Source organism: Weizmannia acidilactici, assembly GCF_008974225.1.
GTDB lineage: Bacteria > Bacillota > Bacilli > Bacillales > Bacillaceae_C > Weizmannia > Weizmannia acidilactici.
Genome location: NZ_BKZR01000014.1, coordinates 1 through 55690, shown reverse-complemented (window position 1 = coordinate 55690; position 55690 = coordinate 1). Strand labels below are relative to the sequence as shown.

At 47.4% G+C, this 55690-nt stretch carries 71 protein-coding genes and 2 other annotated features (1 of these 73 cut by a window edge); of the genes, 3 read left to right on the top strand and 68 right to left on the bottom strand.

Going from position 1 to position 55690, the window contains the following annotated elements:
- On the bottom strand, positions 1–560 hold the 5' portion of the coding sequence (gene cysP / locus GBH70_RS07160; RefSeq protein ID WP_503827272.1) for a sulfate permease. Its footprint begins 526 nt before the window's first position; only the first 560 of its 1086 coding nucleotides appear in the window; its start codon is at positions 558–560; its stop codon lies beyond the left edge, outside the window.
- 283 nt (positions 561–843) lie between these two features.
- On the opposite strand from cysP, the gene GBH70_RS07155 reads away from it, so the two are divergent.
- Both GBH70_RS07155 and GBH70_RS07145 read left to right on the top strand, forming a co-directional pair.
- Positions 844–1077: a hypothetical protein gene (locus GBH70_RS07155; protein WP_151680400.1), complete on the top strand. Its 234-nt coding sequence runs from the start codon at positions 844–846 to the stop codon at positions 1075–1077.
- Positions 1078–1495: 418 nt separating this feature from the next.
- The gene (locus GBH70_RS07145) at positions 1496–2155 is read left to right on the top strand and encodes a type 1 glutamine amidotransferase domain-containing protein (protein ID WP_151680399.1); all 660 of its coding nucleotides are present in this window, start codon (positions 1496–1498) and stop codon (positions 2153–2155) included.
- Between the two features lie 36 nt (positions 2156–2191).
- Here GBH70_RS07145 and GBH70_RS07140 read toward each other — a convergent pair whose 3' ends face one another.
- From GBH70_RS07140 to GBH70_RS07110, 7 genes are all read right to left on the bottom strand, one after another.
- Positions 2192–2566: a hypothetical protein gene (locus GBH70_RS07140; protein ID WP_151680398.1), complete on the bottom strand. Its 375-nt coding sequence runs from the start codon at positions 2564–2566 to the stop codon at positions 2192–2194.
- A gap of 53 nt (positions 2567–2619) precedes the next feature.
- Positions 2620–3012: a 30S ribosomal protein S9 gene (gene rpsI / locus GBH70_RS07135; protein ID WP_151680397.1), complete on the bottom strand. Its 393-nt coding sequence runs from the start codon at positions 3010–3012 to the stop codon at positions 2620–2622.
- Between the two features lie 21 nt (positions 3013–3033).
- The gene (gene rplM / locus GBH70_RS07130; protein ID WP_151680396.1) at positions 3034–3471 is read right to left on the bottom strand and encodes a 50S ribosomal protein L13; all 438 of its coding nucleotides are present in this window, start codon (positions 3469–3471) and stop codon (positions 3034–3036) included.
- Positions 3472–3660: 189 nt separating this feature from the next.
- Entirely contained in the window at positions 3661–4410 is a 750-nt protein-coding gene (truA, locus tag GBH70_RS07125; protein WP_151680395.1) for a tRNA pseudouridine(38-40) synthase TruA, read from the bottom strand.
- Complete coding sequence (locus GBH70_RS07120) at positions 4407–5216, bottom strand: energy-coupling factor transporter transmembrane component T family protein (protein WP_151680394.1); 810 nt, start codon at positions 5214–5216, stop codon at positions 4407–4409. Before GBH70_RS07120 ends, truA begins: the two co-directional genes overlap by 4 nt.
- Positions 5216–6082, bottom strand: coding sequence for an energy-coupling factor ABC transporter ATP-binding protein (locus GBH70_RS07115; RefSeq protein ID WP_151680393.1), 867 nt, complete (start codon positions 6080–6082; stop codon positions 5216–5218). The genes GBH70_RS07120 and GBH70_RS07115 overlap by 1 nt, the downstream gene beginning before the upstream one ends.
- A complete protein-coding gene (locus GBH70_RS07110) occupies positions 6058–6906 on the bottom strand; it encodes an energy-coupling factor ABC transporter ATP-binding protein (protein WP_151680392.1) in 849 nt (282 codons plus the stop codon). Before GBH70_RS07110 ends, GBH70_RS07115 begins: the two co-directional genes overlap by 25 nt.
- A 232-nt stretch (positions 6907–7138) precedes the next feature.
- On the opposite strand from GBH70_RS07110, the gene GBH70_RS16695 reads away from it, so the two are divergent.
- Entirely contained in the window at positions 7139–7288 is a 150-nt protein-coding gene (locus GBH70_RS16695) for a hypothetical protein (protein WP_172967469.1), read from the top strand.
- Between the two features lie 32 nt (positions 7289–7320).
- Here the strand turns inward: GBH70_RS16695 and rplQ are convergent, their stop codons facing one another.
- From rplQ to GBH70_RS06810, 60 genes are all read right to left on the bottom strand, one after another.
- Positions 7321–7707, bottom strand: a complete 387-nt coding sequence (gene rplQ / locus GBH70_RS07105) for a 50S ribosomal protein L17 (RefSeq protein WP_151680391.1) — start codon at positions 7705–7707, stop codon at positions 7321–7323.
- Positions 7708–7757: 50 nt separating this feature from the next.
- Entirely contained in the window at positions 7758–8702 is a 945-nt protein-coding gene (locus tag GBH70_RS07100; RefSeq protein ID WP_151680390.1) for a DNA-directed RNA polymerase subunit alpha, read from the bottom strand.
- A 182-nt stretch (positions 8703–8884) separates the two neighbouring features.
- Positions 8885–9274, bottom strand: coding sequence for a 30S ribosomal protein S11 (gene rpsK, locus GBH70_RS07095; RefSeq protein WP_151680389.1), 390 nt, complete (start codon positions 9272–9274; stop codon positions 8885–8887).
- Between the two features lie 24 nt (positions 9275–9298).
- Complete coding sequence (gene rpsM, locus GBH70_RS07090) at positions 9299–9664, bottom strand: 30S ribosomal protein S13 (protein ID WP_151680388.1); 366 nt, start codon at positions 9662–9664, stop codon at positions 9299–9301.
- A 20-nt stretch (positions 9665–9684) separates the two neighbouring features.
- A complete protein-coding gene (rpmJ, locus tag GBH70_RS07085) occupies positions 9685–9798 on the bottom strand; it encodes a 50S ribosomal protein L36 (RefSeq protein WP_003156543.1) in 114 nt (37 codons plus the stop codon).
- A gap of 106 nt (positions 9799–9904) precedes the next feature.
- The gene (gene infA, locus GBH70_RS07080) at positions 9905–10123 is read right to left on the bottom strand and encodes a translation initiation factor IF-1 (RefSeq protein ID WP_013858101.1); all 219 of its coding nucleotides are present in this window, start codon (positions 10121–10123) and stop codon (positions 9905–9907) included.
- 613 nt (positions 10124–10736) lie between these two features.
- Positions 10737–11393 carry an adenylate kinase gene (locus GBH70_RS07075; protein WP_151680387.1) on the bottom strand — a complete coding sequence of 219 codons (657 nt, stop codon included), beginning with the start codon at positions 11391–11393 and terminating at the stop codon, positions 10737–10739.
- 62 nt (positions 11394–11455) lie between these two features.
- Positions 11456–12751, bottom strand: a complete 1296-nt coding sequence (secY, locus tag GBH70_RS07070; RefSeq protein ID WP_151680386.1) for a preprotein translocase subunit SecY — start codon at positions 12749–12751, stop codon at positions 11456–11458.
- Entirely contained in the window at positions 12751–13191 is a 441-nt protein-coding gene (gene rplO / locus GBH70_RS07065; protein WP_151680385.1) for a 50S ribosomal protein L15, read from the bottom strand. Before rplO ends, secY begins: the two co-directional genes overlap by 1 nt.
- Positions 13192–13223: 32 nt before the next feature.
- Positions 13224–13403: a 50S ribosomal protein L30 gene (rpmD, locus tag GBH70_RS07060; protein WP_151680384.1), complete on the bottom strand. Its 180-nt coding sequence runs from the start codon at positions 13401–13403 to the stop codon at positions 13224–13226.
- A 14-nt stretch (positions 13404–13417) separates the two neighbouring features.
- Entirely contained in the window at positions 13418–13918 is a 501-nt protein-coding gene (gene rpsE, locus GBH70_RS07055; RefSeq protein ID WP_151680383.1) for a 30S ribosomal protein S5, read from the bottom strand.
- A 23-nt stretch (positions 13919–13941) separates the two neighbouring features.
- On the bottom strand, positions 13942–14304 hold the full coding sequence (gene rplR, locus GBH70_RS07050) for a 50S ribosomal protein L18 (protein WP_151680382.1): 363 nt from the start codon (positions 14302–14304) through the stop codon (positions 13942–13944).
- A gap of 31 nt (positions 14305–14335) precedes the next feature.
- Positions 14336–14872, bottom strand: coding sequence for a 50S ribosomal protein L6 (gene rplF, locus GBH70_RS07045; protein ID WP_151680381.1), 537 nt, complete (start codon positions 14870–14872; stop codon positions 14336–14338).
- 29 nt (positions 14873–14901) lie between these two features.
- The gene (gene rpsH / locus GBH70_RS07040; RefSeq protein WP_151680380.1) at positions 14902–15300 is read right to left on the bottom strand and encodes a 30S ribosomal protein S8; all 399 of its coding nucleotides are present in this window, start codon (positions 15298–15300) and stop codon (positions 14902–14904) included.
- A gap of 29 nt (positions 15301–15329) precedes the next feature.
- The gene (locus GBH70_RS07035) at positions 15330–15515 is read right to left on the bottom strand and encodes a type Z 30S ribosomal protein S14 (protein ID WP_014096494.1); all 186 of its coding nucleotides are present in this window, start codon (positions 15513–15515) and stop codon (positions 15330–15332) included.
- 27 nt (positions 15516–15542) lie between these two features.
- Positions 15543–16082, bottom strand: a complete 540-nt coding sequence (gene rplE, locus GBH70_RS07030; RefSeq protein WP_151680379.1) for a 50S ribosomal protein L5 — start codon at positions 16080–16082, stop codon at positions 15543–15545.
- A 26-nt stretch (positions 16083–16108) separates the two neighbouring features.
- Positions 16109–16420: a 50S ribosomal protein L24 gene (gene rplX, locus GBH70_RS07025; protein ID WP_151680378.1), complete on the bottom strand. Its 312-nt coding sequence runs from the start codon at positions 16418–16420 to the stop codon at positions 16109–16111.
- A gap of 38 nt (positions 16421–16458) precedes the next feature.
- Positions 16459–16827: a 50S ribosomal protein L14 gene (rplN, locus tag GBH70_RS07020; RefSeq protein ID WP_013858089.1), complete on the bottom strand. Its 369-nt coding sequence runs from the start codon at positions 16825–16827 to the stop codon at positions 16459–16461.
- Positions 16828–16874: 47 nt separating this feature from the next.
- Positions 16875–17138 (bottom strand): 30S ribosomal protein S17, encoded by a 264-nt coding sequence (gene rpsQ / locus GBH70_RS07015; RefSeq protein WP_151680377.1) that lies wholly within the window; start codon positions 17136–17138, stop codon positions 16875–16877.
- Between the two features lie 20 nt (positions 17139–17158).
- Positions 17159–17362, bottom strand: a complete 204-nt coding sequence (gene rpmC, locus GBH70_RS07010; protein ID WP_151680376.1) for a 50S ribosomal protein L29 — start codon at positions 17360–17362, stop codon at positions 17159–17161.
- On the bottom strand, positions 17352–17786 hold the full coding sequence (rplP, locus tag GBH70_RS07005; protein ID WP_013858086.1) for a 50S ribosomal protein L16: 435 nt from the start codon (positions 17784–17786) through the stop codon (positions 17352–17354). Before rplP ends, rpmC begins: the two co-directional genes overlap by 11 nt.
- 2 nt (positions 17787–17788) lie before the next feature.
- Positions 17789–18445 carry a 30S ribosomal protein S3 gene (gene rpsC / locus GBH70_RS07000; RefSeq protein WP_151680375.1) on the bottom strand — a complete coding sequence of 219 codons (657 nt, stop codon included), beginning with the start codon at positions 18443–18445 and terminating at the stop codon, positions 17789–17791.
- Positions 18446–18448: 3 nt separating this feature from the next.
- Positions 18449–18790: a 50S ribosomal protein L22 gene (gene rplV / locus GBH70_RS06995; RefSeq protein WP_151680374.1), complete on the bottom strand. Its 342-nt coding sequence runs from the start codon at positions 18788–18790 to the stop codon at positions 18449–18451.
- Between the two features lie 18 nt (positions 18791–18808).
- Positions 18809–19087 carry a 30S ribosomal protein S19 gene (gene rpsS / locus GBH70_RS06990; protein WP_151680373.1) on the bottom strand — a complete coding sequence of 93 codons (279 nt, stop codon included), beginning with the start codon at positions 19085–19087 and terminating at the stop codon, positions 18809–18811.
- A 60-nt stretch (positions 19088–19147) separates the two neighbouring features.
- Positions 19148–19978, bottom strand: a complete 831-nt coding sequence (rplB, locus tag GBH70_RS06985; protein ID WP_151680372.1) for a 50S ribosomal protein L2 — start codon at positions 19976–19978, stop codon at positions 19148–19150.
- A gap of 34 nt (positions 19979–20012) precedes the next feature.
- Positions 20013–20297 (bottom strand): 50S ribosomal protein L23, encoded by a 285-nt coding sequence (rplW, locus tag GBH70_RS06980; protein ID WP_151680371.1) that lies wholly within the window; start codon positions 20295–20297, stop codon positions 20013–20015.
- On the bottom strand, positions 20297–20920 hold the full coding sequence (gene rplD, locus GBH70_RS06975; protein ID WP_151680370.1) for a 50S ribosomal protein L4: 624 nt from the start codon (positions 20918–20920) through the stop codon (positions 20297–20299). The genes rplW and rplD overlap by 1 nt, the downstream gene beginning before the upstream one ends.
- A 24-nt stretch (positions 20921–20944) precedes the next feature.
- Positions 20945–21574: a 50S ribosomal protein L3 gene (rplC, locus tag GBH70_RS06970; RefSeq protein ID WP_151680369.1), complete on the bottom strand. Its 630-nt coding sequence runs from the start codon at positions 21572–21574 to the stop codon at positions 20945–20947.
- A gap of 36 nt (positions 21575–21610) precedes the next feature.
- Entirely contained in the window at positions 21611–21919 is a 309-nt protein-coding gene (gene rpsJ / locus GBH70_RS06965) for a 30S ribosomal protein S10 (protein WP_025729837.1), read from the bottom strand.
- A 351-nt stretch (positions 21920–22270) separates the two neighbouring features.
- A complete protein-coding gene (gene tuf, locus GBH70_RS06960; protein WP_151680368.1) occupies positions 22271–23458 on the bottom strand; it encodes an elongation factor Tu in 1188 nt (395 codons plus the stop codon).
- Between the two features lie 125 nt (positions 23459–23583).
- Positions 23584–25662, bottom strand: coding sequence for an elongation factor G (gene fusA / locus GBH70_RS06955; protein WP_151680367.1), 2079 nt, complete (start codon positions 25660–25662; stop codon positions 23584–23586).
- 46 nt (positions 25663–25708) lie between these two features.
- A complete protein-coding gene (gene rpsG / locus GBH70_RS06950; protein WP_151680366.1) occupies positions 25709–26179 on the bottom strand; it encodes a 30S ribosomal protein S7 in 471 nt (156 codons plus the stop codon).
- Positions 26180–26215: 36 nt separating this feature from the next.
- Entirely contained in the window at positions 26216–26635 is a 420-nt protein-coding gene (gene rpsL / locus GBH70_RS06945) for a 30S ribosomal protein S12 (RefSeq protein WP_151680365.1), read from the bottom strand.
- Between the two features lie 94 nt (positions 26636–26729).
- On the bottom strand, positions 26730–26978 hold the full coding sequence (locus tag GBH70_RS06940; protein WP_151680364.1) for a 50S ribosomal protein L7ae-like protein: 249 nt from the start codon (positions 26976–26978) through the stop codon (positions 26730–26732).
- Between the two features lie 322 nt (positions 26979–27300).
- Positions 27301–30900: a DNA-directed RNA polymerase subunit beta' gene (rpoC, locus tag GBH70_RS06935; RefSeq protein ID WP_151680363.1), complete on the bottom strand. Its 3600-nt coding sequence runs from the start codon at positions 30898–30900 to the stop codon at positions 27301–27303.
- A gap of 136 nt (positions 30901–31036) precedes the next feature.
- On the bottom strand, positions 31037–34597 hold the full coding sequence (gene rpoB, locus GBH70_RS06930) for a DNA-directed RNA polymerase subunit beta (RefSeq protein ID WP_151680362.1): 3561 nt from the start codon (positions 34595–34597) through the stop codon (positions 31037–31039).
- Between the two features lie 233 nt (positions 34598–34830).
- Complete coding sequence (locus tag GBH70_RS06925) at positions 34831–35433, bottom strand: class I SAM-dependent methyltransferase (RefSeq protein ID WP_151680361.1); 603 nt, start codon at positions 35431–35433, stop codon at positions 34831–34833.
- A 98-nt stretch (positions 35434–35531) separates the two neighbouring features.
- Positions 35532–35897: a 50S ribosomal protein L7/L12 gene (gene rplL / locus GBH70_RS06920; protein ID WP_151680360.1), complete on the bottom strand. Its 366-nt coding sequence runs from the start codon at positions 35895–35897 to the stop codon at positions 35532–35534.
- Positions 35898–35944: 47 nt separating this feature from the next.
- Positions 35945–36445, bottom strand: coding sequence for a 50S ribosomal protein L10 (gene rplJ / locus GBH70_RS06915; RefSeq protein WP_151680359.1), 501 nt, complete (start codon positions 36443–36445; stop codon positions 35945–35947).
- 35 nt (positions 36446–36480) lie between these two features.
- Positions 36481–36626: a sequence feature (ribosomal protein L10 leader region), on the bottom strand.
- A 46-nt stretch (positions 36627–36672) separates the two neighbouring features.
- Complete coding sequence (gene rplA / locus GBH70_RS06910; RefSeq protein ID WP_151680358.1) at positions 36673–37371, bottom strand: 50S ribosomal protein L1; 699 nt, start codon at positions 37369–37371, stop codon at positions 36673–36675.
- Between the two features lie 112 nt (positions 37372–37483).
- The gene (gene rplK, locus GBH70_RS06905; protein WP_151680357.1) at positions 37484–37909 is read right to left on the bottom strand and encodes a 50S ribosomal protein L11; all 426 of its coding nucleotides are present in this window, start codon (positions 37907–37909) and stop codon (positions 37484–37486) included.
- 273 nt (positions 37910–38182) lie between these two features.
- The gene (gene nusG, locus GBH70_RS06900; protein ID WP_151680356.1) at positions 38183–38716 is read right to left on the bottom strand and encodes a transcription termination/antitermination protein NusG; all 534 of its coding nucleotides are present in this window, start codon (positions 38714–38716) and stop codon (positions 38183–38185) included.
- Between the two features lie 148 nt (positions 38717–38864).
- Positions 38865–39050, bottom strand: a complete 186-nt coding sequence (gene secE / locus GBH70_RS06895) for a preprotein translocase subunit SecE (protein ID WP_151680355.1) — start codon at positions 39048–39050, stop codon at positions 38865–38867.
- A 34-nt stretch (positions 39051–39084) separates the two neighbouring features.
- On the bottom strand, positions 39085–39231 hold the full coding sequence (gene rpmG / locus GBH70_RS06890; protein ID WP_151680354.1) for a 50S ribosomal protein L33: 147 nt from the start codon (positions 39229–39231) through the stop codon (positions 39085–39087).
- Between the two features lie 333 nt (positions 39232–39564).
- Positions 39565–40218, bottom strand: a complete 654-nt coding sequence (gene sigH / locus GBH70_RS06885) for an RNA polymerase sporulation sigma factor SigH (protein ID WP_151680353.1) — start codon at positions 40216–40218, stop codon at positions 39565–39567.
- 69 nt (positions 40219–40287) lie between these two features.
- The gene (locus GBH70_RS06880; protein ID WP_151680418.1) at positions 40288–40794 is read right to left on the bottom strand and encodes an NYN domain-containing protein; all 507 of its coding nucleotides are present in this window, start codon (positions 40792–40794) and stop codon (positions 40288–40290) included.
- A gap of 1 nt (position 40795) precedes the next feature.
- Entirely contained in the window at positions 40796–41539 is a 744-nt protein-coding gene (gene rlmB, locus GBH70_RS06875) for a 23S rRNA (guanosine(2251)-2'-O)-methyltransferase RlmB (RefSeq protein WP_151680352.1), read from the bottom strand.
- Positions 41539–41970 (bottom strand): Mini-ribonuclease 3, encoded by a 432-nt coding sequence (locus tag GBH70_RS06870; protein ID WP_151680351.1) that lies wholly within the window; start codon positions 41968–41970, stop codon positions 41539–41541. The genes rlmB and GBH70_RS06870 overlap by 1 nt, the downstream gene beginning before the upstream one ends.
- The gene (gene cysS, locus GBH70_RS06865) at positions 41967–43364 is read right to left on the bottom strand and encodes a cysteine--tRNA ligase (RefSeq protein WP_151680350.1); all 1398 of its coding nucleotides are present in this window, start codon (positions 43362–43364) and stop codon (positions 41967–41969) included. Before cysS ends, GBH70_RS06870 begins: the two co-directional genes overlap by 4 nt.
- Complete coding sequence (gene cysE, locus GBH70_RS06860; protein ID WP_151680349.1) at positions 43345–44013, bottom strand: serine O-acetyltransferase; 669 nt, start codon at positions 44011–44013, stop codon at positions 43345–43347. Before cysE ends, cysS begins: the two co-directional genes overlap by 20 nt.
- A gap of 106 nt (positions 44014–44119) precedes the next feature.
- Positions 44120–44346 (bottom strand) — a binding site (T-box leader).
- Positions 44347–44389: 43 nt separating this feature from the next.
- Positions 44390–45850: a glutamate--tRNA ligase gene (gltX, locus tag GBH70_RS06855; RefSeq protein WP_151680348.1), complete on the bottom strand. Its 1461-nt coding sequence runs from the start codon at positions 45848–45850 to the stop codon at positions 44390–44392.
- 73 nt (positions 45851–45923) lie between these two features.
- Positions 45924–46400 carry a 2-C-methyl-D-erythritol 2,4-cyclodiphosphate synthase gene (gene ispF / locus GBH70_RS06850; protein ID WP_151680347.1) on the bottom strand — a complete coding sequence of 159 codons (477 nt, stop codon included), beginning with the start codon at positions 46398–46400 and terminating at the stop codon, positions 45924–45926.
- A gap of 14 nt (positions 46401–46414) precedes the next feature.
- The gene (ispD, locus tag GBH70_RS06845) at positions 46415–47107 is read right to left on the bottom strand and encodes a 2-C-methyl-D-erythritol 4-phosphate cytidylyltransferase (protein ID WP_151680346.1); all 693 of its coding nucleotides are present in this window, start codon (positions 47105–47107) and stop codon (positions 46415–46417) included.
- Between the two features lie 24 nt (positions 47108–47131).
- The gene (locus tag GBH70_RS06840; protein ID WP_151680345.1) at positions 47132–48220 is read right to left on the bottom strand and encodes a PIN/TRAM domain-containing protein; all 1089 of its coding nucleotides are present in this window, start codon (positions 48218–48220) and stop codon (positions 47132–47134) included.
- Positions 48221–48362: 142 nt separating this feature from the next.
- Complete coding sequence (disA, locus tag GBH70_RS06835; RefSeq protein WP_172967470.1) at positions 48363–49436, bottom strand: DNA integrity scanning diadenylate cyclase DisA; 1074 nt, start codon at positions 49434–49436, stop codon at positions 48363–48365.
- A gap of 2 nt (positions 49437–49438) precedes the next feature.
- On the bottom strand, positions 49439–50809 hold the full coding sequence (gene radA / locus GBH70_RS06830) for a DNA repair protein RadA (RefSeq protein ID WP_151680343.1): 1371 nt from the start codon (positions 50807–50809) through the stop codon (positions 49439–49441).
- A 136-nt stretch (positions 50810–50945) separates the two neighbouring features.
- Complete coding sequence (clpC, locus tag GBH70_RS06825) at positions 50946–53396, bottom strand: ATP-dependent protease ATP-binding subunit ClpC (protein WP_151680342.1); 2451 nt, start codon at positions 53394–53396, stop codon at positions 50946–50948.
- Between the two features lie 16 nt (positions 53397–53412).
- Positions 53413–54480 (bottom strand): protein-arginine kinase McsB, encoded by a 1068-nt coding sequence (mcsB, locus tag GBH70_RS06820; protein WP_151680341.1) that lies wholly within the window; start codon positions 54478–54480, stop codon positions 53413–53415.
- Positions 54480–55025 carry a protein-arginine kinase activator protein McsA gene (mcsA, locus tag GBH70_RS06815; protein ID WP_151680340.1) on the bottom strand — a complete coding sequence of 182 codons (546 nt, stop codon included), beginning with the start codon at positions 55023–55025 and terminating at the stop codon, positions 54480–54482. The genes mcsB and mcsA overlap by 1 nt, the downstream gene beginning before the upstream one ends.
- Before the next feature lie 18 nt (positions 55026–55043).
- Entirely contained in the window at positions 55044–55505 is a 462-nt protein-coding gene (locus GBH70_RS06810) for a CtsR family transcriptional regulator (RefSeq protein ID WP_151680339.1), read from the bottom strand.
- Between the last annotated feature and the right edge of the window lie 185 nt (positions 55506–55690).

Below are 55690 nucleotides of genomic sequence, written 5' to 3'. Positions count from 1 at the left end.
GCATTGGCGACATTGTTCATGCCGGCAGAAACAGCTTCCGTAAGCCCTGTGGCAATAACGAAAAACGGCAGGATCCTTTTCCAACTTTTATTATCGGCAAACTTTTTTGCAGCTGTGACAAGCCGCCCAACGCAAAAAGCGAGCAGGAATGCAATAATTGGTACCGCAATCCAATAGAACACAATCGTTAAAATACTTTTTACAAAAAGTACTTTGTATGCGATTCCGACACCTACAATCGCACCCACGGTCACTTCGCTTGTCGATAAAGGAACAGCGGCCATATTGGCAATAAACAGAGAAAGTGTGGCAGCAGCAAGAATGATGATGGCAACAGGCACCGAAATCATATGTTCCGGCACAATATCCGAGCCGAGCGTTTTCACAACTTCCCCGCCTCCGGATACCACCCCGAGCAAGATGCCTGCAGCGCACAAAAATAATGCCACCCTTTTGCTCACCGCTCCCGAACCATATGCAATTCCCATAGAAGCAGCTGCTCCGCTTGCCCCGATATTCATGGCAAACAGTAACGCGACCGCCCATGCAATATACGCCACCTGTAACAGCTCCCAACTTGGTGCAGACGATGATTCTTTACATGATAAGATCTGCCCCGTTTCTTTATATTTTGGCCCCTGAATATACAGTCCGGTTCGTGACCATTTGCACATTCCCGGGCGCATTTTTTAAATGCAGCCGCTGTTTGTTATCCTCATCAACCATCATAAAAATAGAATCTTAAAAAAGAATTAATAAATGGCTTGCGGAAGGACCATGCCTGTTTACCGCTTTTGAATACGGGATATAGGATTTTACTACTGTTGAAAGGAAGCGTTTTGGATGAAACGATTTAGCCGACCAGTTATTTTTACCATACTGGCAGCCATTGTAACCGCAATTGTGCCGACCCGCCCATCGGCTGCTTCCGGAAAAGGAATGATCATTGTCCAATCTTTTTATGGCATGAAAATCGATTATATCCATGAGCATAAAAAAGAACTGCCGAATTTATATAAAATGATGAAAAAAGGGACCGATGCCAAAGATATCACAGCTGTTTACCTTGTATTCTGAAAAATAAACCGGAGCGACCGTACGAGGCAGTCATCAAGACACAAAGCAAAAAAAGCGAATGGTTCCACCATCCGTACGCCGGCGATGTGACCCTTGTTGCCGCGAGGGGGTACATGATGATTCCGATTTCCATGCGCCGTCCGAACCCGGGAACCACGGTGGCAATTCGAAAAGAAGCGATTTGCGCACATTCCTGCTTGTGTACGGGAAGGGCATCCCGCTTAAACGGGGCATATGTTTGACATCGCCCCGACAATTTATGGCATGATGGGCGTACCGGAGCCTTCATTGGCGGACGGGAAGACGATCAGGGAATTGGTGCAATGATCAGATCATTGTTTCACGGGGGAACCCGCTGGTATAATGAACCCCGCAGCAGAAAAAATATATTATGATGCATTTTTAAGGAGGGGCTAAGATGTCCAAAAAGATTTTAATGGTCGTTACAAACCATACGCAGATTACCTATGACCACAAAACCGGCCTTTGGCTTGAAGAATTTGCGGTGCCTTATTTAGTGTTCAAAGAAAAAGGCTACGATGTGACAGTAACCAGCATTAAAGGTGGGGAAGTCGCACTCGATCCGAACAGCATCAATGAAAGAAAACCGGAGTGGAAAGAAGCCGAAGCGGAATTGAAAAATACCGAAAAGCTGACAAAAGAACATGCAGAAGGTTATGATGCCGTATTCCTGCCAGGCGGCCACGGCACGATGTTCGATTTTCCAAACAGTGAAGTATTGCAATACGTATTGCAGCAATTTGCGGAAGAAGGCAAAGTGATCGGCGCGGTATGCCACGGTCCTTCCGGGCTGGTGAATGTTACATACAAAGACGGCACACCGATCGTAAAAGGAAAGAAAGTAACCTCTTTCACCGACAGCGAAGAAAAAGAAATGCAGCTCGACCAACATATGCCGTTCTTATTGGAATCGAAACTGCGTGAAAAAGGCGCCGACTTCGAGGTGAGCCCGAACTGGACGGACCACTCCATCCGCGACGGCAACCTGGTCACCGGCCAAAACCCGCAATCGAGCAAAAGCACCGCGGAAAAAGTCGTGGAAGCGTTGGGAGATTGAAAATAAGGGGAATCCTGCATGGGCGGGCTTCCCTTTTTATTTTAGGGGTGACGCAAAAGAAATTTCAGCTGATTTCTGTAGGAACTCCGCCGATTTTTTTGGTACTACCGCTGATTTTTCTGGGATCCCCGCCGATTCCCCCACGTTTTCCGCCGATTTCTCTGAACCAAGCGGGGCGCCCTGGCCATTGTTTCTTACTTTTATCGCTCTTTTTTTAGGAATGATGCATAGGGGCGGGCACTCTTCTCCGCCTTTTTTCAACTTTTCGCTGATTTCCTGCACCTTTCCGCCGATTTTTTTGATATTACCGCTGATTTTTCCGGAACTCCCGCCGATTCCCCCACGTTTTCCGCCGATTTCTCTGAACCGGGCAAGGCGCACAGCCCCAGTTTCAAGCTGTTTCCCAAGCATAAGAAAAAGCCCCCAAACCAAATGTGGTCCGGGAGCCTTCGTCGTAAAATAAATTAACGTTTCGAGAACTGCGGTGCGCGGCGGGCGCCTTTGAGGCCGTATTTTTTACGTTCTTTCATACGTGCGTCACGGGTCAGCAACCCTGCGCGTTTTAATGTTGCGCGGTATTCAGGGTCAGCCTCAAGCAATGCACGGGCAATGCCGTGGCGGATTGCGCCGGCCTGTCCGGTGAAGCCGCCACCTTTTACGTTTACCAAAACATCGTAGCTGCCTGCTGTTTCCGTTATATTCAATGGTTGTTTAATGACTTCGATTAAAGCCTCGAACGGGATGTAATCTTTTACGTCGCGTCCGTTAATCGTAATATTGCCGTTTCCAGGAACTAAGCGGACACGTGCAACAGAACTTTTGCGGCGTCCAGTTCCGGTATATTGTACTTGTGCCAAAATAATGCCCTCCTTTTAAAATTATCCGCGAAGTTCGTAGACTTCAGGTTTCTGTGCTTCATGCGGATGCTCTGGTCCTGCATACACATGCAATTTTTTGAACATTTGGCGCCCAAGGGAACCTTTTGGTAGCATACCTTTGATTGCAAGTTCCAGCATTTTTTCCGGGTAGTTCGCACGCATTTCGCCTGCCGTGCGCTGTTTCAGGCCGCCTGCAAACTGGCTGTGGCGGTAGTAAATTTTGTCCGTTAATTTTTTGCCTGTCAATTCGATTTTCGATGCATTTACAATGATCACATGGTCACCCGTATCCACGTGCGGTGTGAAAGTCGGTTTATGTTTGCCACGTAAAATAGATGCGACTTCAGAAGCAAGGCGCCCAAGGGTTTTGCCTGATGCATCCACTACGTACCATTTACGTTCAACATCATTTGCTTTTGCCATATAAGTCGTACGCATGAGTTTACCCTCCTAAAAAATAATCGCAAAACACTCATGATCTATTGTCATCAACACGAATAAGTTTCCGGGGCTTATCGTGGAGTAAAAAAAACAATACCATATGATATAATATCGGTTTGGGGCAAGAATGTCAAGCAAATGTTACGCCCGGAACGGTTGTTTTTACAAACCTTTTTGGATGCGGCCTCAACCGGTTCCGCCGTAAGACACTTTCCATAAATACAACCCTTGCGGCGGCGCCGTTTTACCCGCAAAAATCCGGTTCCGTTTTTCAAGAATCTTGCGCATCTCCCCGGGCGCCCGTTTCCCACTGCCAATTTCAAGCAAAGTGCCGGTCAGGATCCGGACCATATTATATAAAAAACCGTCGCCGGTAAACCGGATGACGAGTTCGCCTTCCTTGCGCAAAAACTCAATTTCTTTTAAGGTGCGGATCTTATCTTCCACTTCCGTTTTCGCCGAACAGAAACTCGTAAAATCGTGGGTGCCGAGTACAGACTCCGCCGCTTCTTCCATCGCTTCCATGTCCAGCGGAAACCTTACCATGCAGGCGTAATGGTGCTTAAACGGGCTGCGGACATCCGAGAAATAAATCCGGTAGCGGTACTCTTTCTCTTTTGCCGAAAAGCGGGCGTGGAAATCCGGTTGTGCGCGTTCCGCTTTTAAAACCGAAATGTCATCGGGAAGCAGGCTGTTTAAAGCAGCCGGCCATTTCTCCTCCGGGATGGAAAGATCGGTATCAAAATGTATGACCTGGCCCATCGCGTGTACGCCGGCATCCGTCCGTCCGGAAGCTGCCGTTTTGACCGGCCGGCTTTTATGGATGGAGGCAAGCGCCTTTTCCAGTTCCGCCTGTACCGTCCGCTGCCCGGGCTGGACCTGGTAGCCGGCAAAACCGGAACCGTCATAGCTGATCGTGCATTTGATCCTGCTCATAAAATCCCCCCGTCACGGAATAACACAAGCAGAACCGTCACTGCCGCGAGAGAACATAAGGAAAGGGTGTCAGCAGGCCGCCAGACGAGCAGGCGGTATTTTGTCCTGCCTTCCCCGCCTTGGTAACCCCTCGCTTCCATCGCGGTCGCGAGCTCCTCCGCCCTTTTAAACGAGCTGACAAACAGCGGAATCAATAAAGGAATGATGGCCTTGACCCGGTCTTTCAGGCTGCCCCCCGAGAAATCGACGCCCCTTGCCATTTGCGCTTTCATGATTTTTTCGGTTTCATCCATCAAGGTCGGGATAAACCTTAACGAAATCGACATCATCAAAGCAAGTTCATGCACTGGAAATTTAATTTTCAGGAGCGGGCTAAGCAGCATTTCAATCCCATCCGTTAGCGAAATCGGCGTAGTAGTCAACGTCAAAAGCGACGTCAAAAAAATCAGAAGCAAAAACCGGAGCGAAATAAACACGCCCTGCCGAATCCCTTCGCTGTAAATACGGATAAACGCATAATGGAAAACAAGCTGCCCTTCCCGGTTAAAGAAAAGCTGCAAGAAAAATGTAAACACAACAAGCCACAAAATCGGCATTAAACCGTTAATAAAAAAGCGGACGGGCACCTTCGAAAGCAGCATTACCAGCATTGTAAATGCCGTCAAAATCGCATATGTCACCGCGTTGTTGGCCAGGAACACGATACAGATAAAAACAAAGACAAAAATCAGTTTCGAGCGCGGATCCATCCGGTGAATGACGGAATCGCCCGGAATATAGCGCCCGAAAATCATTTTTTCCATCATCAACGCCCACCCCGTTTCAAAAGCGATTGCAGTTCTTCGGCGAGCTCTTCCGCTGTCAGGCAGGTTTTCCCGAGCTTTTTGCCCAGCCTTTTCTCCAGCGTCGACTGGAAGCGGACAATATCCGGCACGCTTAACCCCCACTTTTCAAGCTCTTCCGGATCCGAAAAGATTTCGCGCGGGGGGCCTTTCCGTTTCAGTTCGCCATGGTGCAAAATCACCAGTTCATCCGCGTACGCGGCCGCATCTTCCATGCTGTGGGTAACAAGAATGGTCGTTAAATGTTTTGCCCGGTGCAGTTCGTAAAACAAGTCCATCATTTCCCGGCGCCCGCGCGGATCAAGCCCTGCAGTCGGCTCGTCCAAAACGAGGACGTCCGGTTCCATTGCCAGCACCCCGGCGATGGCAACACGCCGCATCTGCCCGCCTGATAAATCAAACGGCGATTTCGCGAGGATGTCCTCCGGAAGCCCGACAAGCCGGATCAATTCCCTTGCCCGCTTTTTTGCCACGTCTTCCGGCACGCCGAAATTCATCGGCCCGAAACAAATATCCTTTTCAACCGTTTCCTCAAACAGCTGGTGTTCCGGAAATTGGAAAACAATCCCGACTTTTTGCCGGATGGCTTTTAAGTTTTTTTCTTTTTTGCCGGCATCGATCACTCGGTCCCCAATGGTGATTTTTCCTTTTGTCGGCTGCAGCAGGGCATTTAAATGCTGCAACAGCGTCGACTTTCCCGAGCCGGTATGCCCGATCACGGCGATATAGCGGCCCGACGGAATTTCGAGGGAAATATTATGGAGCGCAAGCCTTTCAAACGGCGTATTCGGCTGGTAACGGTATTCTACTTGCTCAAGTGCAATGTCCATAGTGCATCCACCAATTCTTCGTCTGTTAAATAAATCATAGGAAAATCAAACCCGATTGTTTTTAACGCTTTTGCCATTTTCACTGGAAACGGAATATCCAAACCGAGTGCTATCAGCTTTTCGTCCATTTGAAAAATTTCACGCGGCACGCCCTCTTTGTACACCTGCCCCTGGTTCATCACGATCATCCGGTCGGCCTGGGCAGCTTCCTCCAAATCATGAGTGATGGAAATGACGGTCAGGCCGACTTCACTTTTTAACTCTCGGATTGTCCCCAGCACTTCTTTCCGGCCAACCGGGTCGAGCATTGAAGTCGCTTCATCCAAAATGATGACTTTCGGCTGCAGCGCAATAATGCCGGCAATCGCCACCCTTTGCTTCTGGCCGCCCGATAAATGGTGCGGCTCACGGTCCAAAAAGGCGGACATGCGCACGCGTTCCAGGGCGTCATGGACGCGTTCCACCATGATGTCGCGCGGGACGCCGTGGTTTTCGAGGCCGAACGCGACATCATCCTGTACGGTTGTGCCGACAAACTGGTTGTCCGGATTTTGGAAAACCATGCCGACCCGCCTCCTGATTTCCCACACGTTTTCCTCAGACAAAGGGAGCCCGCCAACCGTGATGGACCCCGTTTCGGGAAATTGCAGACCGTTCAGCAACCTGGCCAACGTCGACTTTCCGGAACCGTTATGCCCGACGATGGCCAGCCATTCGCCTTCATATACTTGAAAAGAAATATCCTTTAACGCATAAGTTTCCTGTTCCGGGTAACGAAAGGAAACTTGATGGATGTCAATGACTGCGTTTCCGCCTTCTGCCAATGTTGGATTCCTCCTCGGTAAGCCTTGTCTACCTGCGGTAAAGCATGCTGCTAACGATCATAAGCAAAACTTCCTGCTTATTGTCTATTTTACCGTATGACCCGGCTGTTTGGCGGGAAAAATATCCCCATAATAAAAAAGCCTGCACCCCTCTTCAGTGTAGACGTTAACAAACCCGCGCAAACAAGATTAAAAAAAGAGAGGTGCAAGGAGCTAGACGGGTCACGCGAACATGCCCATCGTAACACTCGTTTTTAAGGAAGGCTGGATCGTATCAAGGATGGTGAATTACCGCGAAATCCGCTTTGTTTTGGCGTTACTGCCCCGCAAACCCCGCGGTAATCAATCGTTCATTATAGAAAAAGGGCAGAGAAGCAGTTAAGATACTTCCAAACTGTCCAGCCCTTGTCATGATCATTCGCTTACTTTTTCGTCTTCTTCGACGAATTCGATAATGGCAACCGGTGCGCCATCCCCGCGGCGCGGACCCACTTTCATAATCCGGGTGTATCCGCCCTGGCGTTCCGTATAACGCGGTGCGATTACCGAGAACAATTTTTGAACAGCATCTTGTTTCGTTTCTGCATCAGCCGTTTCGTGGCGTACAAATGCAGCAGCCTGGCGGCGGGCATGAAGATCCCCGCGTTTTCCAAGCGTAACTAATTTTTCAACAACCGAGCGTAATTCTTTTGCACGTGCTTCAGTTGTTTCGATGCGTTCGTTGATGATAAGGTCTGTTGCTAAATCGCGCAGCAATGCTTTACGTTGGGCGCTTGTGCGTCCTAACTTTCTGTAAGGCATGAAGTTTCCCTCCCTTATGTTGGATTATTAGTCGTTGCCTTTCGACCAGCTTAGTCGTCTTTACGCAAGCCTAAGCCCAAATCTTCAAGCTTCGCTTTAACTTCTTCCAAAGACTTGCGGCCCAAGTTGCGCACTTTCATCATGTCTTCTTCCGTCTTGTTGGCCAACTCCTGGACAGTATTGATGCCCGCGCGTTTCAGGCAGTTGTAAGAACGAACCGAAAGATCAAGTTCTTCGATGGTCATCTCAAGCACTTTTTCTTTTTGGTCCTCTTCTTTTTCCACCATGATTTCGGCGTTTTGCGCTTCGTCCGTCAGTCCTACGAAGATGTTCAAATGCTCAGTCAAAATTTTGGCGCCTAAAGCGATCGCTTCTTTCGGGCCGATGCTTCCGTCAGTCGTTACATCTAATGAGAGCTTATCATAGTTGCTCACTTGTCCTACCCGTGTATTTTCAACCTGATAGCTCACGCGTTGAACAGGAGTATAAATAGAATCTATTGGAATGACACCAATTGGTTGGTCTTCCCGCTTATTTTGATCAGCGGGTACATAGCCGCGGCCTTGGTTGGCTGTCATGCGCATGTGAAGATGCCCGTTTTCGGCAACCGTCGCAATATAGAGATCCGGATTTAAAATCTCCACATCGCTGTCATGCGTAATATCGGCAGCTGTCACAACGCCTTCTCCCTTCACATCGATCTCAAGCGTCTTTTCCTCATCGGAATAAATTTTTAAAGCCAGCTTTTTGAGGTTCAAAATGATGGTTGTAACATCTTCTACGACGCCTTCAATTGTTGAGAATTCATGCATCACGCCATCGATTTGGATGGAAGTGACAGCGGCACCCGGGAGTGAGGATAATAGGATACGACGTAAGGAGTTACCCAAAGTAGTACCATATCCACGCTCAAGCGGTTCTACGACGAACTTGCCATAAGTAGCATCATCGCTAACCTCAACCGTTTCAATTTTTGGCTTTTCAATTTCGATCATTCAAATTTACCCTCCTTCAAAACGTCGAAACCCCGTATAGCACCCAAGGAAGAGCCCTATTCGAAATTCCCCATGTTTGCATTCCCTCTTGTGCACAACAACTGGATCATTCAAATCATATTTTTTGCAGATTATGCATCATATCCCATTATAGACAACGACACAAAATCTATACAAAAAAATTAAACACGGCGACGTTTTGGCGGGCGGCACCCGTTATGCGGAACAGGTGTTACATCTTTAATGGCTGTTACTTCAAGTCCTGCAGCCTGTAGTGCGCGGATCGCGGCTTCACGGCCTGCACCAGGTCCTTTTACGGTAACTTCCAAAGATTTCATCCCATGTTCCATCGAAGCTTTTGCAGCTGTTTCAGCAGCCATCTGGGCAGCAAACGGAGTGGATTTACGCGAACCTTTGAATCCTAAAGCACCTGCGCTGGACCATGCAACAGCATTCCCATGCACATCAGTGATCGTGACGATTGTATTGTTAAAAGTGGAACGAATATGAGCGACACCAGTCTCAATATTCTTTTTCACACGGCGTTTACGAGTATTTGTTTTACGTGCCATAATTTTAGCAACCTCCTTTGCTCATTATTTCTTCTTGCCGGCAACCGTTTTGCGAGGGCCTTTACGGGTACGGGCGTTATTTTTCGTGTTTTGCCCGCGTACAGGAAGGCCGCGGCGATGGCGAAGTCCCCTGTAAGATCCGATTTCCATCAAGCGTTTAATGTTCAGAGAAACTTCACGGCGAAGATCCCCTTCCACTTTCAGCTTGTCAACGATGTCACGGATACGGTTTACTTCATCTTCCGTTAAATCGCGGACGCGCGTATCTTCGGAAATTCCGGCCTCAGCAAGAATTTTCTGTGCGGTTGATTTACCGATACCATAAATGTATGTTAAAGAAATAACAACACGTTTATCACGTGGAATGTCAACACCAGCAATACGTGCCATATAGGTGCACCTCCTTTAAATTATCCTTGTTTTTGTTTGTGTTTCGGATTTTCACAAATTACCATTACTTTGCCTTTTCTGCGGATGACTTTGCATTTTTCACAGATCGGCTTTACAGATGGTCTTACTTTCATTGTTCTACCTCCTTAATATAGCGGAGTACAGACCCGGTATCTTGGGAAACGGATCCCCGGGCATACTTGCCGTTGCACCGAAAAACCCTCGTGTCATGTGGAAAAATTATTTAAACCGGTATGTGATTCTTCCGCGCGTTAAATCATACGGAGACAGTTCAACTGTTACTTTGTCGCCCGGCAAAATACGGATAAAATTCATCCGGATTTTCCCCGACACATGCGCCAGAACAGTGTGACCATTCTCTAATTCTACCTTGAACATGGCATTCGGCAAAGTTTCACTGACAATGCCTTCAACCTCAATGACATCATCTTTCGCCATCGAACTCTTCTCCCTTCTTCTAACATTTGGGACCTAGCATAATACCTTTCCGAAAACCTCAACTCTATAAGGCTCGCCGAAGCTCCTTGCATGTCAACATGACGAACGCAACGGATTACAGCAGGAATCGGCGTCCGTGATTCCGGCGCAATCCAACTGGTCGGAGGGACTGGCGAGGGCTGTATAGTCGGTCCATCAGGTATAAATGGTTCTTCTTGTCAGTCTTGACCAATCCCATGTCCGGCATACACGCGAACGATAGAAAGCCATTTGCAAGAAATTGAATTGCATGAGAGACGTTCGAATGACGTTCGCTGACATCCTGAATAAGGAAGCAGCATTCCTCATCTATTTCCAACAGAATATTTTAGAAGAAGAATATCGCCAAAATGAATTGGAGCCGCAATTTCACCCATCAAATATTCTGTAAGCATTCAACGGTGAAAATCGTCACGAAAACCATTATAACCCTTTGAACCGGAAAATGCATCTAACTTGAAAAGTTTTTTTCGCCAATTCCATCCAAAACCGGTATGGCGGCAAAACTGCCTTTTTCCATGAATGGGTTTAATGCCGTACTGATTTTATTGGCTCTCATGAATTCATCGAGTACTTAACGGTCAGCCAATTGGCCCAGCAGTTGGTCGATATCGGAAAAAACTTTCTCAATGTCCTGCTGGCCGTTTACATTCCGCAAATAGCCTTTTTTTCCATAATAATCAAGAAGCGGCTGGGTTTGTTTAATATTCACATCCAAGCGGTTTTGCACAGTTGCTTCATTGTCATCAGCCCGTTGATAGAGCGGGCCGCCACACCTGTCACACACACCTTCCACTTTAGGCGGATTAAACTCCAGATGGTATGTTGCACCGCAGCTTTGGCAGATTCTGCGGCCGGTTAAACGCGCCGTCAAGATGCTTTTATCTACTTCAATATTGATCACATAATCAAGATGTTTATCAAGGCTGCTTAAAATGTCTTCCAAAGCCTCAGCCTGGGCAATCGTTCTTGGGAACCCGTCAAGCAGGAAGCCTTTTTTGCAGTCATCCTTGCTTAACCGTTCGCGCACAATGCCGATCGTGACCTCATCGGGAACCAGTTCGCCTTTATCCATATAGGATTTGGCTTTAAGACCCAATTCAGTTTCTTCCTTGATTGCTGCCCGAAACATATCTCCGGTTGAAATGTGAGGAATGGAATACTTTTCAATGATTTTTTCGGCTTGGGTCCCTTTACCGGCACCGGGAAGGCCCATTAACACTAAATTCATCGGTACAGCCCCCTCAATCTCTGATATCGGCTTCAGGAACAAGGAATGCCCCAAAACCAATTTTATTTAATAAAGCCTTTGTAATGGCGCTTCACTAATTGAGCTTCCAGTTGCAGCATCGTTTCAAGCGCAACCCCGATGACAACGAGCAGGCTTGTGCCGCCGATTCTGGCTGAAGCAGGCAGCCCGACCACATTGGTGAAGATCACCGGAAGAATAGCAATAACCGCTAGAAAAATCGACCCGACAAAAGTCAGACGGTATAAAACCGAAGTAACATATTGCTGCGTATTCTTCCCCGGGCGGATTCCCGGAATATAGCCGCCTTGTTTCTTTAAATTATCGGCAAGCTGTTCAGGATTGACTTGCACAAATGCATAGAAATAAGTAAAAGCAATAATCAAAGCCACATAAATCAATGCCCCGACCGGTTTCGTATAATCGAATATCCATTGTATGGTGCTGGCCACATCGCTGGATCCGAAAAACGATGCGATCGTCTGCGGCGCAATGATGAACGAAATCGCAAAGATGACCGGAATAACGCCGGCAGCATTCACTTTTAGCGGCAGATGTGTGGTTTGGCGCCCGACAGTAGTTCTTCCGGATGAAATATGCTGTGCATACTGAATCGGAATTTTTCTCGATGCCTGCTGAAAATAAATGACCCCAACCACAATGGCCAATACGATCAATGCCAAGAAAGCCAACAGGACAATTTTCAAAAACAGCTGCGATCCGGCATTTTCAATTTGTTGTGCGTAAATTTGGTTAATTGCAGTGGGAATCCCGGCAATAATGCCGGCCATTATCAAAATGGAAATCCCGTTTCCGACGCCTTTTGCCGTAATTTGTTCGCCGAGCCACATCAGGAAAGTGGTACCGGCAGTGAGCGTAAGGGCGATGATCAAATATGCCCCGAAACCGGATTTTGTAATCAGTGCCCCCTGCGCCAAGTTATTGAAGCCGTAGGACATCCCGAACCCTTCGATTAAAGACAAGATAACGGTAAAATAGCGTGTAAACTCATTCAGCTTACGACGCCCCACTTCACCTTGTTTTGCCCACTCGGCAAATTTCGGCACAACATCCATCTGTAAAAGCTGCACGATAATGGATGACGTGATATATGGCATAATTCCCATTGCAAAAATAGAGAAGTTTTTTAACGCACCGCCCCCAAAGGTGTTCAAAAAGCCGACCAAGCCATTTTGGGTGGCAGCATTCAATACTGATGCATCTACGTAAGGAACCGGTATAAAAGCCCCTATGCGGAATACTACCAGCATGAGGAGGGTGAAAATAATTTTATTTCTTATCTCACCCACACGCATAAAATTGGAGATTGTTTTAAACATTAAATCACCTCAGTAGTACCGCCGGCAGCTTCAATGGCTTCTTTAGCAGCAGAGGAAAATTTATGCGCTTTTACAGTCAGCTTTTTCTCAAGCTTTCCGTCCGCAAGTACTTTAATGCCCGATTTTTCCTTGCTGACAACGCCCGTTTCCAGCAAAAGGGCAGGCGTTACTTCCGTTCCGTCTTCAAAACGGTTTAAAGCATCCAGGTTCACAATGGCATATTCTTTACGGTTGATGTTTGTAAAGCCGCGTTTGGGCAAACGGCGGAATAAAGGCGTTTGGCCGCCTTCAAAACCAAGGCGTACACCGCCGCCGGAACGCGCATTTTGCCCTTTATGGCCTTTACCGGCAGTTTTGCCGTTGCCTGAACCAATGCCCCGGCCTACACGATTGCGTTTTTTACGGGATCCTTCTGCAGGTTTTAATTCATGAAGTTTCATGGTTGCACCTCCTCTTATTTTTAGATCAGTGATTATTGTTCCACAACAGAAACAAGATGGGATACTTTATTGATCATACCGCGGATAGCGGGATTGTCTTCGTGTTCAACAGTTTGGTTGACTTTACGCAAACCGAGCGCTTTTACCGTATCGCGCTGGTCCTGCGGGCGGCCAATCACACTGCGGGTGAGGGTAATTTTTAATTTTGCCATTTAGCGTTCCCTCCTTAACCTAATAGTTCTTCAACAGATTTATTGCGCAGTTTTGCAACTTCATCCGCACGTTTCAGTTGTTTAATGCCGGCCATCGTCGCACGAATCATATTAATCGGCGTGTTGGAACCTAAGGATTTGGATGTAATATCCGCAATCCCGGCCAGTTCCAAAATGGCACGCACAGGGCCGCCAGCGATAACACCGGTACCAGGCGAACCAGGTTTCAGCAAAATTTTCCCTGCACCAAAGTGGCCGATGACTTCGTGAGGGATCGTTGTACCCACAACCGGTACTTCAACAAGGTTTTTCTTCGCATCTTCAACTGCTTTGCGGATCGCATCCGGTACTTCTTGTGCTTTACCTGTTCCAAAGCCGACATGGCCATTTCTGTCACCTACAACAACAAGTGCGGAGAAACGGAAACGGCGCCCCCCTTTCACGACTTTGGCAACGCGGTTAACCGTAACAACGCGTTCTTCTAATTCAAGTTTGTTTGGGTCAATACGTAGCATGTAATGTTTTCCCTCCTTTATGATTAAAATTGGAGTCCGTTTTCACGGGCTGCATCGGCAAGGGCTTTAATTCGGCCGTGGTACAAATATCCGCCGCGGTCAAAAACAACTTCTTTCAAACCTTTTTCAAGCGCGCGTTTGGCAATCAATTCCCCAACTTTCCGGGCAGCTTCAATATTGCCGGTCGATTCAAGGTTCAGCTCTTTGTCGAGCGTAGAAGCGCTGGCCAATGTTACGCCGTTGACATCATCAATCAATTGGGTATAAATGTTTTTATTCGAACGATAAACATTCAAGCGCGGACGCTCAGCAGTTCCGCTTAATTTCGCGCGGACGCGTGCATGTCTTTTTTTACGTACTTGATTTTTATCCGGCTTTGTGATCATTGAATTCACTCCTTTCTCATCCTAAGCAGCATTACTTACCGGTTTTTCCTTCTTTTCGGCGTACATATTCGCCTTCATAGCGAATACCTTTGCCTTTGTATGGCTCAGGCGGGCGAACGTCGCGGATATTCGCGGCAAATGCGCCGACGCGTTCTTTGCTTGCGCCTTTTACGACAATTTTCGTATTGGAAGGAACTTCAATTTCCAAGCCTTCTTCCGGTTCAAACTCTACAGGATGGGAGAACCCGACGTTCAGGACAAGTTTCTTGCCTTGTTTTTGGGCACGGTACCCGACCCCGACCAATTCCAATGATTTTTCAAAGCCTTTCGATACACCTTCCACCATGTTCGCAAGCAAAGCGCGGGTTGTCCCGTGCAGTGCGCGGTGGTTTTTGCTGTCGGAAGGGCGCGTTACGTTGATGACATTTCCTTCAACAGAAATGGCAATATCCGGGCTGAAGCTGCGGGTCAATTCGCCTTTTGGCCCTTTTACCGTAACAGTATTTCCGTTAATGTTAACCGTAACTCCGGATGGGATTTCAACCGGTTTTTTTCCGATACGTGACATGTTTTACACCTCCGTTCAACGTCAAATGATTACCATACGTATGCCAAAATTTCCCCGCCGACATTGTTTTTGCGGGCTTCTTTGTCAGTTAAAACGCCTTGCGATGTAGAAACAATCGCAATGCCAAGGCCGTTCAGCACTTTTGGAATTTCGTCAGCTTTCGCATAAACGCGCAAGCCTGGTTTGCTGATGCGCTTGATCCCTGTAATAACGCGTTCGTTGTTTGCGCCGTATTTCAGGAAGATCCGGATGATCCCTTGTTTATTGTCTTCGATATATTCAACATCACGAATAAAGCCTTCGCGTTTTAAAATTTCAGCGATTTCTCTTTTGATCTTGGAAGCCGGTACTTCCAATTTTTCATGACGCACTGTGTTTGCATTGCGGATGCGGGTAAGCAAATCTGCAATTGGATCAGTCATGACCATTATGTTTACCTCCTTCCCAAATTCGGGTTTTACCAGCTGGCTTTTTTCACGCCAGGAATTTGACCTTTATATGCAAGTTCGCGGAAACAAATACGGCAAAGTTTAAACTTGCGAATGACGGAATGTGGTCGGCCGCAACGTTCGCACCGTGTATAAGCTTGCACTTTATACTTCGGTTCGCGTTTTTGTTTCGCAATCATTGATTTTTTAGCCACGTTTTCGCCTCCCTTTAGCAAGAGCTATTATTTTTGGAATGGCATTCCGAGTAAAGTTAACAGTTCACGTGATTCTTCGTCCGTGTTTGCAGTTGTGACAATGACGATGTCCATGCCGCGCACTTTATTGACTTTATCATAATCGATTTCAGGGAAGATCAGTTGTTCCTTAATACCAAGTGTGTAGTTGCCGCGGCCGTCAAAAGATTTTTTGGAAACGCCGTGGAAGTCACGCACACGTGGAAGGGAAACAGAAATTAATTTATCCAGAAATTCATACATGCGCTCACCGCGGAGGGTTACTTTTGCGCCGATCGGCATCCCTTCGCGAAGGCGGAAACCTGCGATCGAACGTTTCGCTCTTGTTACAACCGGTTTTTGGCCGGAAATTAAAGTCAATTCTTCAACAGCATTGTCTAACATTTTTGCGTTTTGGACTGCGTCACCAACACCCATGTTGATCACGATTTTTTCAACTTTAGGCACTTGCATGACGGATGTATAGTTAAATTTCTTTGTTAAAGCAGGAATAACTTCTTTTTCGTATTTTTCTTTTAGGCGGTTCATGTCGTGTACCTCCCTTCATGTTCAAACTATTTATCTAAAACTTCGCCGGATTTTTTTGCTACACGTACTTTTTTGCCATCTCTTACTTCGTAACCGATACGAGTCGGCTCATTTGTTTTCGGGTCAAGCAACATGACATTGGATACGTGGATTGGCGCTTCCATATCGATAATCCCGCCTTGCGGATTAGCCTGGGAAGGTTTCGAGTGTTTTTTCACGATATTCACGCCTTCCACAATGACACGGTCTTTTTTCGGGAATACTGCCAGGATGGTGCCGGTTTTCCCTTTATCTTTGCCGGAGATCACCATCACCTTGTCGCCTTTTTTGACATGCATTACAATCGCACCTCCTTGATTGTCATCAAACTGATAGATTAAAGCACTTCCGGAGCTAACGATACGATTTTCATGAAATTGTTGTTGCGCAATTCGCGTGCAACAGGCCCGAAAATACGCGTACCGCGAGGGCTCTTGTCGTCACGAATAATGACGCATGCATTTTCATCAAAGCGGATGTAGGAACCGTCGCTGCGGCGCACTCCGCTCTTTGTGCGTACGACAACAGCTTTCACCACGTCACCTTTTTTAACAACGCCCCCTGGTGTTGCTTGTTTTACCGTAGCAACAATAACATCGCCGATATTTGCGGTTTTCCGTCCGGAACCGCCTAACACTTTAATCGTTAAAACTTCACGTGCACCTGAATTGTCAGCCACCTTCAAACGGGTTTCTTGTTGGATCATACTCGTTTACCTCCCTTCGGAATCACCGTAATCCGAACTGATATAGATTAAATAATGACTGCTTTTTCAACGATTTCGACAAGGCGGAAACGTTTTGTAGCAGATAACGGGCGTGTTTCCATGATTCTTACGATATCGCCGACTTTTGCTTCGTTATTTTCATCATGCGCCTTGAATTTTTTCGAGTATTTTACGCGTTTGCCGTACAGAGAATGCTTTTTGTAAGTTTCTACAAGGACAGTGATGGTTTTATCCATTTTATCGGATACCACACGGCCGGTATAAACTTTGCGTTGGTTGCGTTCACTCATGTATCGCGAACCTCCTCCCATTATCGGTTGTTAATTCCAATTTCTCTTTCACGAATGACAGTTTTCATACGGGCAATCGATTTGCGAACTTCACGGATGCGGGCGGTGTTTTCCAATTGTCCGGTCGCAAGCTGGAAGCGAAGGTTGAACAATTCTTCCTTCAGCGATTTAATTTTTTGTTCAATTTCGGCAGTGGTCAAGTCACGAATTTCCTTAGCTTTCATTAGATTCACCACCAATTTCTTCACGTTTTACAAACTTGCATTTGATCGGAAGCTTGTGTGAGGCAAGGCGCAAAGCTTCGCGTGCAACTTCTTCGGGAACCCCGGCAATTTCAAACAAAATCTTACCAGGTTTAACTACGGCTACCCAACCTTCAGGCGCACCTTTACCGGAACCCATCCGGACTTCAAGCGGTTTAGCTGTATATGGTTTGTGAGGGAAGATTTTAATCCATACTTTACCGCCACGTTTCATATAACGTGTCATAGCAATACGGGCAGCTTCGATTTGGCGGTTTGTAATCCAGGAAGCTTCCAATGCCTGCAAACCGTATTCGCCAAAAGCCACTTCAGTGCCGCCTTTTGCACGGCCGCGCATTTTCCCGCGGTGTTCACGGCGGTATTTCACACGTTTAGGCATTAACATGATCAGTTTCCCCCTTCCTCAGTTTTTTTCTTGGCAGGAAGGACTTCTCCACGGTAAATCCATACTTTCACGCCAAGTTTTCCATATGTTGTGTCGGCTTCAGCATGCGCATAGTCGATATCCGCACGAAGCGTATGAAGCGGAACAGTACCTTCGCTGTAGTGTTCTGCACGGGCGATATCCGCGCCTCCCAAACGTCCCGAAACCTGTGTCCTGATGCCTTTCGCACCAGCACGCATGGCACGTTGGATTGCCTGTTTTTGCGCGCGACGGAAAGAAACACGGTTTTCCAGCTGGCGGGCAATGTTTTCCGCAACCAATTTTGCATCGATGTCTGCTTTTTTGATTTCAACAATATTAATGTGGACCCTTTTTCCGGTCAGAGCATTCAGTGCTTTACGCAATGCTTCTACTTCTGAACCGCCTTTACCAATGACCATCCCAGGTTTTGCCGTACGGATTGTAATGTTTACACGGTTTGCGGCACGTTCAATTTCCACACCGGAAACAGAAGCATCAGCGAGGCGTTTTGCAATGTACTCACGAATTTTGATGTCTTCGTGCAACAGATCGGCGTAATCTTTTTCTGCATACCATTTAGATTCCCAGTCACGAATCACTCCGATTCGCAAACCGATAGGATTTACTTTTTGACCCACTCATTATCCCTCCTTCTGATCTGATACTACGATCGTAATATGGCTCGTACGTTTGTTGATTTGGCTTGCACGCCCTTGTGCGCGCGGGCGGAAACGTTTGAGCGTAGGCCCTTCATCAACATAAGCCTTCGCCACAACAAGTTCATTCACGTCCATATCGTAGTTGTGTTCTGCGTTCGCAATTGCAGAGTTGAGAACTTTTTCAATAACCGGCGAAGCAGCTTTTGGTGTAAATTTAAGAATCGAAAGTGCTTCTCCCACTTGCTTTCCTCGAATTAAATCAATAACCAGGCGTGCTTTACGAGGAGCAATACGGACTGTTTTCGCGACAGCTTTTGCTTCCATTGGAATGCCCTCCTCTCGTTAGCGTCTTGTTTTCTTATCGTCACCTGCGTGACCCCTGAATGTGCGTGTCGGTGCGAATTCACCGAGCTTGTGGCCTACCATGTCTTCCGTAATGTAAACAGGAACATGTTTGCGCCCGTCATAAACGGCAATTGTATGGCCGACGAATGCAGGGAAAATTGTCGAACGGCGCGACCACGTTTTAATGACTTGTTTTTTGTTGGATTCGTTCAGCTTTTCGATTTTTGACATCAAATGGTCATCAACAAAAGGCCCTTTTTTTAAACTGCGACCCATGGCCGATCCTCCTTTCAAGATTGCGCTACGGTTCAGCCAGCGAACCGTAGTCCAACCGCATTATTTTTTACGACGACGTACAATAAATTTATCGGATTTGTTATTCTTCTTGCGTGTCTTGTAACCAAGCGTTGGTTTGCCCCATGGTGACATTGGGGATTTGCGCCCGATCGGAGCACGTCCTTCACCACCGCCGTGCGGGTGATCGTTCGGGTTCATAACAGATCCGCGGACAGTTGGGCGGACACCCATCCAGCGTTTGCGGCCTGCTTTACCAATGTTTACAAGCTCGTGCTGCTCATTGCCCACTTGGCCGATCGTTGCGCGGCAAGTAGCCAGAATCATGCGCACTTCACCTGAATTTAAACGGACAAGCACATATTTGCCTTCTTTACCGAGCACTTGGGCAGATGTGCCTGCGGAACGGATCAATTGGCCGCCTTTACCAGGTTTCAGCTCGATGTTGTGGATCACGGTACCAACTGGAATTTCGGAAAGCGGAAGTGCGTTCCCTACTTTAATATCGGCATCAGGGCCGGACATGACTTCCATACCGACAGTTAAATTTTTCGGTGCGATAATATATCGTTTTTCACCATCTAAATAATGAATCAATGCAATATTGGATGAACGGTTCGGGTCATATTCGATTGTGGCAACGCGTCCTGGTATACCATCTTTATCGCGTTTGAAGTCGATAATCCGGTATTGGCGCTTATGACCGCCGCCATGATGACGAACAGTTAACTTCCCTTGGTTGTTGCGGCCTGCTTTTTTGTGGAGCGGAGCCAGCAAGGATTTTTCGGGTGTATCCGTCGTAATTTCCTCAAAATCCAAAGCAGTCATGCCGCGACGCCCGTTAGAGGTCGGTTTGTATTTTTTGATCGCCATGTTTTTCCCTCCTCTTCAGTCTGATCAATAAAAATTAAACCTCAAAAATTTCAATTTCTTTGCTGTCTGGCGTTAAAGTAACGATCGCTTTACGGCGCTTGTTTGTATAGCCAACAAAACGGCCCATGCGTTTAAATTTGCCTTTGTAGTTTGCTACGTTTACTTTCGCAACCTTTACGCCGAAAATTTCTTCGACAGCTTTTTTGATTTGCGTTTTGTTCGCTTTCACGTCAACGTCGAAAGTATATTTCTTTTCAGCCGTCAATTCCATTGAACGTTCAGTAATGATGGGGCGCTTCAGAACATCACGTGCATCCATTAACCAAGCACCTCCTCTACTTTTTCAACAGCGGATTTCGTCATGATTAATTTATCATGGCTGACGACATCCAAAACATTTACGCCTGCTGCATCAACGACGGTCACACCAGGAATGTTACGTGCGGATAATGCAACATTTTCGTTTAAAACATCTGTCACGACAAGTGCCTTTTTATCTACCGACAAGTTTTTCAAAACGGCAACAAAATCTTTCGTTTTTGGCGCGTCAAAGTTTAATGCGTCCAAAACCAAAATATTGTTTTCCTGTACTTTCGAAGATAAGGCGGATTTAATTGCAAGACGGCGTACTTTTTTCGGAAGTTTGTAGCTGTAGCTGCGTGGAACAGGCCCAAATACAGTACCGCCCCCGCGCCATTGCGGTGCACGGATGGACCCTTGGCGTGCGCGGCCTGTGCCTTTTTGGCGCCACGGTTTGCGTCCGCCGCCGCTGACTTCAGAACGCCCCTTTACTTTATGGGTTCCTTGGCGCAACGAAGCCCTCTGCATAATGATCGCTTCAAATAAAACATGTTCATTCGGCTCGATACCAAATACAGCGTCTTTTAATTCCACTTCACCGACTTGTGAACCGTTTTGGTTGTATAAAGCTACTTTTGGCATTCCTGTTTCCTCCTTTCTTTACAGTTATTTTGCTTTCACAGCTGCTTTGATTTTAAGCAAAGATTTTTTAGGACCAGGAACGTTTCCTTTAATAAGAAGCAAATTGCGTTCTGTATCGACTTTCACGATTTGCAGGTTTTGGACCGTTACTTGTTCTCCTCCGGTGCGTCCAGGGAGCGCTTTTTGCTTAAATACACGGTTTGGCGCAATCGGGCCCATCGAACCTGGACGGCGGTGGTAACGGGAACCGTGTGCCATTGGTCCGCGGGATTGCCCGTGGCGTTTAATAACACCCTGGAATCCTTTCCCTTTGGAAATTCCGGTTACGTCTACGAGGTCACCCTCTGCAAAAATATCAACTTTGACTTCTTGACCAACTTCAAAATCGCTAGTATTTACTCCGTCAAACTCACGAACGAAGCGCTTAGGTGCCGTATTGGCTTTTGCGGCATGGCCTTTTTCAGGTTTGGTTGCCAAACGGTCCGGTTTGTCGTCAAATCCGAGCTGGATTGCTTCATAACCGTCTGTTTCAACTGTTTTCTTTTGAAGCACAATATTTGGCGTTGCTTCAACAACAGTCACAGGAATAAGATCACCGTTCTCGGCAAAAACTTGGGTCATACCAATTTTTCTTCCTAAGATTCCTTTGGTCATCAGTCACACCTCCTGTTATGTGTATCAAATTTATCATTAAAGTTTAATTTCAATGTCTACGCCGGATGGCAGATCCAACCGCATCAGCGAATCAACAGTTTGCGGAGTTGGATTTACGATATCAATCAGACGTTTGTGTGTACGCATTTCGAATTGTTCGCGAGAATCTTTGTATTTGTGTACAGCGCGCAAGATCGTATAAACGGACTTCTCTGTCGGCAGCGGAATCGGGCCGGAGACGCTCGCACCGGATCTTTTTGCTGTTTCTACAATTTTCTCTGCAGACTGATCAAGGATTCTGTGATCATATGCTTTTAAACGAATGCGGATTTTTTGTTTTGCCATTATTTTCCCTCCTTTTTCGCCTATTTGCTAATAGACATTCTCCATGGAAATTTTCCTGGCACACGCGCCATGGCAAAGTGGCCGGGTGTGTCAGCAACCTCCCACTTCATCGCAGTCAAAGACCAACATCAATCATTATACACAAAATCATAAGCGAATGCAACATAAATCTTGATGTTCCGCCGGTTTCAAAGCTTTCTTTATTATACATAGCCCCCGCAGCATCATTAAGTTTTGGCAATAATTACTGCGGATATCCAATATCGTGTCGAACACCCGAAAACCATGAAAGAATGCATCAAAAAAAGCAGCCGGATTTTTCTCCGGCTGCCTTCTGATTCAAATATTCGATTAGGCTTCGATAGAAGAAACGGAACCTGCGCCTACTGTACGGCCGCCTTCACGGATAGAGAATTTTGTTCCTTCTTCGATCGCAATTGGCGAAATCAATTCTACGCTCATTTCAACGTTATCGCCAGGCATTACCATTTCAACGCCTTCCGGAAGAGTGATAATGCCGGTTACGTCCGTTGTACGGAAGTAGAATTGCGGACGATAGTTAGAGAAGAATGGAGTGTGGCGTCCGCCTTCTTCTTTCGTCAAAACGTAAACTTGTGCTTTAAATTTTGTATGCGGGGTAATGGATCCCGGTTTTGCCAAAACTTGACCGCGTTGTACTTCTTCACGTGCAATACCGCGGAGAAGTGCACCGATGTTGTCGCCAGCTTCAGCATAGTCAAGAATTTTACGGAACATTTCAACGCCGGTTACAGTTGTTTGTTTTGGTTCGTCGCTCAAACCTACGATTTCAACAACGTCACCGACTTTCAATTGTCCGCGTTCTACACGGCCGGTTGCAACAGTACCGCGGCCTGTGATGGAGAATACGTCTTCAACAGGCATCATGAATGGTTTATCAGTGTCACGTTGCGGAGTTGGGATGTATTCATCAACAGCATCCATCAATTCAAGGATTTTTGCTTCGTATTCAGGGTCACCTTCAAGAGCTTTCAAAGCAGAACCTTTAATAACCGGCACTTCATCGCCAGGGAAGTCGTATTCAGAAAGAAGGTCGCGGACTTCCATTTCAACAAGTTCGAGCAATTCTTCGTCGTCCACCATGTCGCATTTGTTCAGGAATACAACGATGTAAGGAACGCCCACTTGGCGGGAAAGAAGAATGTGTTCGCGAGTTTGAGGCATTGGGCCGTCAGCTGCGGATACAACCAGGATTGCACCGTCCATTTGCGCTGCACCTGTGATCATGTTTTTAACATAGTCAGCGTGTCCAGGGCAGTCAACGTGTGCATAGTGGCGTTTTTCAGTTTCATATTCAACGTGTGCAGTATTAATTGTGATCCCGCGTTCGCGTTCTTCAGGCGCACCGTCAATTTGGTCATATGCTTTCGCTTCAGCTTTACCTTGTTTTGCAAGAACAGCGGTAATTGCAGCGGTTAAAGTCGTTTTACCATGGTCAACGTGACCGATTGTACCAATGTTACAGTGTTCTTTAGAACGGTCGAATTTTTGTTTAGCCATCAGGAAATCCTCCTTAATATTTTGGATTAGAAAGTATATATATTGCTTTAAAGCTGCGACAACAACTTTAAAGCGTGATTAACCAATCTAGTAGTAGTTATACTTCAATAAAGGCAATAAATCAATTATTCACCTTTATTTTTTTTGATGATTTCTTCAGCGATTGACTTCGGCACTTCTTCGTAGTGGTCAAAGTGCATCGTGAAGACTCCGCGTCCCTGGGTGCTTGAACGGAGCGCCGTTGCATAACCGAACATTTCGGATAACGGCACCATCGCCCGGACAACCTGCGCATTTCCGCGTGCTTCCATTCCTTCCACGCGTCCGCGGCGGGCAGTAACTTGTCCCATGATGTCCCCGAGATATTCTTCCGGAATGACAATTTCCACTTTCATGACTGGTTCAAGCAGTACCGGGTCACATTTTTCCGCTGCATTTCTTAGCGCAAGGGATGCTGCAACTTTAAATGCCATTTCACTTGAGTCGACATCGTGGTAAGAACCGTCATAAAGTTTTGCTTTAATGTCAACCAAAGGATAGCCGGCCAAAACGCCGCGCTGCATCGCATCTTCCAAACCGGATTGGATCGCCGGGATATATTCGCGCGGAACAACACCGCCGACGATTGCATTTTCAAATTCGAAGCCTTTTCCTTCTTCGTTTGGCGAGAATTCGATCCAAACGTCACCGTATTGCCCGCGGCCGCCGGATTGGCGTACAAATTTACCTTGGACTTGTGCGGATTTGCGGAAAGTTTCACGATATGCAACTTGCGGAGCACCGATATTGGCTTCTACTTTGAATTCGCGTTTCATTCGGTCAACGATGATATCAAGATGGAGCTCACCCATACCTTCGATGATCGTTTGCCCGGTTTCAGGATCCGTATGCGCACGGAATGTCGGGTCTTCTTCCTGAAGTTTTTGCAGGGCGGTTGTCATTTTATCCTGGTCTGCTTTCGATTTCGGTTCTACCGACAGCTGGATAACCGGTTCAGGGAATTCCATCGATTCAAGGATAACGAGATTGTTTTCATCGCAAAGCGTGTCACCGGTTGTTGTGTCTTTCAAGCCGACAGCAGCTGCAATATCCCCGGCATAAACCATGTCGATTTCTTTCCGGTGGTTTGCGTGCATCTGCAAAATACGCCCGATACGTTCGCGTTTTCCTTTTGTCGAGTTTTGGACGTAAGAACCGGAGCTCAACGTACCCGAGTATACACGGAAGAAAGTCAGTTTACCAACGAACGGGTCGGTCATGACTTTGAATGCCAAAGCCGAGAATGGCTCGTCATCGCTGGAATGCCTTACGACTTCTTCACCGGAATCCGGCAACGTACCTTTGATCGCCGGCACATCAACCGGGGAAGGAAGATAATCGACAACTGCATCCAACATCAATTGGACACCTTTGTTTTTAAAAGCGGAACCGCACAATACCGGGAAAAACTCAACATCACAAGTTGCTTTCCGGATGGCGGCTTTCAATTCTTCTTTCGAAATTTCTTCGCCGCCAAGATATTTTTCCATAATGTCTTCATTGATTTCAGCAACTGCTTCAATTAATTTTTCACGGTATTCTTCCGCTTGTTCCCTGTACTCTTCCGGAATTTCGCGGACTTCGATTTTCGTGCCGAGATCATCGCCGTAGAAAGTGGCTTTCATTTCAATCAAATCAATGATGCCTTCGAAGCTGTCTTCGGCCCCGATAGGCAATTGGACCGCATGCGCGTTTGCCTGGAGGCGTTCATGCAGGGAACTTACCGAAAATAAGAAGTCGGCCCCGATTTTATCCATCTTATTGACGAATACAATACGGGGAACTCCGTAAGTTGTTGCCTGGCGCCAAACGGTTTCTGTTTGGGGCTCAACGCCGGACTGGGCATCAAGAACGGCAACCGCACCGTCAAGGACACGGAGCGAACGTTCAACCTCAACTGTGAAGTCCACGTGTCCCGGAGTGTCGATGATGTTGATGCGGTGGTTTTTCCACTGCGCAGTTGTCGCAGCGGACGTAATCGTAATCCCACGTTCCTGTTCCTGCTCCATCCAGTCCATTTGAGACGCACCTTCATGCGTTTCGCCGATTTTATGAATGCGGCCGGTGTAATAAAGGATGCGCTCGGTTGTTGTGGTTTTACCGGCATCGATGTGGGCCATGATACCGATGTTACGAGTTTTTTCTAAGGAGAACTCTCTTGGCATCTCGTTTTTCTCCTTCCTTTAGGTGTAATTTAGGAGTATTGGAATATTACCAGCGATAGTGAGCGAACGCTTTGTTTGCTTCGGCCATTTTATGCGTATCTTCGCGTTTTTTCACTGCAGCGCCTGTGTTGTTCGCTGCATCCATGATTTCGTTCGCGAGGCGTTCTTCCATCGTTTTTTCTCCGCGGAGGCGGGCATAGTTTACCAGCCAGCGAAGCCCTAAAGTTGTCCGGCGTTCCGGGCGCACCTCAACCGGCACCTGATAGTTCGCACCACCTACACGGCGTGCTCTTACTTCAAGAACAGGCATGATATTTTTCAATGCTTGGTCAAAAACTTCCATTGGATCTTTGCCAGTACGCTCACGAATAATATCAAAAGCGGAATAAAGGATGGTTTGGGCTTTCCCCCTCTTGCCATCGATCATCATTTTGTTGATTAAACGTGTTACCAGCTTGGAATTGTAGATCGGATCCGGTAATACGTCTCGTTTTGCTACAGGCCCTTTACGTGGCATGAAATGATCCTCCTTTCAGCGGTTGTTATAGATTTATTATTTCTTTTCTTTAGGTTTTTTCGTGCCATATTTGGAACGGCCTTGTTTGCGGCTGTCAACACCGGCAGTGTCAAGCGCACCGCGGACAATGTGGTAACGGACACCAGGCAGGTCTTTTACACGGCCGCCGCGGATCAGCACAACGCTGTGTTCCTGCAGGTTATGGCCGATGCCAGGAATGTACGCCGTTACTTCAATCCCGTTTGTTAAACGGACACGGGCATATTTACGAAGCGCCGAGTTCGGTTTTTTCGGGGTCATTGTACCAACACGGGTACATACTCCGCGTTTTTGTGGTGAAGCAAGGTCGGTATTGATTTTTTTGAAGCTGTTGTAGCCTTTGTTCAGCGCAGGTGATTTTGATTTCTCGATTTTGGATTTACGAGGTTTGCGCACCAATTGGTTAATTGTAGGCATCTGTTTTTCCTCCCTTCGAACAATTTAAGCCCACACATCCAGGTGGTTCATTTAATGGTAAAAACAAACTTTTGCGTCAATGCGCAAAAAATGTTTAATAAATGAGTGCAACAGCTGCAGCTCCGACTTCAATGCCGCATGCTTTCCCGAGCTGTTTTTTTGACTCGGTATAGGTAACCGGCACATTGAATTCTTCGGCAATGGCGATGACTTTGCCCGTTACGTTCGGATCAGCATCTTCAGCAACAAGCAACTCATCAACATTTCCAGCCTTTAAAGCTTTTACTGTTTGTTTTGTTCCTACAATAATTTTCTTTGCCTGATTTACTTTTTCATAAGACATTGCAGTATCCTCCAAAGTATACAGGTATTGATAGGAGCACCTTGAATATATTATCACTTTGAAAATCCAAAGTCAACATTCATGTAAAAAAACATCATAAGAATGGCACGCCGGAAAAACCGGCGCAGCCACTCCATGTCTAACTTATGATTTACCTCCGCTTTTCGATTGTCCAGCTGCGGGTGTTATTGGGCTAGCGGATTTCCGGCCTCTTCCCTGCGATAAGTCAACATCGGTTCACCTATAGGCTCACCGTGTTTCCTTTAAGTCAGAGGCCAAATCAAATCCGTACGCCGAATAATGTCGCCCTCCGCTTTTCTTTTTATTCCGTTTCTGCCGGCACTTCCTCTTCTTTCTTCATGACTTCGGGAATTGTTTTGCGGTAGCGGGTCATTCCTGTACCGGCAGGAACGAGTTTCCCGATAATGACATTTTCTTTCAGCCCGAGCAATTCGTCGCGTTTGCCTTTGATGGCCGCATCCGTTAACACCCGGGTTGTTTCCTGGAAGGAGGCCGCCGATAAGAACGAATCGGTTTCCAGGGAAGCTTTTGTAATCCCGAGCAATACCGGGCGTCCTGTTGCAGGGCGGTTGCCTTCAAGCAAAGCTTTTTCGTTTGCTTCGCCGAACTGGTGGATGTCAAGCAGCGTACCCGGAAGGACATCCGTGTCGCCGGCATCCAGCACCCTTACTTTTCTCAGCATTTGACGGACCATTACTTCAATGTGCTTGTCGCCAATTTCAACCCCTTGCATCCGGTATACTTTTTGGACTTCCCGCAACAAGTATTCCTGTACGGTCGTCACATCTGTTACACGCAGCAGGTCTTTCGGGTCGATGGAACCTTCCGTCAGTTCCTGTCCCCTCTTGACCTCATCATTCACCGCCACTTTTAGGCGGGAAGTGTAAGGTGCGATATATGTGCGGGTTTCAACAGGGCCCTGGATGACAATCTCGTATTGGCGGTCCCGTCCTTCGCTGATGGAAGTGACAACCCCGTCCACTTCGGAAATGACTGCCTGGCCTTTCGGATTCCGGGCTTCAAACAATTCCTGGATACGTGGAAGACCTTGGGTAATATCTTCTCCGGCCACGCCTCCGGTATGGAATGTACGCATGGTCAGCTGGGTACCCGGTTCGCCGATCGATTGGGCCGCAATAATCCCAACCGCTTCACCGACTTCGACTTCCTGGCCGGTTGCCAGATTGCGCCCGTAGCATTTTTTACATACGCCATGGCGGGTATTGCAGGTGAATACCGAGCGGATCCAGACTTTTTCATAACCGGCGTCGACAATTTCCTTCGCAATGTCTTCCGTGATAAACTCGTTTTCACAGACAATGATTTTCCCGGTTTCAGGATGTCTGATCGTTTTTCTTGAATAACGGCCTGTTAAGCGTTCTTCAAGGGATTCAATAATTTCCGTGCCCTCTTTCAACGCTCCGATCAAAAGCCCGCGGTCGGTTCCGCAGTCGTCTTCGCGGACGATGACATCCTGCGCCACATCGACAAGGCGACGGGTTAGATAACCTGAGTCCGCAGTCTTAAGCGCCGTATCGGCAAGGCCTTTACGAGCACCGTGCGTTGAGATGAAGTATTCTTGTACGGTCAAACCTTCACGGAAACTGGACTTGATCGGCAATTCAATTATCCGTCCGGCCGGGTTGGCCATCAAGCCGCGCATTCCGGCAAGCTGTGTAAAGTTCGATGCGTTTCCCCGCGCACCCGAATCGCTCATCATGAAGATCGGGTTCCGTTTATCCAGGGATTCCATCAATTTGCCCTGGATCGTATCTTTTGCCTCGCTCCAGATCGAAATGACGCGGTCATAACGTTCGTCCTCGGTAATTAAACCACGGCGGAACTGTTTCATAACTGTATCGACTTTCTTCTGGGCTTCCGAGAGGATTTCCTCTTTTTCTCCCAAAACGACGATGTCGGATACGCCGACAGTAATACCGGCTTTTGTAGAATATTGGAAGCCAAGGTCTTTTAAGCGGTCCAGCATCTTGGAAGTTTCCGTAATCTTGAACCGTTTAAACACTTCGGCAATAATGCTTCCGAGGAATCCTTTTATAAACGGCCGGATTAAAGGCTGCTGTTTAATATGTTCTTTTACGTCAATAGACGGATCGACAAAATATTTGTCAGGTGTCCTTTCTTCCAAGTTTGTTTTAGTCGGCTCATTAATGTATGGGAAGCTCTTCGGCAAGATTTCATTGAAGATCACTTTCCCGACAGTTGTAATCAAAAGCTTTTTATTTTGCTCTTCCGTGAAAGTCGGATTGTTGAGCGAACCGGCATGAATGGCGATCCGTGTATGGAAATGCACATAGCCGTTATAGTAGGCCATATACACTTCATTTACATCTTTAAAGACAGAGCCTTCGCCGACAGCCCCTTCACGTTCAAGCGTTAAGTAGTAGTTGCCGAGGACCATGTCCTGGGACGGCGTAACAACCGGTTTCCCGTCTTTCGGGTTCAAAATGTTTTGTGCGGCAAGCATTAGCAAACGCGCTTCCGCCTGTGCCTCTGCCGACAGCGGGACGTGTACAGCCATTTGGTCGCCGTCAAAGTCCGCGTTATAAGCCGTACATACGAGCGGATGCAGGCGGATTGCGCGCCCTTCAACAAGCTTCGGTTCAAATGCCTGAATCCCGAGCCTGTGCAGTGTCGGGGCACGGTTCAGGAGTACCGGGTGTTCTTTAATGACTTCTTCCAGCACATCCCAGATTTCCGGCTGCAGACGTTCGATTTTCCGTTTTGCGCTTTTAATATTATGGGCCAGGCCTTTTTCGACGAGTTCTTTCATAACGAAAGGCTTGAACAATTCAATCGCCATTTCACGCGGCAGACCGCATTGGTACATTTTCAAATTCGGGCCGACAACGATAACCGAACGGCCGGAATAGTCAACCCGTTTTCCGAGCAAGTTTTGGCGGAAACGGCCCTGTTTCCCTTTCAGCATATGGGAAAGCGATTTTAACGGGCGGTTCCCCGGGCCTGTTACCGGGCGTCCACGACGGCCGTTATCGATCAAAGCGTCGACTGCTTCCTGCAACATGCGTTTTTCGTTTTGAACAATAATGCTTGGCGCACCAAGATCCAGCAGGCGTTTCAAACGGTTGTTCCGATTGATGACGCGGCGGTACAAATCATTTAAGTCAGATGTGGCAAAGCGCCCGCCTTCCAGCTGTACCATCGGGCGCAGTTCAGGCGGAATGACAGGAAGGACATCCAAAACCATCCATTCCGGTTTATTGCCTGAATTGCGGAAGGCTTCGAGCACTTCAAGGCGCTTGATCGCACGTGTGCGGCGCTGGCCTTGCGCAACTTTCAGCTCTTCTTTTAGCGCTTCGCATTCTTTATTGACATCTACATCCTGCAGCAGTTTTTTAATGGCTTCCGCACCCATGCCGGCCTGGAATTTGTTGCCGTATTTTTCACGGTAAGCACGGTATTCTTTTTCGGAAAGGAGCTGTTTCTTTTCCAAAGAAGTATCCCCTGCTTCGGTGACAACATAAGATGCGAAGTAAATCACTTCTTCCAAAGCGCGCGGGGACATGTCAAGCACAAGCCCCATCCGGCTAGGAATCCCTTTGAAATACCATATATGTGAAACAGGCGCAGCAAGTTCGATATGGCCCATTCTTTCGCGGCGCACTTTCGATCTTGTCACTTCCACACCGCAGCGGTCGCAGACAACGCCTTTGTAACGGACGCGTTTGTATTTGCCGCAATGGCATTCCCAGTCTTTTGTCGGGCCGAAAATACGTTCGCAGAAAAGCCCGTCTTTTTCAGGTTTTAATGTCCTGTAGTTGATGGTTTCCGGTTTTTTGACTTCACCGTATGACCAGGAACGGATTTTATCCGGTGAAGCAAGACCAATTTTCATGTACTCAAAATTATTTACGTCCAGCAAGGGGCCAGCCTCCCTTTCGTCTTTAGGTTAGTACCTTAAAACACATACAGAAGAAACAGAAATAGAAGCCGGATTGTACGGATTCCATACAATCCGGACGATGGCCTCTCTTTCTGTTCCACGTAAACTCCAGCAATTATTCTTTGGACGCCCCGATCCCTTCAGGCTCTTCTTTTGATTCAGGGGCAATGTTCAATGTATCTGCCTGGTTCAGGTCATCATCGTCTTCAAGGTCGCGCATTTCAATTTCTTCGTCGTCCCCGGATAAGATCTTCACATCCAGCCCTAAGCTTTGAAGTTCCTTGATCAGCACTTTAAACGATTCCGGCACACCAGGCTCAGGGACATTTTCCCCTTTTACAATTGCTTCATAAGTTTTTACGCGGCCGACGACGTCATCCGATTTGACGGTGAGGATTTCCTGGAGCGTGTAGGCGGCACCGTAAGCTTCGAGCGCCCATACTTCCATCTCCCCGAACCTTTGGCCGCCGAACTGTGCTTTACCGCCGAGCGGCTGCTGTGTAACGAGCGAGTAAGGCCCTGTCGAACGGGCATGCAATTTATCGTCTACCATGTGGGCGAGTTTAATCATATACATAATCCCGACAGATACGCGGTTATCGAAAGGTTCGCCGGTACGCCCGTCGTAAAGCACAGTTTTCGCATCACGCGCCATGCCGGCTTCTTCAATCGTTTCCCAGACGTCCTCTTCGCGCGCACCGTCAAATACCGGAGTCGCCACATGGAGGCCGAGTTTTTTCGCCGCCATGCCAAGATGCAGTTCAAGCACCTGCCCGATGTTCATCCGAGAAGGCACGCCGAGCGGATTGAGCATGATTTGGACAGGCGTTCCATCCGGAAGGAAAGGCATATCTTCTTCCGGAAGAATCCGGGAGATAACCCCTTTGTTTCCGTGGCGCCCGGCCATCTTGTCGCCCTGGTGGATTTTCCGTTTCTGCACGATATAAACGCGGACGAGCTGGTTCACACCAGGCGGGAGCTCATCCCCTGCTTCGCGCGTAAAGACTTTGACATCGAGGACAATACCGCCGCCCCCGTGTGGAACCCGGAGCGATGTGTCACGCACTTCTCGGGCCTTTTCGCCGAAGATGGCATGGAGCAGGCGTTCTTCCGCCGTTAGTTCTGTAACGCCTTTCGGGGTGACTTTCCCGACGAGCAGATCGCCGTCTTTTACTTCAGCACCAATTCGGACAATGCCGCGTTCGTCGAGGTTTTTCAAAGCATCTTCGCCGACGTTCGGGATATCGCGGGTCATTTCTTCCGGCCCAAGCTTCGTATCGCGGGCTTCCGACTCGTATTCTTCTATATGGATAGATGTGTAAACATCTTCTTTTACGAGTTTTTCGCTCATAATGATGGCATCTTCATAGTTATAGCCGTCCCATGTCATAAAAGCAACAAGCACGTTTTGCCCGAGGGCCAGTTCTCCGTGGTCCATCGATTGGCCATCAGCTAAGATTTCGCCTTTTTCAACACGGTCGCCTTTTTTCACAATCGGGCGCTGGTTGATGCACATGCCGTTGTTGGAGCGCTTGAATTTTTGAAGACGATATTTATCCAGATCGCCTTTCACTTCCTGGCCGTCCACATTGATGATGCGGCGTACCCAAATTTCGCGGGCTTCCACATGTTCCACAATGCCATCATGCTTGCAGATCAAAGCCGCGCCCGAGTCTTTTGCACTCACATACTCCATGCCGGTGCCAACGATCGGCGCATGCGGCTGCATGAGCGGAACGGCCTGGCGCTGCATGTTCGCACCCATCAACGCACGGTTTGAGTCGTCGTTTTCAAGGAACGGGATACATGCTGTCGCAGCAGATACAACCTGCTTCGGCGAAACATCCATGTAATCGACGCGGTCCGCTTTAACGACAATGTTTTCGCCGCGGAAACGCGCATATACTTCATCATCGACAAAATAGCCGTTTTCATCCAATTGTGCATTCGCCTGGGCCACGACATAATTGTCTTCTTCATCGGCCGTCAAATAGTCGATATGTTCCGTTACACGCCCTGTATCTGGGTCAACCCTGCGGTATGGCGTTTCAATAAAACCGAAGCGGTTGACTTTGGCATACGTCGACAAAGAGTTGATCAACCCAATATTCGGTCCTTCAGGCGTTTCAATCGGACACATGCGGCCGTAGTGCGAGTAGTGGACGTCGCGCACTTCCATGCCGGCGCGTTCACGTGTCAAACCGCCGGGTCCGAGTGCGGAAAGCCTGCGCTTATGGGTCAGTTCCGCCAGCGGGTTCGTCTGATCCATGAACTGCGACAACTGCGAGCTGCCAAAGAATTCCTTAATGGCCGCGATCACCGGGCGGATATTGATCAGCTGCTGAGGCGTAATCGTGTTAATGTCCTGGATCGACATTCTTTCACGGACAACGCGTTCCATCCGCGACAGGCCGATGCGGAATTGGTTTTGCAGCAATTCACCGACTGACCTTAAACGGCGGTTCCCAAGATGATCGATATCATCCGTATCGCCGACGCCGTGCAGCAAATTGAAGAAATAGCTGATGGAAGCCACAATGTCTGCAGGTGTAATGTGTTTGATGCTTTCATCCACATAAGCATTTCCGATTACATTGATGACTTTCTCATTATCGTCGATCGGGGCATAAATTTTGATGGACTGCAGCGTAATATCATCATCAACAACACCGCCAACTTGGCTGTATGTTTTAAAACCTAAGCCGTTTTCAAGATAAGGGATAATTTTATCAAGCGTACGCCGGTCTAAAACCGTTCCTTCTTCCGCAATGATTTCGCCGGTTTCGGGGTCAGCCAGGGTTTCGGCTAAACGCTGCCCGAACAAACGGAATTTCATATGAAGCTTTTTGTTCATTTTATATCGGCCGACATTTGCCAGATCATAACGTTTCGGATCAAAGAAACGCGAGATCAACAAGCTTTTCGCGTTTTCAACTGTCGGCGGCTCGCCCGGGCGGAGTCGTTCGTATATTTCAAGAAGCGCTTTTTCAGTGCTGTCGGTATTATCTTTTTCGAGCGTATTCCTTAAAAACTCGTTATCGCCGATTAACTCGATAATTTCCTGGTCGGAACCGAAACCGAGCGCCCGGAGCAAAACGGTGATCGGCAGCTTTCTCGTACGGTCGATGCGGACATAGGCAACATCTTTCGCATCCGTTTCATACTCAAGCCATGCGCCGCGGTTTGGAATGACGGTTGCACTGTAGCCGTATTTCCCGTTTTTGTCCATTTTACTGTTAAAATAAACACTAGGGGAACGGACGAGCTGGGATACAATGACACGTTCTGCACCATTAATGATAAAAGTCCCCGTTTCCGTCATTAATGGGAAGTCGCCCATAAATACATCCTGGTCTTTCACTTCACCGGTTTCTTTATTGATAAGGCGCACCTTTACGCGGAGCGGGGCTGCGTAAGTAACATCACGCTCTTTACATTCGTCGATTGAGTATTTCGGTTCGCCGAGGCTGTAATCAATAAATTCCAAAAAAAGGTTTCCGGCAAAATCCTCGATCGGGGAGATGTCCTGAAACATTTCACGCAAACCTTCGTCAAGGAACCATTGGTAAGATGAGGTTTGGATCTCGATTAGGTTTGGCAGCTCTAAAATTTCTTTAATACGCGCATAACTTCTGCGTTGGCGGTGCCGTCCATACTGAACTAGTTGATGTGACAACTGATTCACCCCTCAAATCAAGCGTTTTGTTTGCATCTTTCGTCAAACAACATGAAGCTAAGACAAAAAGAAAAAGGGTTTTTTATGAAAAACCACATATCGCATGACGAGTTATGATTTTATAAGTCATTTCCAATTAACCCAAAATATATACTTGACAAATACATTTTAGATTGTATAAAGAAAAATAATCTATTGGCATTTTATGATTTTAACATACAACAAAATGAGAGTCAAATTTTTTTGGCTTTAAAAACATAATACCCTTTTTCTTTGCCAATCAAATCGACTCCACCAAACAACCGTTCTAATTTTTTCCTTGCAGAAGGGGCGCCCTGCTTCTTTTGGATGACCACCCAAAGTTCCCCGTTTGTTACAAGATGCCGAAAACTTTCCTCAAACATCCGATAGACAAGCTGCTTGCCGGCCCTAATTGGCGGATTGGTCACGATGAGCGCGAACTGATCGGCTCTGATGTTTTCAAAAATATCGCTTTTGTAAATGGAAGCATTTGAAATATGGTTATTGGCGGCGTTTTTCTTTGCCAGTTCAACCGCCCGTTCGTTAATGTCTACCATATGGACTTCGCGGCCGGGGAAAGATTTTGCCAGCGCCAAACCGATCGGGCCGTAGCCGCAGCCCAAATCAAGAATCGGCCCGTCCGCTTCCGGCAGCGTGACGCGCTCGACTAATACACGCGAACCGAAATCCACTTCTTTTTTCGAAAAAACGCCTTGGTCTGTTTGAAAATGGAAGGAATGCCCTCTTAATGTAAAGGCCCAGTCCATCGGGTTGCTCTTTACTTCAGGGTGTTGCGAATAGTAATGTTCAGCCATATCGTCCCACGCTTTCTTAGAGGGTTGAGGTCATTACAGGAGAAAATGAGATGTTGAAAAAAGCCCGCGTTCATGCGGGCTTTTTTTCTAAAAGGCTCTTACTTCAATTCTACGCCGGCGCCAACTTCTTCAAGTTTCGCTTTAATTTCTTCAGCTTCTTCTTTCGATACGCCTTCTTTAAGCGGTTTTGGAGCATTGTCAACAAGTTCTTTCGCTTCTTTAAGACCAAGGCCTGTGATTTCGCGGACAACTTTGATGACTTTGATTTTTTGTGCACCGGCTTCAGCCAATACAACATCAAATTCAGTTTTTTCTGCAGCAGCATCTCCGCCTGCAGCGCCGCCTACAACAGCAACCGGTGCAGCAGCAGTTACGCCGAATTCTTCTTCAATTGCTTTTACAAGTTCGTTCAATTCAAGAACTGTCATTTCTTTGACAGCAGAGATGATTTCTTCTTTCGTCATTTCTAAATCCTCCTAATATCAATATTTTTTATCCTGTAAACTTCAAATTAAGCACCTTGTTCTTCTTTTTGGTCCGCAACAGCTTTCGCCGCAAGTGCAAGGTTGCGGATCGGAGCCTGCAGCACGCTAAGCAGCATCGAAAGCAGGCCTTCGCGGGAAGGAAGCGATGCAAGGGCTTTGATTTCATCAACGGTTGCAACATTGCCTTCGATCACGCCCGCTTTGATTTCCAAAGCTTCATGGTCTTTCGCGAAATCGCTCAAGATTTTCGCAGGTGCTACAACGTCCTCGGCACTGAATGCGATCGCGTTCGGGCCGGTGAGGACATCATTCAGGCCGGTTAGCTCGGCAGCTTCCACAGCACGGCGTGTCAAAGTGTTTTTGTAAACTTTGAAATCAACGCCTGCTTCACGGAGCTGTTTACGCAGTTCGGTGACTTCAGCAACGTTTAAGCCACGGTAATCCACAACAATAGTGGACACGCTTGATTTAAATTTTTCGGTGATTTCTTCCACCACTTGTTTCTTTTGTTCAATTGCACTGCTCATCTTGACACCTCCTACAGATATTCTTGATGAACATTCATACCAAACAAAAACCTCCATATCCGAGACATGGAGGTTTTATGCATACACAAGCCTGAAACAGGCCGGTTTTCTATACGCATTACCTCGGCAGGACATTAAGCCGGATGGCACCTGCTGTCTACGGTACAAATGTTTTCTTTTTAAGCTAGTTTACATTATATCAAGACATGTTTGGCATGTCAAAGGGATTATTTAACTGCAAAAGAAGATGGGTCAATTTTTACACCAGGGCCCATTGTCGACGTAACAGAAATATTTTTCATGTAAGTGCCTTTTGCAGTAGACGGTTTTGCTTTCACCAAAGTTTCAAATAAAGTCGTAAGGTTTTCGACGAGTTTTTCCGTTTCGAAAGATGTTTTTCCGATCGGGGCGTGGATATTTCCCGCTTTGTCAACGCGGTATTCCACTTTACCGGCTTTGATGTCCTGAACCGCTTTTGCAACATCAAATGTTACAGTGCCGGTTTTCGGGTTCGGCATTAAACCCCTCGGCCCGAGGATGCGGCCCAATTTACCGACTTCGCCCATCATGTCAGGCGTTGCGACGATAACATCGAAGTCAAACCAGCCTTGCTGGATTTTATTAATGTAATCCGTATCACCGACATAATCGGCACCGGCTGCTTCTGCTTCTTTCAGTTTTTCGCCTTTCGCAAAAACGAGCACGCGTTGGGTTTTACCTGTTCCGTTCGGAAGCACAACAGCGCCGCGGATTTGCTGGTCCGCTTTTTTCGGATCTACACCTAAACGGAATGCAGCTTCAACCGTTGCGTCGAATTTTGCATAGCTTGTTTTTTTCACGAGTTCAATTGCTTCTTGCACCGGGTAAGCTTTGGAGCGGTCAACCAATTTCAAAGCTTCAACATACTTTTTACCTTTTTTTGCCATTCTTTTTTCCTCCTCAATTGTGGTTTTAACGGATAAACCTCCCACGAAAAAGGTTGCGAGCACATTTTCGCATCGCAACCCCGTTGGACAGAAACCATTTTTCGCGCATGGATCAGTCTTCGATTACAATCCCCATGCTGCGCGCAGTGCCTTCAACCATGCGCATAGCCGCTTCAACGCTTGCTGCATTTAAATCAGGCATTTTCGTTTCCGCGATTTCACGTACTTTGTCACGTTTTATCGTCGCCACTTTATTGCGGTTCGGCTCGCCGGAACCGGACTCAATGCCGGCAGCTTTTTTCAGCAAAACCGCAGCTGGCGGGGTTTTCGTAATGAATGTAAATGAACGGTCCTCAAATACCGTGATTTCAACAGGAATAATCAGGCCTGCTTGATCTGCAGTACGTGCGTTAAATTCTTTACAAAATCCCATGATGTTGACGCCGGCTTGACCCAGTGCAGGACCAACAGGTGGTGCAGGGTTTGCTTTTCCGGCAGGAATCTGTAATTTAACAATTTTTACTACTTTTTTAGCCACGAGACACACCTCCTTAAGTCCGTGATGTGGTAATAGGGGACTCGCCCTCCCACTCAAACAAACAAATCTCTCTATTTAAAATAAAGATGATATGAATTGTTCAGTGTCTGTTCAAGCATAGGCCCGGTTCCGGCAGACAAAACCCGCAGCGCCGTATGCATCCACAGCTGTTCCGCACTGCTTCGCCTCCCTGTTCAGGGCGCATCTGCTAAAGAACATACTGACTTATAACATATTATCATCTACTGATGGGGATTTCAAGTTTTTATCCGATTATATTTTATCAATTTGCTCAAAAACGAGGTCAACCGGAGTTTCCCGCCCGAACATATTGACCATCACTTTCGCCCGTCCTTTGTCGCGGTCCATATCAATGATTTTGCCGGCAAAATTCGCAAACGGCCCTTCTTTTACCGTGACGGGTTCGCCGATTTCAAAGTCGACATCCGCCCGCTTTTCTTCCATTCCCATCCGTTTTAAGATGGTATTGATTTCTTCCGGCAGAAGCGGCGTCGGTTTCGATCCCGAGCCTGATGAACCGACAAAACCCGTTACTCCGGGCGTGTTCCGGACAACATACCACGAATCGTCCGTCATGACCATTTCCACAAGGACATAACCGGGGAATACTTTCCGTTTGACGGCTTTTTTCTTATCGTTTTTTACTTCGACTTCTTCTTCTTCCGGCACAACGACGCGGAAAATTTTATCCTGCATCCCCATGGATTCCACGCGTTTTTCCAAATTGGCTTTTACTTTATTTTCATAACCTGAATACGTATGCACAACATACCAGTTTTTTTCCATTTATTAGGACTTGATGTCCGTCCCTCCCTACTGGTCTTTTAAAATTTCAGCAAATGAAAAAACCCGTTAACCGGGTTAGAGTCGTTGCTTATGATATTTCCATTATACCATGATTAAACAAGGATTATTCAAGAGAAAATTAATAATCTTACAGCGTACTTTCAGCCCACCGGATGATTGCGGAAATCCCCAAATCGATCACAACAAAAAATAGTGTTAAAAAAGCAACAGTTGCAATGACCGTAATGGTATATTTGACCAGCTCTTTGCGGGTCGGCCAGCTGACTTTTCGCATCTCGGAAGATACATTACGGAAAAACTTTGTGATGGACATGTATTCAAACCTCCAAATAAGTTCAAGTTCGCCATTATTTTGTATCGCGGTGGATAATGTACGCCTGGCAATGTTTGCAAAACTTTTTCAGCTCTATTCTCCTGGCCTGTTTGTCATGGACAACGGTTGTGTAATTGCGCGAACCGCACCTGGAGCAGGCAAGCGCCACTTTCTTTCGCATATTGTCACCAGCTGTCTAAAAATTTGCAGATTACGGAATCAGCACGATCCGCGGATTCCGCGCCTGTAAATCCATTTATTACAAAATTTTATTTTAGGCATGTTGATGATCGCGAAATCCGCTTCACACATGACACGACCGCGGGCCTCCCCGTACAACTACGGGCTGCGGGGCCCCGATAGCCCGCTTTCCCGCAGGAACTCCAAAAATTCACGATCATCAACATTATTTTAGCATAGCCTGATTTTAAAATACTACACTCCAACATAACACGGCGGAAAGCGCGTGTCAATAACACCTGCAAGCAAGCGGGGAATTTCCGTGCCAGCCTGCTTAGTATGTCAGTTCTTTCATTTCCAAAAAACGTTCCAGTTTCTTTTTTACCCTTTGTAAAGCGTTATCAATTGATTTTACATGACGGTTCAATTCTTCTGAAATTTCCTGGTAGGACTGCCCGTCCAGGTAAAGGGCGAGCACTTTCCTTTCCAAGTCGCTGAGCAGCTCGGATATTTTATCTTCAATATTGACATATTTTTCACGAATCAGGATTAATTCTTCGGGGTTGGAGATTCTTGCGCAGGTAATGACGTCCATTAAGGTGCGGTCGGATTCTTCGTCATAAATCGGCTTGTCCAGAGAAATGTAAGAATTAAGCGGTATATGCTTTTGACGGGTGGCAGTCTTAATAGCGGTAATCATTTGCCGGGTGATGCATAATTCGGCAAAAGCTTTAAAAGACGTAAGCTTGTCCTCTTTATAATCGCGGATGGCTTTGTATAATCCAATCATCCCTTCCTGGACAATATCTTCACGGTCTGCGCCGATTAAAAAATAAGAGCGCGCTTTTGCCCTGACAAAATTCCTGTACTTTTGAATCAAGTAATCCAATGCTTCACTTTCGCCGCTGTGAATGCATTCAACCAACTCTTCGTCCTGCATCATGCCGTATCTTTCTTCATATGCTGCCTCAACTACATTCAGGTTCACATGTATCCCCCCATCGGCATTAGATAAAAATTATTATACAGTACAGAATTTTCAATCGTCAACCGCCCATTACTTACCCCTGCGCAATTTTTCGAAAATTTCCATGACCTCTTTGCTTAATGGGATTCTTGTTGCCGGTTTCTCCTCTTGAATTGATTTTACATTTTTTTTGATCTTTTGTTCAATCATTTCCACTTTTGTGAGCAATTCGCGCGCGGAAATCCTTAAAGCGCCTTGGCCGAATATTTGCCACTGTTCGGTGTAATCGGATGTGGCCACATAAACCTGTGTCATGATATTGTTCAATTTAATGGCCAGTTTTTCAATACATTCATCAGCCGTTTCATTTTCTTTTGTAAAAATCACTTCCACTTTGTGGTGGCGGTATTTTTTTTCCAGACCTTTGACCCCGTATGCATCAAATATGACGATGACTTTGTCATCCGTAAAACCTTGGTAGTCCGCCATAATCTCTATCAGCCTGTCCCTGGCGGCGCCAAGGTCTTTTTGTTTCAATTTTTGGAGTTCGGGCCAGGCGCCGATGATGTTATAGCCATCCACCAACAAAATATTCATCTTATTCACCAAGCGGATGGCGCTTCCTGTAAACCTCATACATCAACAGGCCGGCGGCAACGGAGGCATTGAGCGACGTCACATGCCCGGCCATCGGAAGGCGGATGAGAAAATCGCACGCTTCTTTTACAATTCTGCTCATGCCCCTTCCTTCGCTGCCGATCACGATACCAAGCGGCAGGCCTGCATCCATTTCCCGGTAGTCGAGGGTTCCGGATGCATCTGTCCCGACAATCCAAACCCCCTGCTTTTTCAACCCCGCAATCGTCTGCGAAAGATTTGTCACCCGCGCAACCGGAATATGCTCAATCGCACCGGTCGAAGCTTTCGCGACCGTCGCCGTCAATGCCACGGACCGCCGCTTTGGAATGATCACACCGTGGGCGCCAACCGCATCCGCCGTCCGCAAAATTGACCCGAGGTTATGCGGGTCCTCAAGTTCATCCAGAATCATGATAAACGGGAGCTCGTTCCGCCCTTCGGCAAGCTTGAACATATCGCCCACTTCCGCATATTTATAAGCGGCAACGAGCGCAACCACGCCCTGATGCGCACTGCCCGCCATTTGGTCGATTTTTTGCTTCGGAACAAACTGGATGTAGACTTTCCTTTCCCTAGCAAGTTCCATGACCTGCTTCATCGCGCCTTTCTGCGAGCCTTCCGCAATCCATATTTTATTGATTTCCCGGCCCGCTTTCAAAGCTTCCAGCACCGGGTTTTTGCCCGCTATATATTCTTGGTCCATCAGCGCGCCCCTCCTTTCTTTTCTTCGGCAATTTTGATCGCCTTTTCAATCAATGTTTCCATCCGTTCCCGGTTGCCCGACAAGTAATGATAGCCGATCAGCGCTTCAAAAGCCGTGCTATGCCGGTATGTCTGCACATCTGTATTTTTCGGGACTGTGCCAGATTTGGCATTTCTCCCCCGCTTGACAACCGCAATTTCTTCTTCCGTCAAAAGCTGCCCATCCATCAGATGTTTTAAAATCGCAGCCTGTGCCTTGGCCGAAACAAAGTGGACCGCATCCCGGTGGAGCTGGTTCGGCTTCGTTTTCCCTTGCAGCAAGACATGGTGCCGTATATACTCTTCATATACCGCATCCCCCATATAAGCAAGCGCAAGGCTGTTCAATTGTTTTGGATCTGGAGAGTATCCCTCCCGGCTTTTTTGGATCATAAGCGTCTCCATCTGACTCCTTGAGGCGTGTCTTCAAGAATAATATTCATTTCTTTCAGCTTGTCGCGGATCTCGTCGGCCAGTTGGAAATTGCGCATCTTTCTCGCTTCATTCCGCTTTTCAATCAGCGCTTCAATTTCTTCATCGAGCAGCTCTTCTTCTTCTAATTTCAGCCCGAGGACGCCGGCGAGCGCTTCAAATTCTTTGATAAATGCCTTGAGCACAACCTCGGATGTATTTTTTTCACGCAAGTAATAGTTCGCCTGCTTCGACAGTTCAAAAAAAATAGAGATGCCGTTTGCCGTATTAAAATCATCATCCATTTCTTCGACAAACTGGCGCCGTAGGGATTGAACGGACTCCAGCCATTTTTCATCATTTTCCGCCAGGTTGGCACTTGTCCCGAGGCGGTGTTTGAGGTTTTGATACGATGTTTTGATCCGCTCGAGCCCCGCTCCCGCATTGGCCAGCAATTCTTCGCTGTAGTTGATCGGGTGGCGGTAATGCACCGACAGCATAAAAAAGCGCAAAACCTGCGGATCGTGGCGCTTGAGTATATCATGGACAAGCACAAAGTTCCCGAGCGACTTCGACATTTTTTCATTGTCGATATTGATATAGCCGTTATGGAGCCAGTAACGGGCAAACGGCTTGCCTGTCAAAGCTTCCGACTGGGCGATTTCATTTTCATGGTGCGGGAACGTTAAATCCTGGCCGCCCGCGTGGATATCAATCGTATCGCCCAAGTATTTCCTGACCATGGCTGAGCACTCAATATGCCAGCCCGGCCTTCCTTTCCCCCACGGGCTGTCCCACGAGATCTCCCCTTCTTTTGCCGCCTTCCAAAGGGCAAAATCGAGGGCATCGTCTTTCTTTTCCCCCACTTCGATTCTCGCACCGGCTTTCAATTCGTCAATAGACTGGTGCGACAATTTCCCGTATTCCGGAAAGCTCCTCGTGCGGTAGTAAACATCGCCGCCGGATTCATACGCATAGCCTTTTTCAACCAATTTTTCAATAAAAGCAATGATCGCTTCCATATTTTCGGTTACGCGGGGATGGACGTCTGCATGCCTGCAGCCGAGCGCCGTAATATCTTCAAAATAAGCCTGGATAAAGCGCTCGCTGATTACCGGCACTTCTTCCCCAAGTTCTTTTGCCGTTTTGATCAATTTATCATCCACGTCGGTAAAGTTCGACACGTATTTCACATCATAGCCGCAGAACTCCAAATAGCGCCTGACCGTGTCAAATACAATCGCAGGCCTGGCGTTCCCAATATGGATATAATTATAAACTGTCGGGCCGCAAACGTACATTTTTACTTTTCCCTCTTCCAGCGGGATAAACGGCTCCTTTTTTCTTGTTAATGTATTATAAATCTGAATGCTCATACACTTGTGCTCCTTCCTTTTTCAACCTTTCCAGTTCGCCCCGCAAAGCATCGATTTCCTTCTGCATGCTCTTCAGGCGGTCGGCAACGGGATCGGGCAGTTCATTGTGTTTTAAATCTTTTTTGATCTTCACGCCGTTTTGCACGACGACCCGGCCCGGGATACCAACAACGGTGGAATTGGGCGGCACATCTTTCAGCACAACCGACCCCGCCCCTATTTTTGAATTTTCCCCAACGGTGATGGAGCCTAATACTTTTGCCCCCGTTGCGATTAATACATTGTCTTTAATGGTCGGATGACGCTTGCCTTTTTCTTTTCCGGTCCCGCCAAGTGTAACACCTTGGTAAACCGTTACGTTATCCCCGATTTCACACGTTTCCCCGATCACAACCCCCATACCGTGGTCGATGAAAAACCGCCTGCCGATCTGCGCACCAGGATGGATCTCAATGCCGGTCAGGAAGCGGCTCAGCTGGGAAATCACACGGGCGATGAAAAAGAATTTCTTTTTATAGAAAAAGTGTGCGATCCGGTGCGCCCAAATGGCATGCAGCCCGGAATAAGTCAAAATCACTTCAAAATAAGTCCTTGCTGCCGGATCCTGGTCAAAAACCACTTCAATATCTTCCTTCAGCCTTTTAAACATGTACAGCTCCCCTTTCTTTTGTAATTTTCCCATTCCCTTAAGTAAAGGTTCCAGCCGGGGTCCGGAATCCCGGGCAGAGCCTAAAGAAAGGAGCGCCTCTGTAAAAGACAGAGACGCTCCTTTCCGCGCGGTTCCACTCTGTTTGGCTGTGGGATTTACCCCAACCCAACTTTTTCCTGTTAACGGGCGGCCCCGCTGCATCCTACTGGCTTGCCGTTCAGATCCAGACTCGAAGGTGCATTTCGAAAAAGGAGGGGCTTAAACCACTTTCAGCCGGCGGTGGTTCTCTCTTTGAAGCATCCTTTTCCTACTTCTCCTTCTCATCGCTTTTTCTAATCGATTTTTAACCATATCATATTATATCTTTGCAAAAATGTTAACCAATTAAATTTTGCAGGCGTTCTTTGACTTTGTCTTTGCCAAGCAGTTCAATCAGGCTCTGCAATTCAGGGCCGTGGGTTTGGCCGCTGACGGCAACGCGGATCGGCATGAACAGTTTTTTTCCTTTATGGCCGGTTGCTTTTTGCACCGCTTTGATCGCCTTTTTAATTTCACCCGCTTCAAATGATTCAAGCTGGTTCAATTCTTTCAGGAAGGCAGCCAGCACTTCCGGCACCTGTTCTTCCACCAAAATCGCTTTGGCTTCTTCATCATACTCGACTTCATCGGTAAAGAAAAGCGGTTTGGATAGTTCGACAATTTCCGCACCGTAGCTCATTTGCTCCTGATAAAGCGCAATAAGTTTGCGGACCCATTGTTCCTCTTCCGGTGTCCTGTTTTCCGGGACAAGCCCCGCTTTGACAAGATGCGGCAGCGAAAGCTCCACAACTTTATCCAAATCGAGCTTTTTCATGTACTGGTTGTTCATCCATACCAGTTTTTGGCGGTCAAACAGCGCCGGTGATTTTGACAGCCTGGCCGGGTCGAAAATTTGGATGAATTCTTCGCGCGAGAAAATTTCCTTTTCTCCTTTCGGTGACCAGCCGAGCATCGCAATAAAGTTAAACAGCGCTTCGGGTAAATAGCCGAGTTCTGCATATTGTTCAATAAACTGGATAATGCTGCCGTCGCGCTTGCTCAGTTTTTTGCGGTGCTCATTGACAATCAAGGTCATATGGCCGAAAACCGGCGGCTCAAACCCGAATGCTTCATAAATCATCAGCTGTTTCGGCGTATTGGAAATATGGTCGTCCCCGCGCAGCACGTGGGAAATCTTCATTAAATGGTCGTCGATCGCAACGGCAAAATTATAAGTCGGCATGCCGTCTTTTTTCACGATGACAAAGTCGCCGATGCCGTCCGATTCAAACGACACTTCGCCTTTTACTATATCGTTGAACGTGTAAACCTTGCCTTCCGGGACTTTGAAACGGATGCTCGGTTTCCGGCCTTCCGCTTCAAGCCTTTTCCTGTCTTCTTCTGTCAAATGGCGGCATTTCCCGGAGTAGCGCGGCATTTCCCCGCGGGCAAGCTGCGCCTCACGTTCGGCTTCCAGTTCTTCTTCCGTACAGTAGCATTTATACGCCAAACCGCGTTCGAGCAGGTCTTCATAATATTTTTTATAAATGTCAAGGCGTTCCGACTGGCGGTAAGGGCCGTATTCACCGCCGACATCGATGCTTTCGTCCCAGTCGATGCCGAGCCATTTCAAATATTTCAGCTGGCTTTCAACCCCGCCTTCCACATTCCGCTTCTGGTCGGTATCTTCAATCCGTATAATAAACTTGCCGCCCTGGCTGCGGGCAAACAAATAATTAAATAAAGCTGTACGCGCATTTCCGATATGCAAAAAACCGGTCGGGCTCGGGGCATACCGTACCCTAATTTCATTCGTCATGTCAATTCTCCTTTATACCTGTCACGTTTTGTCCAAATTTATTGTATCATCGTCTGAAACCACAGTAAACCGGTCAGGCCTTTTCCAAAAGCACTGCGGCCTGCGCGGCAATGCCTTCCCCGCGCCCTGTAAAACCGAGCTTTTCCGTGGTGGTGGCTTTCACGTTGATCTGCCCGGTTTCCCCTTCCAGCAGCCGGGCAATCTTATCCCGCATTTTTTCAATATGCGGCGCCATTTTCGGCTGCTGGGCAATGATCGTGCAATCGACATTCGCCAGCTTGTATCCTTTTTGTTTGACAAGCTGCCAAACTTGGGACAAAAGCTTCGAAGAGTCCGCGCCTTTAAAAGCCGGGTCGGTATCGGGAAAGTGCCTTCCGATATCGCCTTCCCCGATAGCCCCGAGGCAGGCATCCGCGACAGCATGCAGCAAAACATCCGCATCCGAATGGCCGATGAGGCCTTTTTCGTAAGGAATCTCCACACCCCCGACGATCAAAGGCCTGCCCTCTGCCAGTTGATGCACGTCAAACCCTTGTCCAATCCTGAACATATTCATCCCCCTTTCTACTTTTTTCCGGCAAGTTTTTTAAAAATTGCTTCTGCAAAATAAAGATCTTCCGGTGTTGTAATTTTAATATTATCATAACTTCCCATCACAATATGTACAATGTGGCCGATCCGTTCAACCAACGAAGCCTCGTCCGTCCCGAGAAAACCGTCCCGCTCCGCAGTTTCATGCGCTTGTTTTAATAATGGCGCGCGAAAAGCTTGTGGCGTTTGCACCTGCCACAAGCTGCTGCGCTCAATCGTTTCCGTTACGATATGGTTTTTTGCCCTTTTAATGGTGTCTTTCACAGGGACTGCTGCAATGGCTGCCCCTTTTTCCGCCGCCACATTGGCGAGTTCTGAAATGATCTTTGCGCTGATAAACGGCCTTGCGCCGTCATGCACAAGAATGACCCCGCCTTTTTCGGCAAGTTCCAGCCCGTTCCGCACGCTGTATTGGCGTTCGCTTCCGCCTTCTGCGAAAAAAATTTTTTCCACATTCGGCATGTTCCCCAATACATGCTTCATGTTTTCTATGTCATGCGGCTGAACCGGCAGAATGACCTTTCTGCAATGCGGGTCTTTTAAAAACACTTCCGCCGTATAGGCAATAAGGGGTCTCTTGTTCACTTCAAGAAATAATTTATTCATTCCGGCTCCCATCCGTTTTCCCGATCCGGCCGCCGGAATAATCACATCATAATCCGCCAAATCCAATCTCCCCCGGGATGCTCATTATAATGCCTTTTCCAAAAGTTTCGGCTTGGCAAAAATCATCCGGCCCGCCGAAGTCTGCAGGACGCTTGTCACCAGCACATCAATCCGCTTGCCGATGTAATTTTTGCCTTCTTCAACGACAATCATCGTGCCGTCATCCAGATAGGCAATGCCCTGATGATGCTCTTTCCCGTCTTTAATGAGCTGGACATTGAGCTCTTCGCCGGGCAGCACAACCGGTTTAACAGCATTGGCGAGGTCATTGATATTAAGCACCTGCACCTTTTGAAATTCGCATACTTTATTTAAATTATAATCATTGGTCACAACGATGCCGTTTGTCATTTTCGCCAGTTTGATGAGCTTGCTGTCAACTTCCTGGATATCTTCAAAATCGCCTTCATACATTTGCACTTCAATCGACAGTTCATTCTGGATCCGGTTCAGGATATCCAATCCGCGCCGTCCCCTGTTCCTTTTCAGTGCATCCGACGAATCGGCGATATGCTGCAGTTCCTCTAACACAAACAGCGGGATCACAATCGGCCCGTCGAGAAAACCGGTTTGGCAAATATCGGCAATCCGGCCGTCAATAATGACACTTGTGTCCAAAATTTTCATCTTCTTTACCTGCTGCGGCTGCCCTTCCTGCTCTGTCCCGCCTTTCCGTTTATGCTGGCGGTTAAAGAACAGATTTACAAACTCTTCCCTTTTCTTAAAGCCGACCTGGAACCCGACATAGCCAAGGAGAACAGTCAAAATAATCGGCACGATCGTGTTCACAATCGGGATTCCCACCTTATTAAACGGAATTCCCGCTAGATAAGCGATAAACAGGCCGAAAATCAAACCCAGGCTTCCGGATAAAATTTCCGTAATCGGGACTTTGACTAAAGAATCTTCAAACCAATTGACAAAATCAACGATATAATTAATAGACCAGAAAGAAATAAGATAAAAGATAATTGCTCCAAGCACTGCTGAAACATACGGGTTGGCAATCAACACATAATGAAAATCAATGAGCCTGTATAAATCCGGCAACAAGAAAACGCCAAGCGTGCCGCCGACCAATACGAAACATATTTGTACAAGCCGCCTTAACATAATTTCACCTCCTTTATTCATTATAAACAAAAAATATCGTTTAAAACGTTCGCCTGAATATTATTTTTCAGCACGGCCCCAATTGGCTTCTGCTCCCTGAAACGGAAATATCCCGGCCTCATAAAGATCACGCTTCTTTCTTTTAAAGTTGGCGGTCAATGAACATTTGCTCTTTAATACGGTAGATGCCGTTTTTTACCTTTTTTGCCCTGACTTCACCAATTCCCTCCACTTCATCCAATTCCCGCTCGCTCGCTTTCATCAGACGGGAGAGACTGCGGAACGCCTGTACCAGGTTTTCAATGACAGCTGCGGGGAGCCTCGGAATTTTATGCAGGATGCGGTAACCCCTCGGATAAACGATATCCTCCAGCCGGTTCGCATGATTGTAGCCCAAAAGCTTCATGCAGATTTGGTCTTCCAGCATCTCTGACGAAACGAGATCCTGGAAACGGCGCAACAGCTCTGCCGGCTTCTGTACCGGCTCATAGGCGTAATCTTTAAAAATGAGCACCGCCTCCTCTTCGATATGATTGAGCAGTTCTTTCATCTGCAAACGGACAAGCCTTCCCTCCGTCCCGAGTTCATTCAAGTACGCCATCAGCTCTTTTTTGATCCGCAGCACCATTTCGATCCTGTGCATTACCTGGAGCAAATCATTAAACGTGACAATGTCCTCGAATTCCAATGCCGTTAAATTGGCAATGCTCTGATCCAGCACCAGTTTATATTTTTCCAGCGTCTGAATGGCCTGGTTTGCTTTCGTCAGCATGACAGGGATTTCTTTCAGCGTATACCGGACACTTCCTTGGTATAATGTAATAACATGCCTCCTTTGCGAAATGGCGATCACTAAAGATTTCGTTTGCTTTGCTACTCTTTCGGCCGTCCGATGGCGCATTCCCGTTTCCGTCGAAGGAATCGAGGAATCGGGGGCAAGCTGGGCATTGGCAATCAAAATGCGGGTACCCGCGTCATTTAAAATAATGGCGCCGTCCATTTTTGCCAGTTCATACAAATAACTCGGGCTGAACGGGCAGTTGATGTGGAATCCGCCGTCCACCAAAGTTTTCACCGTGTCATCGTATCCCATCACGATCAACCCGCCGGTATTGGCACGCAGCACATGATCAATTCCTTCCCGAATCGGCGTGCCCGGCGCAATCAATTGTAAAATTTCGGACATCGTCTTCTGGCAAGGCTCTTTTTCTTCCAATCTCATCCCCCCAGTGCTACTTGCAGGGCTTCCTGGATGGAGGAGACCCCGATCACTTCGATACCCTCAGGCGGCGCCCATCCACCCAGATTATTTTTCGGAATGATCGCCCTTTTAAATCCGAGCTTTGCCGCTTCTTGGACACGCTGCTCAATGCGGGACACCCTTCTGACTTCCCCTGTTAACCCGACCTCGCCGATAATACAGTCATCCGCTTTAGTCGGCTGGTCGCGAAAACTGGACGCCACGCTTACCGCAATCGCCAAATCGACTGCCGGTTCATCCACTTTCAGCCCGCCGGCCACTTTTAAATACGCATCCTGGTTTTGAATCAGAAGGCCAGCCCTTTTCTCAAGCACCGCCATAATCAAAGTAACGCGGTTATGGTCAATACCCGACGCCATCCTCCGCGGCATATTGAAAAATGTCGGTGCCAAGAGCGCCTGGATTTCCACGAGCACAGGGCGAGTGCCTTCAATCGAAGCAACAACCGTGGAGCCGGATGCGCCCTTTGTCCGTTCTTCGAGAAAAATTTCGGAAGGGTTTTGGACTTCTTCCAAACCGGACTCTTTCATTTCCAAAATGGCGATTTCATTTGTCGAGCCGAACCGGTTTTTGACCGCCCTTAAAATCCGGTAGGCGTTATGCCGCTCGCCTTCGAAATAAAGCACGGTGTCGACCATGTGTTCCAGCACCCGTGGGCCGGCAATCGACCCTTCTTTCGTAACGTGGCCGACAATAAAGATGGCGATCCCTTTTGTTTTCGCAATCCGCATGAGCTGCGCCGTGCTTTCCCTCACCTGTGAAACACTTCCGGGAGCGGACGTAATTTCCGGGTGGTAAATCGTTTGGATCGAATCAATGATGACAAAACCGGGGTTTAGCTCATCAATCGCCTGTGTGATCATCGAAAGGTCCGTTTCCGGCAGCACATACAAATGATCGGTATCAATTTTTAACCGGTCCGCCCTTAACTTCGTCTGCTTCGCCGATTCTTCTCCGGAAATATACAGCACATTGTACGCACGCTTTGCCAGCTGCGCCGATACCTGCAAAAGCAGAGTCGATTTTCCGATCCCCGGATCCCCGCCGATGAGTACGAGCGAACCGGCCACGATCCCGCCGCCAAGTACGCGGTTGAGCTCCCAAAAATCCACTTTCGTCCTTTTTTCTTCTTTAGACTCTATAGACGTAATAGGAGCCGCTTTGGTTTCACTTCCAGGCTCAGTATGTAAAAAAAAGCCCTTCCGTTTCGGCGCCTTAATTTCTTCCACCATTTGGTTCCACTGGTTGCACTGCGGGCATTTCCCCATCCATTTCGGCGACTCGTAGCCGCAATTTTGGCAAACAAATTTCACCGTCTTTTTTGCCATTTTAAACCCCTTTTCTTATGTCTATGTTAAAGTTTAAACAAATTATCTTGACAATTTATTAAAATTACATAAAAAAGCACCGCCGTAAAAAAAGGGTACAATCGCCAACCCCATTGTACCCTTCAATATCACGGCATCAAGAATTGGACGATACGGCTTCCGATTCTGCCACACTTGTAAAAGTAAATTCGCCGTCTTTTACATCGACCAATACTTTTTGCCCTTCTTTCACATTGCCCTTCAACATTTCCTCCGAAAGCCGGTCTTCGATATTTTTCTGAATCGACCTGCGCAGCGGCCGTGCGCCGTATTCCGGATCGTAGCCTTTTTCCGCAATTTTCTCTTTTGCGGCATCTGTCAACACCAATTCGATACGGTGTTCTTTTAACCGGTTCGACAATTCTTTCACCATCAAAGTGACAATTTCGTTTAAATGTTTCTTCTCGAGCGAATGGAACACAATCGTTTCATCCACACGGTTTAAAAACTCAGGGCGGAATGCCTTTTTCAATTCCTCAAGCACTTTATCCTTCATGTCTTTGTAATCTGCTTCGACATTATCCTGGATGCTGAAGCCGACGCTCTTGTTGCGTTTTAAAGCATCCGCGCCGACATTGGACGTCATGATCACAATTGTGTTGCTAAAGTCAACGGTGCGTCCTTTGGAATCCGTCAGCCGGCCGTCATCCAGCACTTGCAGGAGAATATTAAAGACGTCCGGATGAGCTTTTTCGATTTCATCGAGCAACACAACGGAATAAGGTTTTCTGCGCACTTTTTCCGTCAACTGCCCGCCTTCTTCAAAACCGACATATCCCGGAGGCGACCCAACGAGACGGGAAGTCGAGTGTTTCTCCATGTATTCGGACATGTCAATCCGGATCATGGCATCTTCATCACCGAACATCGCTTCTGCCAGAGCGCGCGCCAGTTCCGTTTTCCCGACCCCGGTAGGACCGAGGAAAATAAATGAACCGATCGGGCGTTTCGGGTCTTTTAACCCTGCCCGTGCACGGCGGACCGCTTTTGCCACCGCAAGAACCGCTTCTTCCTGCCCGATTACGCGGGAATGGAGAATTTCTTCGAGGTGCAGCAGGCGTTCCGTTTCCGTCTGCGCCAATTTTGTCACCGGAATTCCCGTCCAGCTGGAGACAACGAGCGCGATGTCGTCAACCGTTACTTCGCTGTTTTCCTGGCCTTGTTTTGCCTTCCAGTTTTTCTTCGTTTCCTCCAGCTGTTCGCGCAGTTTTTGTTCGGCATCCCTGAGCGATGCGGCTTTTTCAAATTCCTGGCTTTGCACGGCCGCATCTTTTTCCTTGCGCACTTCTTCAAGTTTCAGCTCAAGCTCTTTTAAATTCGGCGGCGTCGTAAACGAACGCAGGCGCACTTTCGATCCGGCTTCATCAATTAAGTCAATCGCTTTATCCGGCAGGAACCGGTCAGCGATATAGCGGTCCGATAGATTAACGGCCGCTTCAATCGCTTCATCGGTAATCGAGACGCGGTGATGCGCTTCATAACGGTCCCTTAAACCTTTTAAAATCTGGATCGACTCTTCTATCGTCGGCTCGTCGACCTGGATCGGCTGGAACCTTCTTTCCAAAGCCGCATCTTTTTCAATGTATTTCCGGTATTCATCCAATGTGGTTGCTCCGATGCACTGCAGTTCGCCGCGGGCAAGCGACGGTTTTAAAATATTCGAAGCATCAATCGCGCCTTCCGCACCGCCGGCCCCGATCAACGTATGGAGTTCATCGATGAAAAGGATAATATTGCCGGCCTGGCGGATCTCATCCATTACTTTTTTCAGACGGTCTTCAAATTCGCCGCGGTATTTCGTGCCCGCAACAACCGTGCCCATATCAAGCGTCATCACGCGTTTGTCGCGCAGCGTTTCAGGCACTTCGTTATGGACAATCTGCTGGGCGAGGCCTTCCGCGATCGCCGTTTTCCCGACGCCCGGCTCGCCGATCAGAACCGGATTGTTTTTTGTCCTCCGGCTCAATACTTCAATGACGCGCTGGATTTCTTTACTTCGCCCGATCACAGGATCGAGGGCGTCTTCCCTTGCAATCGCGGTTAAATCGCGCGCCAAGCTGTCCAGTGTCGGCGTGCTTACGCTGGCCGCCGCACCGCCCTGCATCGACGCTTCACTGTTACCCAATAACTGCAGCACCTGCTGCCGTGCTTTATTTAAGCTGACGCCGAGATTGATCAGCACGCGTGCCGCAACGCCTTCGCCTTCGCGAATCAGCCCGAGGAGAATATGCTCTGTTCCAACATAGGAGTGCCCAAGCTTTCTCGCTTCATCCATTGACAGTTCAATGACTTTTTTAGCCCTTGGCGTATAGTGGATCGTTTGAGAAATTTCCTGGCCGCTGCCGATCAAGTTTTCCACTTCTTCCTGAATTTTTTCGGCACTTAACCCCAATCCGTACAGCGCTTTTGCAGCAATTCCTTCACCTTCGCGGACAAGGCCGAGCAAAATATGTTCTGTCCCGATATTGTTATGTTTCAAACGGATGGCTTCTTCCTGGGAAAGTGCCAGCACTTTCTGGGCCCTTTCTGTAAATCTTCCAAACATCATCTGTCATTCCTCCTGTTCATTTGGTCTCCTCAAGCCTTAGACGCTCCCTTATCAGTGTAGCCCTGCGGATATCCCTTTCATACGGGCGAAGTGCCCTTCCGGCGTACAGCTGCAAAAATCCCGGCTGCGTTAAAATCATCAGTTCGTTCAAAATATGTTTCGAAATGTTTTGAATATATCCGAGATCAATCCCCAAACGGACATCGGATAAACATTGGGCCGCTTCTTTTGTTTCGATAATCCTGCTGTTTTGCAGCACACCCAACGAACGGTAAACTCTGTCTTCTAATTGTATGTTTGAAGTCTGCATCAATGCTTCCCTTGCCGACCTTTCCTGTGCGATGATCTGCTTGATAACGCTTGTCAAATCGGAAACAATATTTTCTTCGGATTTTCCGAGCGTCATTTGGTTGGAAATTTGAAAAATATTCCCGATGGCTTCGCTTCCTTCGCCATAAATTCCTCTTACCACCAATCCAAGCTGATGGATCGCCGGAATGATTTGGTTAATTTGCTGCGTCAGCACAAGCCCCGGCAAATGCACCATCGCCGATGCACGGATTCCCGTCCCGACATTGGTCGGGCAGCTAGTAAGATAGCCGAGTGTTTCATCAAAAGCGTAATCCACCCAACTTTCGAGCAAGTCATCAAGCTTGCCGGCTTTTTCAAGCGTTTCATGCAGCTGAAGTCCAGGAGAAAGACATTGTATTCTTAAATGATCCTCCTCATTTATCATAATACTAATATCTTCGTCACTTGACAAAATAACTGCACCGTCGTTCGATTCCTCCGCCAGCTGCGGACTGATCAGGTGCTTTTCCACCAGCACCCTTTTTTCAAGCAGCTTTAATTCATCCATTTTTAAAAATTCCGCATGCATGTCATCCGGAAAATGATTCAGGGCAACATGCTGTATTGTAGAAACGATTTCCCTTGCTTCTTCACTGCTAAACAATGATGGGAAACGGTAATTTTTTAAATTTCTTGCGAGGCGGACCCGTGAAGTGAGCACGATTTCCGAATCAGGCCCTTCCTGGTTCATCCATGAGCTGGACGCTTCATGCAAAAAATGCTCCAGAGACATTATTGTTCTCCTCCTTTTCCTAAAGAAGAACTTTCGAGCGCCCGGATTTGGTCGCGGAGTTCCGCGGCTTTTTCAAATTCTTCCCGCTCGACCGCCGCCTGCAGCGCTTCTTTTAGCTGGGCCAGCTTTTTCTTTGTATAAATGGCGCCGCCAATACGGGCCGGTATTTTCCCTTCATGCGCAATATTCCCGCCATGAAGTCTCCGCAAAATTGGAACCAGCTGGTGTTGGAACGCCTCATAGCAGTGTGGGCAGCCAAACCGGCTTGTATTTAAAAATTGGTTAAAAGTCATCCCGCAATGGTTGCAGCGGAGCACATCGGGATTGGGTGCCGCCTCCTGTTTAAAAATTTGAATCGCAGGATCGAAATTAAAGAGGCCGGAGAGCAAGTTATCGAAGGAAAAGCTTTTGCCCCAATCAAACGAAAACATTTCACCTTTTTCCTGTGCGCATTTTTCGCAAAGATGGATTTCCGTTTTCGTTCCGTTTACAATTTTTGTAAAGTGCATAGTCGCCGGCCTTTCATTGCATTCTTGGCAAATCACGGCTTCTCACCTCTGTCGTTACTTGTATTTTAATGTCGTTAACATCGACTTCAGTATTCTGGCGCGCAGCTCATCCCGTTCGGGCAGTTGGATATACAACACGGAACGGTCCATCACACTGAGCATAATTTTTGCCTCCCGTTTGGAAATGACATCTTCCTCTACAAGGCGGAGAATAATTGCTTCCGCACTGGACTGGGAGATGACATTCCCGATATGCACCAGAAGCTGGTCAATCAATTCAGCATCGCTTTCAGGGCGCACTTTCATAATCCGGATATAGCCGCCCCCGCCCCTTTTGCTTTCAACAATATACCCTTTTTCAATCGTAAACCGCGTATTAATAACGTAATTAATTTGTGAAGGGACACATTGGAATTTATCGGCAATCTCATTGCGCTTAATTTCCAGAATTTCAGATTCATTTAGTTCTAATATACGCTTTAAATATTCCTCGATGATGTCAGAGATATTTTTCATCAAAGTCACCTCCTGACGTGATATTTTGACTTTGACTATATTTGACTATAATTATACAGGATATCCTCGTAAAAATGCAACTAAGCAAACTGCCCATTTTTTAGCTTTTCCTTTTTGTACGGATGGCAATCATAGCACTTGTTTAAAATGTGGGGGGTACCCCGGGGTGTATCAAGGTTGGCGGC

Coding starts and splice junctions, on each gene's coding strand:
- GBH70_RS07155 (WP_151680400.1), top strand. CDS start 844: ATGAAACGATTTAGCCGACCAGTTATTTTTACCATACTGGCAGCCATT.
- GBH70_RS07145 (WP_151680399.1), top strand. CDS start 1,496: ATGTCCAAAAAGATTTTAATGGTCGTTACAAACCATACGCAGATTACC.
- GBH70_RS07140 (WP_151680398.1), bottom strand. CDS start 2,566: ATGCTTGGGAAACAGCTTGAAACTGGGGCTGTGCGCCTTGCCCGGTTC.
- rplM (WP_151680396.1), bottom strand. CDS start 3,471: ATGCGTACGACTTATATGGCAAAAGCAAATGATGTTGAACGTAAATGG.
- truA (WP_151680395.1), bottom strand. CDS start 4,410: ATGAGCAGGATCAAATGCACGATCAGCTATGACGGTTCCGGTTTTGCC.
- GBH70_RS07120 (WP_151680394.1), bottom strand. CDS start 5,216: ATGATGGAAAAAATGATTTTCGGGCGCTATATTCCGGGCGATTCCGTC.
- GBH70_RS07115 (WP_151680393.1), bottom strand. CDS start 6,082: ATGGACATTGCACTTGAGCAAGTAGAATACCGTTACCAGCCGAATACG.
- GBH70_RS16695 (WP_172967469.1), top strand. CDS start 7,139: ATGCCCATCGTAACACTCGTTTTTAAGGAAGGCTGGATCGTATCAAGG.
- rplQ (WP_151680391.1), bottom strand. CDS start 7,707: ATGCCTTACAGAAAGTTAGGACGCACAAGCGCCCAACGTAAAGCATTG.
- GBH70_RS07100 (WP_151680390.1), bottom strand. CDS start 8,702: ATGATCGAAATTGAAAAGCCAAAAATTGAAACGGTTGAGGTTAGCGAT.
- rpsK (WP_151680389.1), bottom strand. CDS start 9,274: ATGGCACGTAAAACAAATACTCGTAAACGCCGTGTGAAAAAGAATATT.
- rpsM (WP_151680388.1), bottom strand. CDS start 9,664: ATGGCACGTATTGCTGGTGTTGACATTCCACGTGATAAACGTGTTGTT.
- rpmJ (WP_003156543.1), bottom strand. CDS start 9,798: ATGAAAGTAAGACCATCTGTAAAGCCGATCTGTGAAAAATGCAAAGTC.
- infA (WP_013858101.1), bottom strand. CDS start 10,123: ATGGCGAAAGATGATGTCATTGAGGTTGAAGGCATTGTCAGTGAAACT.
- GBH70_RS07075 (WP_151680387.1), bottom strand. CDS start 11,393: ATGAATTTAGTGTTAATGGGCCTTCCCGGTGCCGGTAAAGGGACCCAA.
- secY (WP_151680386.1), bottom strand. CDS start 12,751: ATGTTTAAAACAATCTCCAATTTTATGCGTGTGGGTGAGATAAGAAAT.
- rplO (WP_151680385.1), bottom strand. CDS start 13,191: ATGAAACTTCATGAATTAAAACCTGCAGAAGGATCCCGTAAAAAACGC.
- rpmD (WP_151680384.1), bottom strand. CDS start 13,403: ATGGCAAAATTAAAAATTACCCTCACCCGCAGTGTGATTGGCCGCCCG.
- rpsE (WP_151680383.1), bottom strand. CDS start 13,918: ATGCTACGTATTGACCCAAACAAACTTGAATTAGAAGAACGCGTTGTT.
- rplR (WP_151680382.1), bottom strand. CDS start 14,304: ATGATCACAAAGCCGGATAAAAATCAAGTACGTAAAAAAAGACATGCA.
- rplF (WP_151680381.1), bottom strand. CDS start 14,872: ATGTCACGTATCGGAAAAAAACCGGTTGAAATCCCATCCGGAGTTACG.
- rpsH (WP_151680380.1), bottom strand. CDS start 15,300: ATGGTCATGACTGATCCAATTGCAGATTTGCTTACCCGCATCCGCAAT.
- rplE (WP_151680379.1), bottom strand. CDS start 16,082: ATGAACCGCCTAAAAGAAAAATACGAAAAAGAAGTTATTCCTGCTTTA.
- rplX (WP_151680378.1), bottom strand. CDS start 16,420: ATGCATGTCAAAAAAGGCGACAAGGTGATGGTGATCTCCGGCAAAGAT.
- rplN (WP_013858089.1), bottom strand. CDS start 16,827: ATGATCCAACAAGAAACCCGTTTGAAGGTGGCTGACAATTCAGGTGCA.
- rpsQ (WP_151680377.1), bottom strand. CDS start 17,138: ATGAGTGAACGCAACCAACGCAAAGTTTATACCGGCCGTGTGGTATCC.
- rpmC (WP_151680376.1), bottom strand. CDS start 17,362: ATGAAAGCTAAGGAAATTCGTGACTTGACCACTGCCGAAATTGAACAA.
- rplP (WP_013858086.1), bottom strand. CDS start 17,786: ATGTTAATGCCTAAACGTGTGAAATACCGCCGTGAACACCGCGGGAAA.
- rplV (WP_151680374.1), bottom strand. CDS start 18,790: ATGGAAGCAAAAGCTGTCGCGAAAACAGTCCGTATTGCTCCTCGTAAA.
- rpsS (WP_151680373.1), bottom strand. CDS start 19,087: ATGGGTCGCAGTTTAAAAAAAGGGCCTTTTGTTGATGACCATTTGATG.
- rplB (WP_151680372.1), bottom strand. CDS start 19,978: ATGGCGATCAAAAAATACAAACCGACCTCTAACGGGCGTCGCGGCATG.
- rplW (WP_151680371.1), bottom strand. CDS start 20,297: ATGGATGCACGTGATGTTCTGAAGCGCCCCATCATTACTGAACGTTCA.
- rplD (WP_151680370.1), bottom strand. CDS start 20,920: ATGCCAAAAGTAGCTTTATACAACCAAAACGGTTCACAAGTCGGTGAA.
- rplC (WP_151680369.1), bottom strand. CDS start 21,574: ATGACCAAAGGAATCTTAGGAAGAAAAATTGGTATGACCCAAGTTTTT.
- rpsJ (WP_025729837.1), bottom strand. CDS start 21,919: ATGGCAAAACAAAAAATCCGCATTCGTTTAAAAGCATATGATCACAGA.
- tuf (WP_151680368.1), bottom strand. CDS start 23,458: ATGGCTAAACAAAAATTCGACCGTTCTAAAGAACACTGTAACATTGGT.
- fusA (WP_151680367.1), bottom strand. CDS start 25,662: ATGCCAAGAGAGTTCTCCTTAGAAAAAACTCGTAACATCGGTATCATG.
- rpsG (WP_151680366.1), bottom strand. CDS start 26,179: ATGCCACGTAAAGGGCCTGTAGCAAAACGAGACGTATTACCGGATCCG.
- rpsL (WP_151680365.1), bottom strand. CDS start 26,635: ATGCCTACAATTAACCAATTGGTGCGCAAACCTCGTAAATCCAAAATC.
- GBH70_RS06940 (WP_151680364.1), bottom strand. CDS start 26,978: ATGTCTTATGAAAAAGTAAATCAGGCAAAGAAAATTATTGTAGGAACA.
- GBH70_RS06925 (WP_151680361.1), bottom strand. CDS start 35,433: ATGGCTGAACATTACTATTCGCAACACCCTGAAGTAAAGAGCAACCCG.
- rplL (WP_151680360.1), bottom strand. CDS start 35,897: ATGACGAAAGAAGAAATCATCTCTGCTGTCAAAGAAATGACAGTTCTT.
- rplJ (WP_151680359.1), bottom strand. CDS start 36,445: ATGAGCAGTGCAATTGAACAAAAGAAACAAGTGGTGGAAGAAATCACC.
- rplA (WP_151680358.1), bottom strand. CDS start 37,371: ATGGCAAAAAAAGGTAAAAAGTATGTTGAAGCTTTGAAATTGGTTGAC.
- nusG (WP_151680356.1), bottom strand. CDS start 38,716: ATGGAAAAAAACTGGTATGTTGTGCATACGTATTCAGGTTATGAAAAT.
- secE (WP_151680355.1), bottom strand. CDS start 39,050: ATGTCCATCACAAAGTTTTTCCGTAATGTATCTTCCGAGATGCGAAAA.
- rpmG (WP_151680354.1), bottom strand. CDS start 39,231: ATGCGAAAGAAAGTGGCGCTTGCCTGCTCCAGGTGCGGTTCGCGCAAT.
- GBH70_RS06880 (WP_151680418.1), bottom strand. CDS start 40,794: ATGAATATTTTGTTGGTGGATGGCTATAACATCATCGGCGCCTGGCCC.
- rlmB (WP_151680352.1), bottom strand. CDS start 41,539: ATGGACCAAGAATATATAGCGGGCAAAAACCCGGTGCTGGAAGCTTTG.
- GBH70_RS06870 (WP_151680351.1), bottom strand. CDS start 41,970: ATGATCCAAAAAAGCCGGGAGGGATACTCTCCAGATCCAAAACAATTG.
- cysS (WP_151680350.1), bottom strand. CDS start 43,364: ATGAGCATTCAGATTTATAATACATTAACAAGAAAAAAGGAGCCGTTT.
- cysE (WP_151680349.1), bottom strand. CDS start 44,013: ATGTTTAAAAGGCTGAAGGAAGATATTGAAGTGGTTTTTGACCAGGAT.
- gltX (WP_151680348.1), bottom strand. CDS start 45,850: ATGACGAATGAAATTAGGGTACGGTATGCCCCGAGCCCGACCGGTTTT.
- ispF (WP_151680347.1), bottom strand. CDS start 46,400: ATGTTCAGGATTGGACAAGGGTTTGACGTGCATCAACTGGCAGAGGGC.
- GBH70_RS06840 (WP_151680345.1), bottom strand. CDS start 48,220: ATGTTAAGGCGGCTTGTACAAATATGTTTCGTATTGGTCGGCGGCACG.
- radA (WP_151680343.1), bottom strand. CDS start 50,809: ATGGCAAAAAAGACGGTGAAATTTGTTTGCCAAAATTGCGGCTACGAG.
- clpC (WP_151680342.1), bottom strand. CDS start 53,396: ATGATGTTTGGAAGATTTACAGAAAGGGCCCAGAAAGTGCTGGCACTT.
- mcsB (WP_151680341.1), bottom strand. CDS start 54,480: ATGTCTCTGGAGCATTTTTTGCATGAAGCGTCCAGCTCATGGATGAAC.
- GBH70_RS06810 (WP_151680339.1), bottom strand. CDS start 55,505: ATGAAAAATATCTCTGACATCATCGAGGAATATTTAAAGCGTATATTA.